This window comes from Marinobacterium ramblicola, assembly GCF_019084545.1.
Lineage (GTDB): Bacteria > Pseudomonadota > Gammaproteobacteria > Pseudomonadales > Balneatricaceae > Marinobacterium_D > Marinobacterium_D ramblicola.
The window spans coordinates 55829-113499 of sequence record NZ_JAHREP010000012.1; the positions used below are offsets into that span (position 1 = coordinate 55829).

The 57671-nt window shown below is 59.6% G+C and carries 48 protein-coding genes and 1 tRNA gene (1 of these 49 cut by a window edge); 21 read left to right on the forward strand and 28 right to left on the reverse strand.

The window, feature by feature from the left end:
- Positions 1-14: 14 nt before the first annotated feature.
- Together KQ940_RS10840 and KQ940_RS10845 are read right to left on the reverse strand one after the other, a co-directional pair.
- Positions 15-2207: a solute carrier 5/6 family protein gene (locus tag KQ940_RS10840; RefSeq protein WP_217413641.1), complete on the reverse strand. Its 2193-nt coding sequence runs from the start codon at positions 2205-2207 to the stop codon at positions 15-17.
- Between the two features lie 121 nt (positions 2208-2328).
- Positions 2329-2412, reverse strand: a tRNA-Tyr gene (locus tag KQ940_RS10845).
- Between the two features lie 407 nt (positions 2413-2819).
- On the opposite strand from KQ940_RS10845, the gene nrdA reads away from it, so the two are divergent.
- From nrdA to yfaE, 3 genes are all read left to right on the forward strand, one after another.
- The gene (nrdA, locus tag KQ940_RS10850; RefSeq protein WP_217413642.1) at positions 2820-5084 is read left to right on the forward strand and encodes a class 1a ribonucleoside-diphosphate reductase subunit alpha; all 2265 of its coding nucleotides are present in this window, start codon (positions 2820-2822) and stop codon (positions 5082-5084) included.
- An 85-nt stretch (positions 5085-5169) separates the two neighbouring features.
- On the forward strand, positions 5170-6300 hold the full coding sequence (gene nrdB / locus KQ940_RS10855) for a class Ia ribonucleoside-diphosphate reductase subunit beta (RefSeq protein WP_217413643.1): 1131 nt from the start codon (positions 5170-5172) through the stop codon (positions 6298-6300).
- 14 nt (positions 6301-6314) lie between these two features.
- Complete coding sequence (gene yfaE, locus KQ940_RS10860) at positions 6315-6581, forward strand: class I ribonucleotide reductase maintenance protein YfaE (protein WP_188749543.1); 267 nt, start codon at positions 6315-6317, stop codon at positions 6579-6581.
- Between the two features lie 698 nt (positions 6582-7279).
- Here the strand turns inward: yfaE and nth are convergent.
- The 11 genes from nth to cysD form a co-directional block, all read right to left on the reverse strand.
- Positions 7280-7921, reverse strand: coding sequence for an endonuclease III (nth, locus tag KQ940_RS10865; RefSeq protein ID WP_217413644.1), 642 nt, complete (start codon positions 7919-7921; stop codon positions 7280-7282).
- A gap of 33 nt (positions 7922-7954) precedes the next feature.
- On the reverse strand, positions 7955-8929 hold the full coding sequence (locus KQ940_RS10870) for a GGDEF domain-containing protein (protein ID WP_217413645.1): 975 nt from the start codon (positions 8927-8929) through the stop codon (positions 7955-7957).
- Positions 8929-9924: a response regulator gene (locus KQ940_RS10875; protein WP_343222648.1), complete on the reverse strand. Its 996-nt coding sequence runs from the start codon at positions 9922-9924 to the stop codon at positions 8929-8931. Before KQ940_RS10875 ends, KQ940_RS10870 begins: the two co-directional genes overlap by 1 nt.
- 148 nt (positions 9925-10072) lie before the next feature.
- Complete coding sequence (locus KQ940_RS10880) at positions 10073-10774, reverse strand: electron transport complex subunit E (RefSeq protein WP_217413647.1); 702 nt, start codon at positions 10772-10774, stop codon at positions 10073-10075.
- A gap of 13 nt (positions 10775-10787) precedes the next feature.
- Positions 10788-11435 carry an electron transport complex subunit RsxG gene (gene rsxG / locus KQ940_RS10885; RefSeq protein WP_217413648.1) on the reverse strand — a complete coding sequence of 216 codons (648 nt, stop codon included), beginning with the start codon at positions 11433-11435 and terminating at the stop codon, positions 10788-10790.
- The gene (gene rsxD / locus KQ940_RS10890) at positions 11435-12493 is read right to left on the reverse strand and encodes an electron transport complex subunit RsxD (protein ID WP_217413649.1); all 1059 of its coding nucleotides are present in this window, start codon (positions 12491-12493) and stop codon (positions 11435-11437) included. The genes rsxG and rsxD overlap by 1 nt, the downstream gene beginning before the upstream one ends.
- Positions 12494-12518: 25 nt before the next feature.
- Complete coding sequence (gene rsxC / locus KQ940_RS10895) at positions 12519-14840, reverse strand: electron transport complex subunit RsxC (RefSeq protein ID WP_217413650.1); 2322 nt, start codon at positions 14838-14840, stop codon at positions 12519-12521.
- Positions 14840-15436 (reverse strand): electron transport complex subunit RsxB, encoded by a 597-nt coding sequence (gene rsxB, locus KQ940_RS10900; RefSeq protein WP_217413651.1) that lies wholly within the window; start codon positions 15434-15436, stop codon positions 14840-14842. Before rsxB ends, rsxC begins: the two co-directional genes overlap by 1 nt.
- Before the next feature lie 13 nt (positions 15437-15449).
- Entirely contained in the window at positions 15450-16031 is a 582-nt protein-coding gene (rsxA, locus tag KQ940_RS10905) for an electron transport complex subunit RsxA (protein ID WP_217413652.1), read from the reverse strand.
- A gap of 169 nt (positions 16032-16200) precedes the next feature.
- The gene (cysN, locus tag KQ940_RS10910; RefSeq protein ID WP_217413653.1) at positions 16201-17892 is read right to left on the reverse strand and encodes a sulfate adenylyltransferase subunit CysN; all 1692 of its coding nucleotides are present in this window, start codon (positions 17890-17892) and stop codon (positions 16201-16203) included.
- Between the two features lie 80 nt (positions 17893-17972).
- A complete protein-coding gene (gene cysD / locus KQ940_RS10915; protein ID WP_217413654.1) occupies positions 17973-18890 on the reverse strand; it encodes a sulfate adenylyltransferase subunit CysD in 918 nt (305 codons plus the stop codon).
- Between the two features lie 291 nt (positions 18891-19181).
- Here cysD and KQ940_RS10920 point away from each other — a divergent pair, with 291 nt between their 5' ends.
- The 6 genes from KQ940_RS10920 to cysG all read left to right on the forward strand — a co-directional run bounded on the left by KQ940_RS10920 (position 19182) and on the right by cysG (position 26619).
- Complete coding sequence (locus KQ940_RS10920) at positions 19182-19967, forward strand: sulfite exporter TauE/SafE family protein (RefSeq protein WP_217413655.1); 786 nt, start codon at positions 19182-19184, stop codon at positions 19965-19967.
- Between the two features lie 79 nt (positions 19968-20046).
- A complete protein-coding gene (locus KQ940_RS10925) occupies positions 20047-21705 on the forward strand; it encodes a nitrite/sulfite reductase (protein WP_217413656.1) in 1659 nt (552 codons plus the stop codon).
- Positions 21689-22174 carry a DUF934 domain-containing protein gene (locus tag KQ940_RS10930; RefSeq protein ID WP_217413657.1) on the forward strand — a complete coding sequence of 162 codons (486 nt, stop codon included), beginning with the start codon at positions 21689-21691 and terminating at the stop codon, positions 22172-22174. Before KQ940_RS10925 ends, KQ940_RS10930 begins: the two co-directional genes overlap by 17 nt.
- 17 nt (positions 22175-22191) lie before the next feature.
- Positions 22192-22815: a phosphoadenosine phosphosulfate reductase domain-containing protein gene (locus tag KQ940_RS10935; protein ID WP_217413659.1), complete on the forward strand. Its 624-nt coding sequence runs from the start codon at positions 22192-22194 to the stop codon at positions 22813-22815.
- A 196-nt stretch (positions 22816-23011) separates the two neighbouring features.
- Positions 23012-25138: a hypothetical protein gene (locus KQ940_RS10940; protein WP_217413661.1), complete on the forward strand. Its 2127-nt coding sequence runs from the start codon at positions 23012-23014 to the stop codon at positions 25136-25138.
- A gap of 74 nt (positions 25139-25212) precedes the next feature.
- Complete coding sequence (gene cysG / locus KQ940_RS10945; RefSeq protein ID WP_217413662.1) at positions 25213-26619, forward strand: siroheme synthase CysG; 1407 nt, start codon at positions 25213-25215, stop codon at positions 26617-26619.
- Between the two features lie 34 nt (positions 26620-26653).
- Here cysG and nhaD read toward each other — a convergent pair whose 3' ends face one another.
- Together nhaD and KQ940_RS10955 are read right to left on the reverse strand one after the other, a co-directional pair.
- Positions 26654-27895 (reverse strand): sodium:proton antiporter NhaD, encoded by a 1242-nt coding sequence (gene nhaD / locus KQ940_RS10950; RefSeq protein WP_217413663.1) that lies wholly within the window; start codon positions 27893-27895, stop codon positions 26654-26656.
- Between the two features lie 316 nt (positions 27896-28211).
- Entirely contained in the window at positions 28212-29030 is an 819-nt protein-coding gene (locus tag KQ940_RS10955; protein ID WP_217413664.1) for a tRNA1(Val) (adenine(37)-N6)-methyltransferase, read from the reverse strand.
- Between KQ940_RS10955 and KQ940_RS10960 the strand changes: the two genes are divergently transcribed.
- On the forward strand, positions 29022-29291 hold the full coding sequence (locus KQ940_RS10960; RefSeq protein ID WP_217413665.1) for a GIY-YIG nuclease family protein: 270 nt from the start codon (positions 29022-29024) through the stop codon (positions 29289-29291). The genes KQ940_RS10955 and KQ940_RS10960 overlap by 9 nt on opposite strands.
- Before the next feature lie 248 nt (positions 29292-29539).
- Here KQ940_RS10960 and KQ940_RS10965 read toward each other — a convergent pair whose 3' ends face one another.
- The 3 genes from KQ940_RS10965 to KQ940_RS10975 form a co-directional block, all read right to left on the reverse strand.
- Entirely contained in the window at positions 29540-31273 is a 1734-nt protein-coding gene (locus tag KQ940_RS10965; RefSeq protein WP_217413666.1) for a DEAD/DEAH box helicase, read from the reverse strand.
- A gap of 175 nt (positions 31274-31448) precedes the next feature.
- Complete coding sequence (locus KQ940_RS10970; RefSeq protein WP_217413667.1) at positions 31449-32063, reverse strand: glutathione S-transferase family protein; 615 nt, start codon at positions 32061-32063, stop codon at positions 31449-31451.
- A 16-nt stretch (positions 32064-32079) separates the two neighbouring features.
- On the reverse strand, positions 32080-32859 hold the full coding sequence (locus tag KQ940_RS10975; RefSeq protein ID WP_217413668.1) for a hypothetical protein: 780 nt from the start codon (positions 32857-32859) through the stop codon (positions 32080-32082).
- Between the two features lie 197 nt (positions 32860-33056).
- Between KQ940_RS10975 and smrA the strand changes: the two genes are divergently transcribed.
- The 3 genes from smrA (at position 33057) to KQ940_RS10990 (ending at position 36647) form a co-directional block, all read left to right on the forward strand.
- Entirely contained in the window at positions 33057-33638 is a 582-nt protein-coding gene (smrA, locus tag KQ940_RS10980; protein ID WP_217413669.1) for a DNA endonuclease SmrA, read from the forward strand.
- A 130-nt stretch (positions 33639-33768) separates the two neighbouring features.
- Positions 33769-34506 carry a hypothetical protein gene (locus KQ940_RS10985; protein WP_217413670.1) on the forward strand — a complete coding sequence of 246 codons (738 nt, stop codon included), beginning with the start codon at positions 33769-33771 and terminating at the stop codon, positions 34504-34506.
- The gene (locus tag KQ940_RS10990) at positions 34503-36647 is read left to right on the forward strand and encodes a tRNA(Met) cytidine acetyltransferase TmcA (protein ID WP_217413671.1); all 2145 of its coding nucleotides are present in this window, start codon (positions 34503-34505) and stop codon (positions 36645-36647) included. Before KQ940_RS10985 ends, KQ940_RS10990 begins: the two co-directional genes overlap by 4 nt.
- Positions 36648-36650: 3 nt before the next feature.
- On the opposite strand, the gene KQ940_RS10995 is transcribed toward KQ940_RS10990, so the two are convergent.
- Both KQ940_RS10995 and KQ940_RS11000 read right to left on the reverse strand, forming a co-directional pair.
- A complete protein-coding gene (locus tag KQ940_RS10995; protein ID WP_217413672.1) occupies positions 36651-37451 on the reverse strand; it encodes an MOSC domain-containing protein in 801 nt (266 codons plus the stop codon).
- A 10-nt stretch (positions 37452-37461) separates the two neighbouring features.
- Positions 37462-38853, reverse strand: a complete 1392-nt coding sequence (locus tag KQ940_RS11000) for a methyltransferase (protein ID WP_217413673.1) — start codon at positions 38851-38853, stop codon at positions 37462-37464.
- A gap of 120 nt (positions 38854-38973) precedes the next feature.
- Between KQ940_RS11000 and KQ940_RS11005 the strand changes: the two genes are divergently transcribed.
- From KQ940_RS11005 to ybaK, 3 genes are all read left to right on the forward strand, one after another.
- Complete coding sequence (locus KQ940_RS11005) at positions 38974-39195, forward strand: DUF3820 family protein (protein ID WP_217413674.1); 222 nt, start codon at positions 38974-38976, stop codon at positions 39193-39195.
- Between the two features lie 67 nt (positions 39196-39262).
- Complete coding sequence (locus tag KQ940_RS11010) at positions 39263-39841, forward strand: hypothetical protein (protein ID WP_217413675.1); 579 nt, start codon at positions 39263-39265, stop codon at positions 39839-39841.
- A 16-nt stretch (positions 39842-39857) separates the two neighbouring features.
- On the forward strand, positions 39858-40334 hold the full coding sequence (gene ybaK / locus KQ940_RS11015; RefSeq protein ID WP_217413676.1) for a Cys-tRNA(Pro) deacylase: 477 nt from the start codon (positions 39858-39860) through the stop codon (positions 40332-40334).
- Between the two features lie 90 nt (positions 40335-40424).
- On the opposite strand, the gene KQ940_RS11020 is transcribed toward ybaK, so the two are convergent.
- Both KQ940_RS11020 and KQ940_RS11025 read right to left on the reverse strand, forming a co-directional pair.
- Positions 40425-41810, reverse strand: coding sequence for a sigma 54-interacting transcriptional regulator (locus KQ940_RS11020; protein WP_217413677.1), 1386 nt, complete (start codon positions 41808-41810; stop codon positions 40425-40427).
- A 205-nt stretch (positions 41811-42015) separates the two neighbouring features.
- Positions 42016-42222 carry a dodecin gene (locus tag KQ940_RS11025; RefSeq protein ID WP_217413678.1) on the reverse strand — a complete coding sequence of 69 codons (207 nt, stop codon included), beginning with the start codon at positions 42220-42222 and terminating at the stop codon, positions 42016-42018.
- A 161-nt stretch (positions 42223-42383) separates the two neighbouring features.
- On the opposite strand from KQ940_RS11025, the gene KQ940_RS11030 reads away from it, so the two are divergent.
- Positions 42384-43364 (forward strand): hypothetical protein, encoded by a 981-nt coding sequence (locus KQ940_RS11030; RefSeq protein WP_217413679.1) that lies wholly within the window; start codon positions 42384-42386, stop codon positions 43362-43364.
- Positions 43365-43368: 4 nt separating this feature from the next.
- Here KQ940_RS11030 and KQ940_RS11035 read toward each other — a convergent pair whose 3' ends face one another.
- From KQ940_RS11035 to metG, 6 genes are all read right to left on the reverse strand, one after another.
- Complete coding sequence (locus KQ940_RS11035; protein WP_217413680.1) at positions 43369-44109, reverse strand: J domain-containing protein; 741 nt, start codon at positions 44107-44109, stop codon at positions 43369-43371.
- Between the two features lie 32 nt (positions 44110-44141).
- Positions 44142-44837 (reverse strand): vWA domain-containing protein, encoded by a 696-nt coding sequence (locus KQ940_RS11040; RefSeq protein WP_217413681.1) that lies wholly within the window; start codon positions 44835-44837, stop codon positions 44142-44144.
- Positions 44838-44910: 73 nt separating this feature from the next.
- A complete protein-coding gene (gene olsF, locus KQ940_RS11045; protein ID WP_217413682.1) occupies positions 44911-46677 on the reverse strand; it encodes a bifunctional ornithine lipid synthase OlsF in 1767 nt (588 codons plus the stop codon).
- Between the two features lie 89 nt (positions 46678-46766).
- Positions 46767-46943, reverse strand: coding sequence for a hypothetical protein (locus tag KQ940_RS11050; protein ID WP_217413683.1), 177 nt, complete (start codon positions 46941-46943; stop codon positions 46767-46769).
- Positions 46944-47014: 71 nt separating this feature from the next.
- Positions 47015-48328, reverse strand: a complete 1314-nt coding sequence (locus KQ940_RS11060) for a HopJ type III effector protein (protein WP_425515636.1) — start codon at positions 48326-48328, stop codon at positions 47015-47017.
- 110 nt (positions 48329-48438) lie between these two features.
- Positions 48439-50472 (reverse strand): methionine--tRNA ligase, encoded by a 2034-nt coding sequence (gene metG, locus KQ940_RS11065; RefSeq protein ID WP_217413684.1) that lies wholly within the window; start codon positions 50470-50472, stop codon positions 48439-48441.
- A gap of 144 nt (positions 50473-50616) precedes the next feature.
- Here metG and KQ940_RS11070 point away from each other — a divergent pair, with 144 nt between their 5' ends.
- The 4 genes from KQ940_RS11070 to apbC all read left to right on the forward strand — a co-directional run.
- A complete protein-coding gene (locus KQ940_RS11070) occupies positions 50617-51819 on the forward strand; it encodes an HDOD domain-containing protein (protein WP_217413685.1) in 1203 nt (400 codons plus the stop codon).
- Between the two features lie 93 nt (positions 51820-51912).
- Positions 51913-53001 (forward strand): tRNA (uridine(54)-C5)-methyltransferase TrmA, encoded by a 1089-nt coding sequence (trmA, locus tag KQ940_RS11075; protein WP_217413686.1) that lies wholly within the window; start codon positions 51913-51915, stop codon positions 52999-53001.
- A gap of 33 nt (positions 53002-53034) precedes the next feature.
- Positions 53035-56562 (forward strand): acyl-[ACP]--phospholipid O-acyltransferase, encoded by a 3528-nt coding sequence (locus tag KQ940_RS11080; protein ID WP_217413687.1) that lies wholly within the window; start codon positions 53035-53037, stop codon positions 56560-56562.
- 56 nt (positions 56563-56618) lie between these two features.
- Positions 56619-57671: the 5' portion of an iron-sulfur cluster carrier protein ApbC gene (gene apbC / locus KQ940_RS11085; protein ID WP_217413688.1), read on the forward strand. Its footprint extends 42 nt past the window's final position; only the first 1053 of its 1095 coding nucleotides appear in the window; its start codon is at positions 56619-56621; its stop codon lies off the right edge, out of view.

A 57671-nucleotide genomic window follows, 5' to 3' on the forward strand; every position in this document is an offset into this window, starting at 1 on the left:
GAGAGGTGGGGGGCTCAGTCGGAGCCTTTCTCTGCCCGCAGCAGCTGTTCCTTCAAAGCGCTGTTTTCCTGCTTCAGTTTCTGTTCGCTGAGGCGCAGTTCGAACGCCTTCTGGTACTCCTGGTCCAGGCGTTGCTTAAGCTCATCCATATTCTTGCTTTGCTGGGAGTTTTCCCGCTCCAGTTGCTCAATTCGGCGCTGCAGGGCGATCAGCTGTGAAAGCTCCGTCGCCTGGTGCTCCCGTATGGAGGTCTCCAGGTTCTCAAGCGTTGGGTGCAACTCGCTGAACAGGTGGCTGTAGAGCGCTTTCAGGTCGGACTCTTCACGGTCCGAGTAGCGCACGCCGTTGGCGATCACGCTATGCGCGGCGGCCGCGCCGATCGAGCCCGCGAGCAGGCGCTCCAGCATGCGGTGAAACTCCATCAGTTCGATAACGGTAATCTGTTTCCGGCTACCCACCTGGAGGCTTTCGCGCAACAGGTTGAGTGTCGTTCTGACCTTGTTGGGATGCAGGTAGCGTGTCAGGACTGTCTCGGCCTCGGTAATCTTGGGATCCAGGTCGATATAGGCGGTCATGCCGGTGGGGCGTGCGCGTGCATGCACCGGGTTGCCGCGCATGCATTCTAAAAGCTCGTTGGTTAGCCTGAGTTCAGCCTTGCCGCTCCGGCAGAGCTTGCTGAACAGCAGGTAAGCCAGAATATTCACCGTTAAAGACCAGAATACGCTGTGGCTCAACGGCGGGAGCAGCTCCATGCCGAACAGGTGCTGGGGTCTTAGCAGCGTTAAGCCGAAAGGACCTTCCGTCAGTATCTGTGCGCTGAGCCAGCCTTCGGCGACCCATTCGGGCAGCACCAGAGTGTAGAACCAAAGGGCAAAGCCGCAGCTCAGCCCCCAGATCGCGCCGTAGCGGTTGCCGCCACGCCAGAACAGTCCTATCAGCATGGCCGGTGCGCACTGGAGAACGGCGGCAAAGGAGATCACACCCATGGCGACCAATATGTAGGACTGACCCAGTGCGAGGGCGGTCAGATAGGCTGCGCCCAGAATCAGGGCGACCATGGCCCAGCGCAGTTGCAGTCCCCAGCCGCGAAGCGCTTCGAGCGGGTGAAGGCGCTCGCACAGAGGCAGTATCAGATGGTTGGATGCCATGGTGGCCAGCGTCATCGTGGTGATCAGGATCATGCCGGTGGCCGCCGCGTATCCGCCCAGAAACGATAGCAGGGTCAGGGTTTGGCTGTCGGCCATTTGAGGAATCAGCAGCATGAATCGATCGCCCTGTTCGGCGGGAATGCCAAGCAGCAGCCCAGCGCCGGTGATCGGGATGACGAACAGGCTGATCAGCAGGGTATAGAGCGGCATGGCCCAGATCAGTGTCCGCAGGTGGTTGCTGTCACTGTTTTCGACCACCGCCACATGGAACTGCCGGGGCAGGCAGAAAAAGCCGGCAAACCCCAACAGGGGCAGCGTTATCCAGTTGGCCAGGCTATGTTGGCCGGCATCGATACTGAGGACGGCGGCGTTACCGCTCTGGCGGAGTTGCCGAAATATGTCGCCCGGGCCGTCGAACAGCTGGAAGGTGATAAAGGCACCGACGATCAGCATCGCGCCGAGCTTGACCACGCACTCTACTGCCAGCGCGGCGATCATGCCCTGGTGTCGCTCCGTGGGGTCGAGCCTGCGCACGCCGAACAGGATCGTGAATAGAATCATCATCAGGGTCACGAGCGCGCCGGCCATATTCCACTCGGCTTCGCCGCCTTGGCCGGCGGCAATGACGCTCAGGGAGTCGGTCACCGCCTTGATCTGTAGTGCGATATAGGGAAGCAGGCCGAATAGTGCAATCAGCGTGACCAGTGCCGCGATCGACTGGGAGTGACGGTACCGGGTAGCAATAAAGTCGGCGATGCTGGTGATGCGGTACACCTCCTTGGCGCGCACCATCCGTATCGATATCACTCCGACCAGAGCGGCGCCCAGCATCGTGCCCAGATAGATGGCGACAAACTGCAGACCTGATTCGGCAGCGAAACCGACGCTGCCGTAGTAGGTCCAGGAGGTGAAGATGACCGCTTGCGAAAGCACATAGGGCCAGCGGGAGGTAAAGCGAAAACGCCCCGTGGCGAGCCGATGCTCCACCCACTGGGCCAGTGCGAACAGCACGCCCATGTAGATCAGCACCAGTAGTAGCACGCTCAGTGGAGAAAACATTGCCAGATAACCCCCTGCTTACAACAGGGTTTATTGACAGTATTGGCAGTGGCGGAGCGGGCTGCAACCAATCGGAAAAAACAAAGCCCCGCACTAGGCGGGGCTTTGTCTACATATTCGATGGTGGTGAGGGGTGGATTCGAACCACCGAAGCTCGCGCGTCAGATTTACAGTCTGATCCCTTTGGCCACTCGGGAACCTCACCAGAGGGCGCGTATGTTAGAGTGATGGCGTGTGCTTGTAAAGCTTGCATCGACGATATTTACCAGCTTTTTTGACGTGCATGGGATGCGCGAAAAATGGGGCTGGATTGAAAAAAATTCTTCTGTATCCTGCTCCGCCGTTAAAGCCCGCTATGGCGCGGTTTTGTTTGTTTCTGAGTGGTCGCCTACCTCCACTGGCGATGAAATTCAACTCTTGAAATAAACCGGATGCTCACTATATTTAGTGCTCTTAAATAGAAGTCGTACTAGATGTTGTGCTTTGGTGGTTTTTTGATCACTGGTATACAAAGTCGCGACATTGAATTCAACGACCAATAATTATCGGCTGAGGGACCGGCTTGAAACTGGCCCTTCGGTTGTTATCCACGCTTTCGACTGAGGGATGGGCATGCAGCAAGATCTGATGGTAACCAAACGCGACGGGCGACGGGAATCGATCGATCTCGAGAAGATTCACCGGGTCATCATCTGGGCCGCTGATGGGCTGGAAAATGTTTCGGTTTCACAGGTTGAGCTCAAAGCCCACCTGCAGTTCTACGATGGCATCAAGACATCGGATATCCACGAGACGCTGATCAAATCAGCGGCTGACCTGATCTCCGAAGAGGCACCCGATTACCAGTATCTGGCTGCGCGCCTGGCGATCTTCCACCTGCGCAAGCGCGCATTCGGCAGCTTCGAGCCGCCGCACCTGTACGACCACGTGGTCAAGCTGGTGGAAGACAAGCGCTACGACCAGCATCTGCTGACCGACTATTCGCGCGAAGAGTTCGATGAGCTCAACGCCTACCTCGATCACGGCCGTGACATGAATTTCAGCTATGCGGCGGTGAAGCAGCTCGAAGGCAAGTATCTGGTACAGAACCGTGTCTCCGGTGAGGTGTATGAAAGCCCGCAGCTGCTTTATATGCTGGTGTCGGCGTGCCTGTTCTCCGGTTACCCGAAAGAGAAGCGCTTGGACTATGTGAAGCGTTTCTACGACGCGACCTCGCTGTTCAAGCTGTCACTGCCGACGCCGATCATGGCCGGCGTGCGCACACCGACGCGTCAGTTCAGCTCCTGCGTACTGATCGAGACCGATGATAGCCTGGACTCCATCAACGCCACCGCGGCGGCGATCGTGAAGTACGTTTCCCAGCGTGCCGGCATCGGCATCAACGCCGGTCGTATCCGTGCGCTGGGCAGCCCGATCCGCAATGGTGAAGCTTTCCACACCGGTTGTATCCCGTTCTACAAGCACTTCCAGACGGCGGTGAAGTCCTGCTCCCAGGGTGGGGTGCGCGGTGGTGCGGCCACTCTGTTCTACCCGCTCTGGCACCTGGAGGTGGAGTCCCTGCTGGTGCTGAAGAACAACCGGGGTGTTGAAGAGAACCGCGTGCGTCATATCGATTACGGCGTGCAGATCAACAAGCTGATGTACACGCGCCTGATCAAGGGCGAAAGCATCACCCTGTTCAGCCCGCACGATGTGCCGGGGCTGTACGATGCCTTCTTTGCCGATCAGGATGAGTTTGAGCGTCTCTACGTCAAGTACGAGCAGGACCCGAGCATCCGCAAGAAGACCATGAAAGCGGTCGAGTTGTTCGGTCTGCTGGCGTCGGAGCGTGCCTCTACCGGTCGTATCTACGTGCAGAACGTGGACCACTGCAATACCCACAGCCCGTTCGATCCGGAGGTGGCGCCGGTCAAGCAGTCCAACCTCTGTCTCGAGATTGCGCTGCCGACCAAGCCGCTGAAGGATGTCAACGATCCGGACGGCGAGATCGCCCTGTGCACGTTGTCGGCGTTTAACCTCGGCGCGCTGGAGAACCTGGACGAGCTGGAGAACCTGTCTGACCTGATCGTGCGCGCGCTGGACAGCCTGCTCGATTATCAGGACTACCCGGTACCGGCGGCCTACAATGCCACCATGGGACGTCGCACTCTGGGGGTCGGCGTAACCAACTTCGCCTACTACCTGGCCAAGCACGGTGTGCGTTACTCCGATGGCTCCGCCAATGGCCTGGTGCACAAAACCTTCGAGGCGATTCAGTACTATCTGCTGAAGGCGTCCAACCAGCTGGCCAAGGAGATGGGTGCCTGTCCGAAGTTCAACGAAACCACCTATGCTCAGGGCTTGCTGCCGATCGACACCTACAAGCGCGATGTCGATGATTTCTGTGACGAGCCGCTGCACTACTTCTGGGAGACTCTGCGCGAGGATATCCGCGAGTTTGGTCTGCGCAACAGCACGCTGACCGCGCTGATGCCGTGTGAGACCTCATCCCAGATCACCAACTCTACCAACGGTATCGAGCCGCCGCGTGGCTTCGTCTCGGTCAAGTCGAGCAAGGATGGTGTCATGAAGCAGGTAGTGCCGGAGTTCCTGCAGCTGAAGGACAATTACGAGCTGCTCTGGTCGATCCCGAACAATGAGGGTTACCTGCAGCTGGTCGGCATCATGCAGAAGTTTGTCGATCAGTCGATCTCGGCAAATACCAACTACGACCCGAGCAAGTTCCCGGGCGAGAAGGTGCCGATGAAGCAGCTGCTCAAGGATCTGCTGACCGCCTACAAGTACGGTGTGAAGACGTTGTACTACCACAACACCCGCGACGGTGCGAAAGATTCGCACGATGATATGGGGTGTGAAGGCGGTGCCTGCAAGCTCTGATCGTCTCTGTCAGACGGAACTAACTGACCCCCTCCCGCCGTCGAGCGGGAGGGGGCTCTACGCTTTTGCATTCAGGAAGGATTGAATGGCCTACTCTACCTTCAGCCCGAGCGATCACGACGCGACTCGTGAGCCGATGTTCTTTGGTCGTAGCGTAAACGTGGCGCGTTACGACAAGCAGAAATACCCGATTTTCGAGAAGCTGATCGAGAAGCAGCTCTCCTTCTTCTGGCGTCCGGAGGAGGTCGATCTGAGTACCGATCGCAAAGATTTCCAGAAGATGCCGGAGCATGAGCAGCATATCTTCCTGAGCAATCTGAAGTATCAGACACTGCTCGACTCGGTGCAGGGGCGCTCGCCCAACGTGGCATTCCTGCCGATCGTGTCGCTGCCGGAGCTGGAGACCTGGTTCGAGACCTGGGCATTCAGCGAGACGATCCACAGTCGCTCCTATACTCATATCATTCGCAACATCGTTACCGAACCGTCGACCGTCTTCGACCAGATCGTGACCAACCCGGAGATCGTCCGTCGTGCCGAATCGGTCACCCGTTTGTACGACGAGTTCATTGAGCTGGTCCAGGTGTATACGGTTCACGGACCGGGTGTGCATCGTATTGGTGGCAAGGATCTCGATGCGACGCTGTATAACCTCAAGCGCACCCTGTACCTGACCCTGGTGTCGGTCAACGTGCTGGAGGCGATCCGTTTCTATGTCAGCTTTGCCTGCTCCTTTGCCTTTGCTGAGCGTGCAATCATGGAGGGGAATGCCAAGATCATTCGTCTGATCGCCCGTGACGAAGCGCTGCATCTGACCGGTACCCAGCATATGCTGAACCTGATGAAGACGGGCAGTGACGACCCCGACTTCAAGCAGATCGCCGAAGAGTGCAAGCCGCAGGTGTACAAGATCTTCGAAGAGGCGGCGCAGCAGGAGAAGGACTGGGCGGAATACCTGTTCAGCGAAGGCTCGATGATCGGTCTGAATGCGCGCATTCTGGGTGACTATGTCGAGTACATCACCAACGTACGTATGAAGGCGCTTGGGCTGGACGAGATCTTCCCGTCGCGGCAGAACCCCTTACCCTGGATGAACGCCTGGCTGGTCAGTGACAACGTTCAGGTCGCACCGCAGGAGTCCGAGATCAGCTCCTATCTGGTGGGGCAGATCGATAACGACGTCGATTCGGAAGATTTCGACGGTTTCGACCTATAGGAAGGGTGTGGTGGATGTCCGGTATTCCCCGTATCAAGGTTAATAACTTCCATACCTTTTACTACCAGTATGAGTTCTCGCTGCTGGACGCACTCGAGGCGCAGGAGATCCCTGCGCCCTACAACTGTCGCGGTGGATATTGTGGCTGCTGTAAGGTGCGTTTGATCGATGGCGAGGTGGAGCCGGTTCAGGACAGTCTGGTGGATCTGGATGACGACGAGATCCTGACCTGCTGTTGTCGACCGAAAGGCCATATCGAAATTGAATTGCCCGACCCCTGAGTCGGGCTTTTTCATATCTGCTTTGCGCAATTGGGAGACATCAAAAAAAGCAAGATATTCTCTCGGGGGGATTGACTTCTTCACAGCGCTCCTGAAGCGTTTGTCTGCCTGTGTACAAACTGTATCGAAGTTGGTTTAGTTCGATGGAATCATCTCTAAGTATTTGATATTTATATTCTAAGTGTCTTCTGGTGGAATAAGCGCCAATTTTCGGAAAGCCAGTAAATACGCGTGCTGGCGCGGTTGATCCAGAAACTACTCACCGTTTTATCAACAGAATCTGTGAGTATTCGCCGCCCCTTCGGAGGGCAGAAATCGCCGAGCCAGGAATGATAACGGTGCATCGGATTTTGGGTTGAAAGGGCGGGGTGAACGGCATTGTCGGAACCGCTATGAAGCTGTCAAAACGGTGCTCCGGTATGAGGATGGTGGTGTTCGGAATTGGTGCGCGCAACCGGCTACTCCGGAATGCTTATCCACCGCGGCTTCGAGATCGAAAAAAATATCCACGTCAATACTTGATTTCCAACTATTTTTTTTGCCTTTCGCATTAAAAACAATCAGTTAACGCGTGCTGGTCAGGAAGAAGACACTTTGTGTCAGGCCTAGTAATCATGCCGCCCGGAGGCGGTTTTCATAGTGTTGTTCACAGTTTTATCAACAGAAAATGGGTATAACCTGAGGCGCAGCACAACCGTTTAATCGGCGTATTCCGTCTTCTCTTTGAACTCGCACAGGTCTTCGATGATGCAGGCGCCGCAGCGGGGCTTTCTGGCGGTACAGACATAGCGACCGTGCAGGATCAGCCAATGGTGGGCATCCTGCAAAAACTCCTTGGGCACGAAGCGGAGCAGTTTCTTCTCCACCTCCAGCACCGTTTTGCCGGGGGCTATGCGGGTGCGGTTGGAGACGCGGAATATGTGGGTATCCACCGCCATGGTGGGGTGGCCGAACGCGGTGTTGAGGACCACGTTGGCGGTCTTGCGGCCGACACCGGGGAGCTTCTCCAGCGCTTCCCGTGTCTGGGGTACCTCGCTGCCATGGAGTTCGATCAGTGTCTGGCAGGTCTTGATCACGTTCTCGGCCTTGCTGTTGAACAGGCCGATGGTCTTGATGTAGGACTTCAGTCCGTCCACGCCCAGCGCCAGAATCGCCTCGGGTGTGTTGGCGACGGGGAAGAGTTTGGCCGTCGCCTTGTTGACTCCGACATCGGTGGCCTGGGCCGAGAGGATGACGGCAATCAGCAGTTCGAAAGGGGAGTCGTAGGCTAATTCGGTCGTAGGGTGGGGGTTCTGTTCGCGTAACCGGGAGAAAATTTGATGGCGTTTATCAGCGTTCATGCGGTATTTCAGTTATCGGGTGGCGGCGATGAATTAATCGAGAGAGGTTTGATTGCGGCCGTTCTGTTTCGACCTGTAGAGCGCCTCATCCGCTCGCTTCAGCCAGTTTTCGTAATGGGTGTCGTCGACCTGGCTCTCGGCTATGCCCAGGCTCAGAGTGAAACGTATGGTTTCATCGCCGTAGTAGATCTTGGCATCCTGCGCGGCGCGGCGCAGACGCTCCGCCAGCACCTCGGCATGAGAATCGGAGGTGTCCGGCAGCAGAATGCCGAACTCCTCGCCACCGTAGCGCCCGGCGCTGTCGGTGGAGCGTATATGCTCTCCGATCAGGTGTGCCAGTGAGCGGATCACCTGGTCGCCCGCCTGATGGCCGTAGGTATCGTTGATCTGTTTGAAGTGATCGATATCGAGCATGATCAGGCTGCTGGAGCGGCTGCTGCGCAAGTAGCGGTCATATTCATGCTGCAAGCACTCCTCCCAGTAGCCCCGGTTGTGCAGGCCTGTCAGCCGATCTGTTCTGCTCAGTCGCTCCAGCTCCTCATTGGCCGACTGCAGATCTTGATGGCTCATTGCCACATCGGTCATGTCATAGACCAGGATGCCGATCTGATGTACCTCACCATCCGGGGAGGTAAGCGGAATCAGGGTCAGGTTCTGGTACATCTGCGTTGCCTTGCCGGTAAACGGCCGGTTCGGCTTGAAATTGAACAGCCGGGGGCGCTCCTGCCAGGTGATGAATGCTCTATTGCGCAGATGAAATACGGTGTTGAGCTTGCGTTTAAACCAGGCGGCAGGCAGATCGGGGAACAGCTCGAACAGGTTGCGTTCGCGTACATCGGAATCGGTGAGCCCGGAATAGTTGGCCATAAATGTATTCCACAGATGTACCCGATGCTGTCTATCCAGCACGATCAGGCCGACATCCAGGTTCTGCAGCAGACCCATATGCCAGTGGAAGGCGTCGATGCTGAGTGTTTTCTGATCGGACTGGTTGTGTTCGTGCTCCATCACAGATACCTCGTCCTTTCATACAGTTCGTCAATAGAGTCGTCGGTAAACAGCAGCAACAGATTGCAGTTGATGTTGTAGCCCTCGATCTTGTATCCGACCTCAATTGTGAGCGTCCGTTTCCAACGCAAGAGAGTGTCCCAATCGGGTAGGTGGTAGTGTTGTCCGAGGATGACCGGGGTGCCTTGGCTGAAACTGACATCGATCTGGCGGCCGAGTTCACCCAGATACGCGCTGACCAGCACGTTGGCGACATCCAGCAGCATCTCGTGCTGCAGGGCCGGGGTCAGTTCGTCGTCACCCTCCATCAGGCGCGCCATATCTTCCAGGCTGTTGCGGTCGAAGATAAGCAGTGCTTCACCGGATATGCCCGGGCCGATAAAGCCCTGGCATAGTGTGGCGTTGGTGCCGGACTCTACGCGTAACTGCTCAAGCAGGGTCACGATCTCGTCCGCAGCGTTTATTCTTGCTCTGGGTACGGGCAGTTGCACGAATACGCCAAGCAGTTCGGAGAGCAGTGCACCGGCTCGTCCCATCGCCACATTGGAGAGTTCCTGGTAAAGCTCTTCCAGGCTGGCGCCACTGTTGCCAGTGGCGCTACTGTCCTCGTTTCGGCGTTCCAGTTCGTCGGCCAGACCGTATTCGGCGAGGGCGTCATGCAGGATCTTGGCATCAATGGGTTTGTTGATAAAGCCAAGAGCGCCGAGTGAGGTTACGCGCTCGCGCGCTTCGCTTTGGATGTCACCTGACACCACGACCACCAGTGTCTGCATATCCTGGGCACGGATCCGCTCAAGAACCTGGTAACCGTCAAGAATGGGCATGTTCAGGTCCAGGAACAGCAGGTGGCCTTTACCGGCTCGCACGGCTTCCAGGGCCTCCAGGCCGTGACTCGCCTCGGTGATGCTGACATTCCATTCAGACAACGCGCGCACCATCTGCTTACGAGCAAACGCGGAGTCATCGCAGATCAGAACGGGTATAGGCGCACTCACCATAGCTCCTTGATGGGTGTGGCTGGTAATGGGCTTTTAGCTTTTATATTTATGTCTGATTTCTGCCATTGGTCGCCAATGGCTGGCAGATTAAGCCCGACATTTGAATATAAAAGCCCCCTCTGGTCAAGTAATAACCAGATAAGATTCAGCCAGTTACCCTCACGCGCTTGCTACCGCTGCTCTGCGGGGCCGGCGCGATGCTGCGTTTTGCTTCGGCCCGTGCATCGATGATGTTTTTCAGTGCGATCAGCAGGCCAAGCCCGACGAAGGCGCCCGGTGGCAGAATCGCAAACAGGAAGCCCTCGTAATGTTCGGCGAGCACGATCATCCAGTCACGTGCGTTTTCCCCGAACAGCAGATGCATATTGGAGAAGATGGCGCCGGTGCCGAGTACCTCCCGAATCGCGCCCAGTACCACCAGTACGCTGGTAAAGCCGACGCCCATCATCAGGCCGTCAAGCACCGAGGCCGACACGGGGTTCTTCGCGGCAAAAGCATCGGCACGACCCATGATGACGCAGTTGGTCACGATCAGCGGAATGAAGATGCCGAGGATCAGGTAGAGCTCATAGGTGAACGCCTGCATCAACAGCTCGATCGCGGTGACGAACGAGGCGATGATCATGACGAAGATCGGCAGGCGCACCGTCTCCGGTACCAGGCGGCGGAACAGGGAGACGGTCAGGTTGGAACTGCTCAGCACCAGGGTGCTCGCCAAACCCAGGCCCAGGGCGTTGACTACTGAACTGGTGACCGCCAGCAGGGGGCAGAGTCCGAGCAGCTGTACCAGGGCCGGGTTGTTGTGCCAGAGCCCGTTGAGGGTGATCTTGCGGTAATCGACACTCATGCTGTTGCTCCTGTTATGCGTCGCCGCTCTTGTTATTCGAGGCGACGGGGGTGAGCAGTTGTGCCTTGTGGGCACGGAAATACTGGATTGCGCGTCCGGCCGCATTGACTACGGCGCGCGGCGTGATCGTGGCACCTGTGAACTGATCGAAGCGCCCGCCATCCTTCTTCACCGCCCAGCTGCTGTCATTGGGCCCGTCCATTACCTGGTTGACGAAGCCGTCGAGCCAGTTGGATTTGGATAGCTCTATCTTGTCGCCCAATCCCGGCGTTTCCTTATGGCTGGTGACACGGATGCCGGCCAGGCTCTCATCCCGGTTGATACCGACCAGCAGGTGGATATCGCCGCTGTAGCCGTCCGGTGCGGTAACCTGCAGGATCACACCGCGAACCTCGCCATCCACGATCGCCTGCCAGGCGTGGTGGGCCTGGTCAAGACCGAGTTCCGGTGTGGGGGCGATATCCAGACGCTGCTCGTGCAGTCGGTCATCAAGCGAACGGGGCAGGATCTCGTACAGAGCCTTGGCTTCCGCCTCGGCGATGTTGGCCTCGATTTTTTCCTTGGTGGCAACCTGGGTGGCGGCGATAACGCCTGCTGTCACGATAGCAAACACGCCGATACCAAGGGTGCTGCGGCGGACCGCGCTGAACATCTCTGCCATTATTGATTCTTCCCTTTCATGCCCCGGTTCGCGCGGTTATGACCGTAGGTACGCGGTTGGGTGTACTGGTCGATAAACGGTGCGCAGAGGTTCATCAGCAGCACGGCAAATGCCACTGCATCAGGGTAGTTGCCCCAGGTGCGGATCACATAGATCAGGACGCCGAGCAGGGCCCCGAACACCATCTTGCCTTTGTTGCTGGTGGCTGAAGTGACCGGATCGGTGGCGATGAAGAAGGCGCCCAGCATGGTAGCGCCGACGCTTAGATGAACGACGGGGTTGACGTAGTTATCCGGGTCGAAACCATAAAACGCGCTCGCGGTGAGGAACAGCGCGACCAGCATTGACAGCGGAGTGTGCCAGGTGAATATCTTGCGTGACAGCAGGAATATTCCACCCATAAACCAGGCGGCGCTGACGGCATACCAGGCACCGACGCCGTTGGTTAGCACGTCTGACTGACGCCAGAGCTCTTCGGTGGTCAGGCCGCCGCGATGTTTGAGTACGTCAAGTGGGGTCGCACCGGTGAAGCTGTCGTAGAAGCCGGCGTCGACACTGCCGAAGATCACCTGCAGGGTGTCGATGAAGCCGGCAATCTCCCAGCCGCCACCATGCTGGGTCATCGGCGAGGTCCAGCGCGTCATTTCGACCGGGAACGACACCAGCAGCAGTGCATAGGCCACCATTGCCGGGTTGAAGGGGTTGTTGCCCAGGCCTCCGTATAGATGTTTGGCGATCACGATGGCGAAGAAGATACCGGTTGCGGTGACCCACCAAGCGGAGAAGGGTGGGATCGCCACGGCCAGCAGTATCGCCGTCACCAGCGCGCTGCCGTCGCTGAGGAAAAAGCCCGGCGGGCGTTTACGCAACTTGAGGACGGCGGCTTCAAATGCCAGTGCCAGGGTGCAGGCCAGTGCGATCTGAATCAGCGTGCCCCAGCCGAAAAAGAAGGTCATCGCCAGAATGCCGGGCAGAGTGGCGATCAGCACCAGACGCATCACGTTGGCGGTGCTGTTCGCCTTATAGACATGGGGCGAGCTTAAGCGAATAAGCGCCATCGATTACAGATCCTTCGACAATAGGTTATTCATACTGACTCAGTGTGAGGTTCAGCTCCTCGGCTTTGGCGCGGGCGGCGACCAGATCCTGTTCGATCTGGCTGCGCTCGTCGTCGCTTTCCGCCTTGCTCAGAGAGCGTTCGCCCTTGGTAACGGCCGCACGCGCCATCGCGGCGTCGATGCGCAGCTGCTTCAGGTCGATGCCGGAGTTCGCGGCGCGCTCGATCAGTACCTGCTCGGCTTTGTCGAACTCGGCTGTTGCCTGCTCGAAACGCTGCTTGAGTTCATCAGCCTCGACTTGCAGGCGCGCTTTTTCCGTTTCATCCTCGCAGCCCTCCAGTGCCGATTCCGCCTTCTTCAGCTTGGTGCGCATGATCGACACCTGCTGTTTCAACGCTTTGATATCGACCTCGGCGGGCTTTTCCTCGGGCACTGCGGGTGTAGTGGCCTTGCCTGCCTGTTCAAATGCCTGCTGGGCCTCGTTGGCCTTCTGCTCCAGCGTAGCGACGGTGGTGCGTAGCTTGTCGACGCCATCCAGCCCTTTCTCTTCCGCATTTTTCAGGGCGTCCTGGGCCTTTTTCAGCTTGGTGCGTGCAACGGCCGCCGCGACCTTGAGCTGCTTCAGGTTGTCATCGCCGCCTTCAGTGGCGGCGGGGGCGCCTGCCGTTAGCGCTTTCTCGGCCTCGTTCGCCTTGCTGCGGGCATCGTTCAGTGCAGCTTCAAGCTCTGCCAGATTATCGGCGTTGGACGCCGCGGCCTCATCGTAAGCTTTTTGGGCTTTCTTCAGCTTGGTGCGCGCGACGGCTGCTGCGGTCTTGAGCTGCTTCAGATCGGGCTCGGCGGTCGCCGCGGATGCCTGCTCGACGCTGGTGTCGTCTTTCGCGGCAGTTTTTTGCTGTTGAGCCTTGGCGGCTTCCTCGGCCCTGGCTTTGCGTCGAGCCTCTTTCTCGGCGGCCTCGCGCTCCAGTCGGGCCTGGCGCGCTTCAAAGCGCAGGCGCGCATGGTCCGCCTTCTGTTGATCGCGCTGCTCGGTACGGATCTCCGATTTGGCGTAGCGGTAGTACTGGACCAGTGGAATGCTGCTCGGGCAGACGTAGGCGCAGGCGCCACACTCGATGCAGTCGAACAGGTTGTGATGTTTGGCCTTGTCGAACTCCCGCCCTTTGGCGAACCAGTACAGCTGTTGCGGCAGCAGCTCGGCGGGGCACGCCTGTTCGCACATGCCGCAGCGGATACAGGCTTGGGCCGGCGGGGCCTCGGGCATCTCCTGTGCGGTCGCGGCGATCAGACAGTTGGTGGTCTTGATCACCGGGATCTGATCGTTTTCGACGGTCACGCCCATCATCGGGCCGCCCATCACCAGCTTGGACAGGGCTCCCGGTCGCAGGTCGCAGGCTTCAAGCAGGGTGCTGAACGGGGTACCGATCAGGGTTTCCAGATTGCGCGGGTGAAGCACGGCATCGCCGGTTACGGTGACGATGCGGGAGATCAGCGGTTCGCCGAAGTGTACTGCACGGTAGATCGCGGCGGTTGTGCCCACGTTCTGGCAGACGATACCGATATCGGCGGGTATGCGGCCGCTGGGAACCTCGATATCGGTGAGCAGCTTGATCAGCTGTCGCTCGCCGCCGGAGGGGTATTTGGTCGGCACGACGACCATGTCGATGTTCAGCTCGGTGTGCTTGAGCACCGATTCCAGGGCGTGGATCGCATTGGGTTTGTTGTCCTCGATACCGATCAACACGTGGCTTGGGCGCAGCAGATGGGCGATGATCTCGATCCCGCCCAGCACCTCGTGAGCGCGCTCGCGCATCAGCATATCGTCGGCGGTGATGTAGGGCTCGCACTCCGCCGCATTGATGATCAGTGTGTTGACGATATGGTCTTCGCTCAGGTGCAGCTTGACGTCGGTCGGGAAACCGGCGCCACCCATGCCGGCGATGCCGCAGCCGCGGATATGCTCGATCAGATCGACCCGCTTCAGCCGCGTATAGTCGCCAAGACCCTGATGCTCGATCCAGCGATCTTCGCCGTCGGCCTCGATCACGATGCACTCTTCGCTGAGGCCGGAGGCGTGCGGGATGGGGTAGGCGGCAATATCCACCACTTTGCCCGAGGTTGGGGCATGGATGGAGGCGCTGATGCGGCTGATCGGTTCGGCGATCAGCTGGCCCTTGAGTACTGTATCGCCGACCTTGACGATAGGGTCGGCCGGTCCGCCGATATGCTGCTGCATCGGTATCATCAGCGTTTTGGGCAGCGGTGCCTTGCCGATCGGTGCACGGGTGGAGCGTTTCTTGTTGCCGGGCGGGTGGATGCCGCCATGGAATGAGAACACCTTGGACATCAGTGGGCCTCCGCCGCGGCTTCGCCGCGTCCCCGGTCTGTCGCTATCAGCTGCATGGGGCTCGGTGGCTCCGGCCATTTCCAGGTGTTGGGTGTGGTTTCGATCGGGATCATGTCGATACAGTCAACCGGGCAGGGCTCGACGCAGAGGTCGCAGCCGGTACATTCACTGGTGATGACGGTGTGCATCTGTTTGGCGGCACCGAGGATCGCATCCACCGGGCAGGCCTGGATGCATTTGGTGCAGCCGATGCATTCGTCCTCGCGGATATAGGCAACGGAACGCGGCTTCTCCTCGCCATGTTCGGCATCCAGCGGTACCGCCTCGACATCGAGCAGGTCCGCCAGGGCATCGATGGTGCTCTGGCCACCGGGAGGGCATTTGTTGATCGCATCGCCACCGGCAATCGCCTCGGCGTAGGGGCGGCAACCCGGGTAGCCGCACTGGCCGCACTGGGTCTGCGGCAGGATGGCGTCGATCTGGTCGACGATCGGGTTGCCCTCGACCTTGAAGCGCACGGAGGCGTAACCGAGCACGATGCCGAACACGGCAGCGAGCAGAAACAGGACGATAACGGCGGTCAGTACGGTACTCATCTCAACTCCTGTCTCAGAACCGTACCAGGCCGGTGAAGCCCATGAAGGCCAGTGACATCAGGCCGGCGGTGACCATGCCGATCGCCGCGCCCTTGAACGGCACGGGAACATCGGCAACAGCCACGCGTTCGCGGATCGCCGAGAACAGCACCAGTGCCAGCGAGAAGCCCACCGCGGCGCCAAAGCCGTACCCGATCGACTCGATGAAGTCGTTCTGCTTCTTGATGTTGAGCAGGGCGACGCCCAGTACCGCGCAGTTGGTGGTGATCAGCGGCAGGAAGATGCCAAGCAGCTTGTACAGCAGCGGACTGGTCTTGTGTACCACCATCTCGGTGAACTGCACCACCACGGCGATCACCAGAATGAAGGAGATCGTCTGCAGGTAGGTCAGGTCGAAAGGCTTGAGCAGGTAGGTATAGACCAGGTAACTGCACACCGACGACAGCGTCAGCACGAAGGTGGTTGCCAGCGACATACCCATCGCCGTTTCCAGCTTGTTGGACACGCCCATGAAGGGGCAGAGTCCGAGAAACTGGACCAGCACGAAGTTATTGACCAGCACGGTGCTGATCAGGATGAGTAGGAAATCGGTCATAACGCCTGTCGTAACCCCAGGCCGCATCCGATGCGACCGCTTGTTAGGAAACCTGCGATTTTACCCAATTTGGCGTAATAGGCTAAGCCCGGATCTCATGGAGATCCGGGCTGGCGTAGCTACGGCCTGCGGTTTGAGTATCCCGCGTATAGCTGGCAGGTGCCGTCGATCAGATCAGCTTGGCGGCTGCCAGAGCCTTGATGACGCTGTCGACCTGAGCACCCGGGCTTTGATCGGCATCCAGTACCAGATCGGCGCCGGAGGAGTATGCAACGCTGAGCGCGCCCTCTGCCTTGACGTCGGTCAGCACGATAAAGCCCTGATCTTTAAGCAGTGCGCTGACCGCGGCGGCCCCATCTTTGGCCGGCAGTGAGGCTTCGGCGACGACCAGTGGCATGCGGCCGCGGTCGAACAGGCGCTTCTCCAGCGTATAGAGCAGGGCGGTGCTGTTGTCACCGGCCTCGATGCTGACGATCGCCGGATGCTGGCCGAAGCGGCGTGCACGCTCCTCGGTACCGATGGCCGGCGCTACGTAGATCGAATCGTCGTCGGCGGCGAGATCATCAGCGATGATCATGCCGGCGGCGACGGTGGCGTTGCTCAGGCGGTCGACAATGATGAATGAGCCTGTGCCGGCGTGTTCCCGGTAGTCATCGGCAACCAGTTCACGCTCGACATCGACCTCGACACGGGCGATCTCGTTCAGCCCAAGGGTAGCAGCCGGAGACCGCTCCAGGGTGTTGACGTCGATGCGGTGGCGGATCGCGGTCACCGTGCCGGCGCTGCGAGAGGCGGCCAGCTTGATGTCGTAGGTGCGGCCCGGTACCAGCTCCTGCTCCGCCATCCACACCAGGTGGGCGTCGAAGCGGCGGGTGACCTCCGGTTTGTGGTGCTTGTGTACAATGATGTCACCGCGGGAGATATCGATCTCGTCCTCCAGCGTCAGTGTTACCGACATCGGTGGGAAGGCCTCCTGCAGTTCACCGTCGAAGGTGACGATCGATTTCACCTTGCTGGACTTGCCGGAGGGCAGCACGGTGATCTCGTCGCCCGGGCGCACGATGCCGGAGGTCAGGGTGCCGCAGTAGCCGCGGAAGTTCAGGTTCGGACGATTGACGTACTGTACCGGGAAACGCAGCGCCTCGATATTGATGTCGTTGGCGATCTCGATGTTCTCCAACAGCGCCATCAGCGGCTCGCCGGCGTACCAGGGAGTGCTCTCGGAGACGTTGACCACGTTGTCGCCCTTCAGCGCCGAGATCGGCACGAAGCGGATATCGGGCAGGTCGAGCTGCTCGGCAAACTGGATGTAGTCCTGTTTGATCTCCTCGAAACGCTCTTCGCTGAAGTCCACCAGATCCATCTTGTTGATGGCGACGATGGTGTGTTTGATCCCCAGCAGCGAGACGATGAAGCTGTGACGACGGGTCTGCACCTGAACGCCGTGGCGGGCATCGATCAGGATGATCGCCAGGTCGCAGGTAGAGGCGCCGGTGGCCATGTTGCGGGTGTACTGCTCATGTCCCGGGGTGTCGGCGATGATGAACTTGCGCTTGGCGGTGGAGAAGTAGCGGTAGGCTACATCGATAGTGATGCCCTGCTCGCGCTCAGCCTGAAGGCCGTCGACCAGCAGTGCCAGGTCCAGCTCCTCGCCGGTGGTGCCCACTTTCTTGCTGTCTGACTGGATCGCCGCCAACTGATCTTCATAGATCATCTTGGAGTCGTGCAGCAGGCGGCCGATCAGGGTGGACTTGCCGTCGTCGACGCTGCCGCAGGTCAAAAAGCGTAGCAGCTCCTTGTTCTCGTGCTGGTGCAGGTACGCTTCGATATCGTCGGCGATCAGTTCGGATTGGTGACTCATATATCTCTACTCGTTCAAATTCTGTATCCGGAGGAAATAGTGACTTCGATCGACCCTCTTTTCTTATCTGGAAAGGGGGATCAGAAGTAACCCTCGATCTTCTTCTGCTCCATGGAGCCGGCGCTGTCGTGGTCGATGGCGCGGCCCTGGCGCTCGGAGGTGGTGGTTAGCAGCATCTCCTGGATGATCTCCGGCAGGGTGTCGGCCTCGGACTCCACGGCACCGGTCAGCGGGTAGCAGCCCAGGGTACGGAAGCGGATCGGTTTCATCATCGGGACTTCGCCGTCGTTCAGCGGCAGGCGATCGTCATCGACCATGATCAGCATGCCGTCGCGCTCGACCACCGGACGTACCGCGGAGTAGTACAGCGGCACGATGGGGATGCTCTCCAGATAGATGTACTGCCAGATATCCAGCTCGGTCCAGTTGGAGAGCGGGAAGACGCGGATGCTTTCGCCCTTGTCGATACGGGTGTTGAAGATGTTCCACAGCTCCGGGCGCTGGTTCTTCGGATCCCAGCGGTGGTTCTTGTCACGGAAGGAGAATACACGCTCCTTGGCGCGGGACTTCTCTTCGTCGCGGCGGGCGCCACCGAACGCAGCGTCGAACTTGTACTTGTTCAACGCCTGCTTCAGCGACTGGGTCTTCATCACGTCGGTGTGCTTGGCAGAGCCGTGGGTGAACGGACCGATTCCCATCTCGACACCCTCCTGGTTGATGTGCACGATCAGGTCCATGCCCGCTTCCTGCGCCATCTTGTCGCGGAACTGGATCATCTCCCTGAACTTCCAGGTGGTGTCCACGTGCATCAGCGGGAAGGGCGGGGTGCCGGGGTAGAACGCCTTGCGTGCAAGGTGCAGCATCACCGACGAGTCCTTGCCGATGGAGTAAAGCATTACCGGGTTATCAAACTCCGCCGCCACTTCGCGGATGATGTGGATGCTTTCTGCTTCCAGCTGCTTCAGATGGGTCAAACGGTGTTCCGGTAACTGGTTCATCATTCGGTTCTTCAAGCTGATAGGTTGGTGAAACTGTCTCGGTCCGCGTAACGCAGCAGGCGCTACGCCGCCAATTTTGCGAGAGATTATCGCTGAGTTTATTTAAAATCAAAAAGAATAAATGGAAATTCTTAAATTCCATTTTTGTATAAGCGGTTTCGCTGCCGGCCTGAGGTCGTATAGTGCAAATTCGTATAACAAAATTCTTATTAATTATTTTGTGTTATATAACAAGGCCGTTAATGTTAATATTGCCCACTGACTATATCTATCCAGGACAGGGTTGAGCTCATGGAGTTCGCGTACATAGTAGCAGGAATGGTTGTCGGTGTGGTGGTTGGCTTGACCGGTATCGGTGGCGGAGCCTTGATGACGCCGATTCTGATCGTCGTATTCGGTATCCCGCCGTTTGTCGCCGTCAGCACCGATCTGCTCTATGCCGCCGTGACCAAGTGCGGCGGTATCTGGTCCTACGCACGCAAGCAACTGGTGCACTGGCGCATCGTGGGTTTCCTGCTGCTGGGATCGCTGCCCGGTAGTCTGGTGACGCTGAATTATCTCGAAGGGCTCGACGGTCTGGAGCAGATCGAATATCTGATGAACCTGACCCTGGGCGTTTCCCTGGTGTTGACCTCCGTCGCTGTATTTCTGCGCTCGCGCATTCGTGCGTTTGCCGAGTCGCTGCAGGATAACGGCTTGGCGGCAGGTTTGCGCAAATGGCGCCCTGCCATTACAGTGGCCACCGGTTTTGCGTTGGGGGCGATGGTGACCCTCTCCTCCGTGGGCGCCGGTGCCCTGGGTACGGCACTGTTGATCGTCCTGTATCCGCGCATGAGTATGCCGGCCATCGTCGGTACCGACCTTGTGCATGCGGTGGTGCTGACCTCGGTGGCCGGTGCTGGCCACTACCAGATGGGCGGTGTCGATCTGCAGTTGCTGGCGTTCCTGTTGATCGGCTCGTTGCCGGGGGTGTTTGTCGGCAGCCATATCGGTGCGCGTTTGTCGCCGCGGCTGATGCAGCCGATCATGGGCACGCTGTTGATGGCGATCGGGTTGCGCTTCGTGCTGTCGGCCTGAGACTGAATTGAATCATCCTTTAACCTGAAGAAAGAACCTCAAATGAGCCGGGCGTGAGTCCGGTTGAAGGTAGCCAATAATGTACATTTACAACGAAGTCGATCAGAAGATCGTCGACGAACGGGTAGCACAGTTCCGTGACCAGACCCGGCGTTTCCTGGCCGGAGAGCTGTCGGATGACGAGTTCCTGGCCCTGCGTCTGATGAATGGCCTGTATATCCAGCGTCACGCTCCGATGCTGCGCGTCGCCATCCCCTATGGTCTGATCTCCTCCGTACAGCTGCGCAAGCTGGCCCATATCGCGCGTACCTACGATAAGGGCTACGGTCACATCACCACCCGTACCAACATCCAGTTCAACTGGCCGAAGTTGGAGGAGGTGCCCGATATTCTGGCCGAGTTGGCGCAGGTGCAGATGCACGCGATCCAGACTTCAGGTAACTGTATCCGTAACACCACCACCGACCCGTTCGCCGGCGTGACGCCGGATGAACTGGAGGATCCGCGCCCCTGGTGCGAGATCATCCGTCAGTGGTCGACCCTGCACCCAGAATTCGCCTACCTGCCGCGCAAGTTCAAGATCGCCGTCACCGGCAGTCCGCGCGACCGCGCGGCCTCCCAGGTGCACGATATCGGTCTGCATCTGGTGCAGAACGCAGCTGGCGAAACCGGCTTCGAGGTTCTGGTCGGTGGCGGTCTGGGCCGTACCCCGGTGATCGGCAAGCAGATCCGTCCCTTCCTGGCGAAGCAGGATCTGCTCTCCTACCTGGAGGCGATCCTGCGCGTGTACAACCTGAAAGGGCGTCGCGACAACAAATACAAGGCGCGTATCAAGATTCTGGTCGAGGCGATGGGGATCGATGCCTTCCGCGATGAGGTGGAGGCCGAGTGGGAGCAGATCCGCTCCAGCGAGCTGACCCTGACCGATGCCGAAATCGCCCGTGTGAAGGGCTTCTTCCAGCCGTTCGAGTACGATGCATCCGCTGCTGCCGATACCAGTCTGCAGCAGAAGCTGGAGAGCGATACCGATTTCCGTACCTGGTACGAGCGCAACACCCACGCGCATAAGGTCGCGGGTTACCGTAGCGTTGTCGTGTCGTTGAAGCCGCAACTGCAGCCGGCGGGCGACATCACCGATCTGCAGCTGGAAGTGGTTGCCGATCTGGCTGAGCAGTATTCGTTCGGCGAAGCACGCTCCACCCACGAGCAGAACCTGGTGCTGGCGGACGTCAAAAATGCCGATCTTTACGCCGTTTGGCAGCAGTTGGCCGAGCACAACATGGCGCGTCCCAATATTGGCACCCTGACCGACATGATCGTCTGCCCCGGTTTCGATTTCTGTGCCCTGGCCAACGCCAAGACGCTGAATATCGCCGAGCAGATCAACCAGGCGTTCGACGATCTGGATTATCTGTACGATCTGGGCGATATCCGCCTCAACATGTCCGGCTGCATCAATGCCTGCGGTCATCACCACATCGGCAATATCGGTATTCTCGGTGTCGATAAGAAGGGTGAGGACTGGTATCAGATCACCATCGGCGGTTCCGACCGTGAAGATGCTTCCCTTGGCAAGGTGCTGGGCCGCTCGGTGGCCGCCGACGAAGTCGCCGATACGCTGAAAAAGATTCTTGAGACCTACGTCGAGCAGCGCACCGACGAAGAGAGCTTCCTCGATTGCGTGCGCCGTGTGGGTGTCGACCCGTTCAAGGAGAAAGTTTATGCCGCTGCTCATTGATAGACAGTTAGTAAACGACGACAGCTGGCAGCTGGTCGAAGAGGCGGATGCACTGCCGCAGAGCGGCGATCTGCTGCTGCCGCTGGCGCTTTACAACGAATTAGCGGGCAACCTTGCCGGTCGTCGTGTGGCGCTGCGTATCAACGGCGATGACGAGCTTTCCTCCGTACTGGAGGCGCTGGAGCGCTTCCCGATGATCGCCATCGAATTCCCGATCTTCCGCGACGGTCGTGGCTTCTCTCTGGCGCGCATGCTGCGTCGTGCCGGTTACCAGGGTGAGCTGCGTGCGGTGGGCAATCCGGCTCGCGATCAGCTCGGCTACCTGGAACGCTGCGGCTTCAACGCCTTTCAGTTTGCCGATGAAGCGTTCTCCGAGGAGTTCCTCAACGCTTTCGGCGAGATCAGCGTGCGCTATCAGGGCAGCTCGGACGATCCGCGTCCGGTCTATCTGCAAAACCAGCAGAACTAATTCAGGGGGAGAGTGTTATGAGTATCGATCTGGCTGCCGCCAACGCCGCGCTGGAAGGCAAGACGCCCCAGGAGATCATCAAGTGGGCGCTGGAGCAATCGCAGAATCCGCTGGTCACCACCAATTTCCGTCCCTATGAGGCGGTGATCCTGCACATGGTTACGCAGATCAAGCCGGACGTGAAGGTGCTCTGGGTGGATTCCGGCTACAACACCTCGGCCACCTACCGCTTTGCGGAGAAGGTGATCAAGGATCTGAACCTGAATATAGTCACCTATATCCCGGAGATGACCGCTGCGCGCCGCAACGTGCTGATGAAGGGTATCCCGGAGGTGGACGATCCTCTGCACGAGGAGTTTACCCGCCAGGTGAAGCTGGAGCCGTTCCAGCGCGCGCTGGCCGAGCTGAAGCCGGATCTCTGGTTCAACGCCATCCGCAAGGATCAGACCGAGTTTCGTCAGTCGCTGGATGTGGTCACAGCGAGCAAGGATGGGGTAATCAAGGTCGCGCCGCTGTTCCACTGGAGCGAAGCGCAGATGGAGGCCTATCTGAACGAGCATGGTCTGCCCAACGAGACCGATTACTTCGATCCGACCAAGGCGCTGGAAACCCGCGAGTGCGGCTTGCATACCCAGCTTTGATCGGTATTGTCGTATAGCCCGATATCAAGCCGGACGCTACGCCGCCCGGCTTTTTTACATCTGTGTTTTTGTAATCGTGCCTGACGTTAAGCGCAGACATGAACCGGTTTGAACCTCACGTTGTCGTAACGACTGGGGTAGAATCCGACCAATACATGAAAAGATTTTGAACTCTTTGCAGCAGGGAGCGATAGCGATGAAGAAACTGGCGATACCAGCGCTGATACTGGTGCTCGTGATCGGCGTGGGAGCCTGGCTTTGGCAGTCGGGATTGCTCGGCGGGGGCGGTAAGGGCTATACCGCCTATGTGCCAGCCGATACCGTTCTCTACTTCGGTGGGAAGACCAATCCCGAGGTGACCAAACGGATGTCGGACTACCCGATAGGGGCGATCGATCCCGAGCAACTGACGGAGTTGTTCGACAGGATGGGGCAGCGTGCGGATGAAAACGCGCCGGGTATGAAGCTGCTGCAAGCATTCCTGCTCGATTTCAGCGCTCACTCCGCCACCTATGGGGAGCTGTTTGCGCACTATGGCTTTGATCTGGATGCCGAACAGGCGATCTACATGCATGGCCTCTATCCGGTCATGCGGATGCCGATTGCCGATAAACCGGCATTTGAGGCGTTCTGGGCGGGGCTGTCCAAAGAGTCGGGTGTGATGCCCACCGAGGAGGTGCGCGAGGGCGTCAGTCTCAAGCGCTGGCCGCTTGGTCGGATTGGCGGCCAGGGCTCCATCGAGCTGGTTGTGGCGATGCAGGAGTCGCTGGCGACGATCACCCTGTTCTCATCGATCGATAGCGAGCCGGCTCAACTGGAACGTATCGGGCTGCGCGAGCCGGAGTCCAGCCTGGCCGATAGCGGTGAGTTGGCAGCACTGATCAAGGCTCAGGGGTTCAGCAAGGAGTTTGCCGGATTCATCCATATTCAGCGTTTGGCTGAGGGCTTGCTGAGTGCCAAGCAGAATGGCTTGGCCCGGGATCTCGATGCGCTGGCCGGATCTCTGGGGGAAACCAATCCGATAGGTCGGGAGCTATCGCCGGTTTGCCGTAACGAAATTGCTGGTCTGGCCAGCGGGATGCCGCGGATGCTGTTCGGATATCAGGGTGTTGGCGTTGACGGCGACAGTGTCAGTATCGAGGCTCGTTCGCTGCTGGAGATAAGCTCTGCCGAGGTGGTCGGACCGTTGATGGATCTGCGCGGCCACCTGCCAGGGCATGTCGCTGGGGATCAGATGCTGGGCCTGGCGCTGGCGGCCAATATGGATACCCTGGTGCCAACGCTGACCAAGCTGTGGCGTGAGGCGGGCAAGCTCAGTTTTAACTGTCCGCAACTGCAACAGGCGCAGCAGCAGATGATGGCGACCAGCCCGGCCCCGCTCGGGGTGGTAACGGGCATGGCGCAGGGTATCAAGGGTGTTGCGCTGTCGCTGTACGATGTCCGCTTCTCCGATGCCAGTGGCATGCCTGAGTCGCTCGATTTTCTGCTCAGTCTCGCGACCGAGAACCCGGAGTTGGTGCTGTCACTGTTCAACACCACGGTGGTACCTCAGTCCGGCGGTCGGGTGCCCGAGCTGCCGCTCAATGGTGAGTTGACCGATGTCGATCTCGGCTTTCTCTCGCCCGGTCTTAAGGCGACACTGGGGTTGCAGGGGCAGCATCTGGTGATCTACTCGGGTGAGCAGGGCGCGAAAGCGGCCAAGGCGCTGGCCGGTGAAACGCTGGAGAGTAATGGCTTGATGGCGATGAGCATCGACTACACGCGTATTGGTCAGTGGATTTCGGCTATGCCAAACTCCATGTTGAGCCAGGTGGCCGGTGCGACCGATGAGTTTTGCCTGGCGCAGGCTCGTACTCGCAAGGCGCTGATGACCCAGCCGATGCGGATGACCTATCGCATGGATATGGAGGCGGGCGGACTGTCGGCGCAAACCCATCTGGAGATGCTGCCGGTGAGCCGTTCGATTCCGGAGGTCGATCAGCTGATTGGCCGTTACGAGTTGCGTGATTTGAACCAGAACTGTGGCCAGCCGCCGATGATCGGGCATGAGGAGATCAAGGCCGACGGTACCGGCTTCTATACCGAATACGATGCGACCGGTCAGTGTGAAACCCTGCGTTATAGCTACCGATGGACCAAGGTCGGTGATCTCCTCAGATTCGATGTGCAGGGCGGTGAATATCGTGATGGTTGTAATCAGGAGTGGGGGGCGATGGATGCGCATGCCGCGCAGTGCGAGATCCTGGCCTCCGACGGCGGATTTGATTGCATCTACACTGATGATGAAGGCGAAGGGCTGTACCGTTACCAGCGGATGAATTGACAGGAAGCGGGGTGGGAGCCAGAGCCAGGGAGCGGCTTGAACCATAGCGCAGTTGAAAATCGGGAGTACAACGGGTGGATTACCTGCCGCTGTTTTTTGATCTGAAGAATCGCGTCGCGCTGCTGATTGGCGGCGGTGATGTCGCGTTACGCAAGGCGAGGTTGTTGGTGCGCGCCGGTGCACGGGTCAGGATAGTCTCGCGTGAAGTCGATCCCGAACTCGATGATCTGGTCGAGTTGCATGGTGGTCAGGTGATCATCGGCGAGTATCATCCGGCGCTGATGGATGAGGTCGCGCTGGTGGTAGCGGCCACCGACGATCAGGCCCTGAACGAGCGGGTGCATTACGACGCGGTGGCGCGTTCGCTACCGGTCAATGTGGTCGATAACCCGGCGCTGTGCACCTTTGTCTTCCCGGCGATCGTGGACCGCTCACCTATCGTGATCGGGGTCAGCTCCGGCGGTCAGTCGCCGGTATTGGCACGGTTGCTGCGGGCCAAGCTGGAGACGCTCATCCCCTCGGGCTACAGCCGTCTGGGCAAGCTGGTTGGCGGCTTCCGCGATCAGGTGAAAGCACGTTTCGGCAGCGTCAACGAGCGGCGCAAGTTTTGGGAGCAGGTGCTGCAGGGCGAAGTGGCCGAACGGGTGTTTGCCGGGCGCGACGACGAAGCGGCGCAGTTGTTGGAGCGTGCGCTGGAGAGCGCTGAGACCGGATCCAGTGTTGGCGAGGTATACCTGGTTGGTGCCGGTCCCGGTGATCCGGAACTGCTCACGTTCAAGGCGCTGCGGCTGATGCAGCAGGCCGATGTGGTGATCTACGACCGCCTGGTATCGCCGCAGGTGCTCGATCTCTGTCGTCGCGATGCCGATCTGATCTACGTCGGCAAGGCGCGCGATAACCATAGCCTGCCCCAGCAGGGTATCAACGAGCTGCTGGTAGAGCATGCCCTCCAGGGGCGCCGCGTGGTCCGGCTGAAAGGGGGGGATCCATTTATCTTCGGCCGCGGTGGCGAAGAGATCGAGGAGCTGCACGCTGCGGGCATACCCTTTCAGGTGGTGCCGGGGATTACTGCCGCCAGCGCCTGCTCCACCTACGCCGGGATCCCGCTAACGCATCGGGAGTACGCCCAGTCGGTCAAATTCGTTACCGGCCAGCTGAAGAATCGGACCTCGGATCTGAACTTCGATGAACTGGTGCATCCCAATCAGACGATCGTGTTCTACATGGGGTTGCACACCTTGGAGCGGCTCTGTGCTGGTCTGGTCGAGCATGGCAAGCCGGAAGAGACGCCGGTGGCCATCGTGTCCCAGGGGACAACGCCTAATCAGCGGGTGTTGACCGGTACACTGGCGGATATCGTGGAGCGTCAGCGCGAAGCGCAGCTGCCGGCACCTGCAATCCTTATCGTAGGTGAGGTGGTGAAACTGCAGTCGCGTTTGGCCTGGTTTGGCGAGGCTGAGGGGGCGCAGGCAGAAGCCTGACCCCCAGGGCAAATATTGCGCTTAGTTATCGCGCTTAGTGCAGCAGGCTGCCGATTACCAGGCTGCCGGTAAAGCCGACCGAATAGGCGATCAGCAGGTAGAAGGAGTAGCGGGCGAAGGAGCCGAAAGTGACCGCCTCCACCTTGCTCATCGCCACGATGCCCGCAGCGGAACCGATCACCAGCAGTGAACCACCCACGCCTACTGAGTAGGTCAGTGACAGCCATTGGCCATGGCTCATGGCGATATCGGCTTTGAGCAGCGCGGCGGTCAATGGCACGTTGTCCACCAGTGACGAGAGCAGGCCCATGACGTAGTTGGCGCCGGTGGTGGGCAGCATATCGTAGATACCGACCAGGGAATGCAGTACGCCGATCTCCTTGAGCATCCCCACCAGCAGCAGAATTCCGAGGAAGAACAGCAGCGTGTCGTACTCGATGACACGGATATAGTCGAGCAGGCTTTCACGCTCATCATCCTCGTAACCGAGGCGACCGATCAGGAACATGATCGACAGACCAAACAGGAAGGTCAGTACCGGCGGCACGCCGGCAATTACGTTAAGGATGATGGTACCGATGATAGTGGACAGAAATATGGCCGCAATTACCTTACCGACCCGGTCATCCCGGCGCTCGGTGGGGATGATCTCCACTTCGCCCTTCAGCGGTCGTGCCAGCAGGGCGGCCAGCAGCATCACGCTGATCAGGGCCGGCAGGGAGAGGAACAGCAGGTCCTCGATAGCGACCTTGTCGGCCATGAAGATCATCAGCGTGGTCACGTCGCCGGTGATCAATGCCACGCCACCGGAGTTGACGGCAAACACCACCATCACGGCGAAACGCAGGGTTTTGCGAGCCTCCATCCGCAGCGACAGTACCAGTGCAATGGATACCAGTGTCGCGGTAATGTTGTCGGAGAGTGAGGAGAACATGAAGGCGAAGCCGGCCACCATGAACATCAACTTGCGTTCGCCCACCTTACGCGGCAGCACCTTGTAGATCAGAGTTTCGATCAGACCCTGGTGGTTGAGGAAGGCGACGAAGGTCATCGCTGCCATCAGGAACAGCCAGAGGCTGGCGATCTCCAGCAGGTTTTCGTCCAGTTTTTCGAGGATGGTTTCCCGGCTTTGCCCCGCTTCCGGGAACAGGAATATCAGCAACCAGGACAGGGTACCGAAGAATAGGGTGGTTTTGGCTTTGTTGACGTGGATGACGTCCTCAAGCACGATCGACAGGAACGCCACTCCCGCGATCAGGATTAAAAGGGTATGCATTCGAGATGCTCCGGTAAGTGAGTGCACAGACGTTGTAAACGGCGGGGCGACCATGCGAGGCGGCAGGGCTAAACGTGGACTGGGTGCTGGCGATCAGACCCAGGAGATCGTTTCCCGAGCGAAGCAGGGGGTCAGTCCGTTGGACTGCGCAGGATTGGCGCCAATTCTACCCGCAGACCCCCTTAATCGAAAGTCTAAATACCCTACTTAATTGGTACTGTTTTCAGCGGTGCGTTTCAGAAACCGTCATCGATGATTCTTATGCCGCCGTTTTTGCACGTAAAAACCGGCATCAGGCGAGGATGATAGTGGATGTTTAACGCACGTAGTCGTCGGCTTCGCACCTCAGTCGGGTGTAATAGGGGTAAAACAGTCGCCCAGCCTCTCGGCTGTGTACCGGGTGCTCCGTGTACAGGGTCAAGCTCTCCTCGATTACCCCGCCGGGTGTCTTGGACAGGCCCAGAATCCAGCGGTGTGGGGTATCTCCCGGCTGGCTGATCAGCTGCAACCTGCGGCGCAGATGCAACCCATGCTGATCGAGGCCCGGCAGCAGTTGTGCGGCGCAGTCGGTCGGCAGTAGCAGGTAGGCGGATCCCTCTGACAGCAGCAGTCGCTGCAGGGCGTCGAGCAGCGCGGTCAAGGAGAGTGTGTTGTCGTGCCGCGCCTGTCGCAGTCGCTCACAGTTATTGGGGGTGGACTCACTGAAAAAGGGTGGGTTGCACAGGATGGCATCGTAACCCTCGCTCGGCTCGAAGGTGAGAATGTCGCCCTCGATCAGCTTAAGTCTGGAGGCGAAGGGGCTGGATTCGAAGTTGGCTTTGGCCTGTGCCGCTGCCTCAGCATCGAGTTCGATGGCATCCACCTGAGCCCTTGGCGCGCGCTGAGCGGCGAACAGCGCGAGCAGACCGCTGCCGGTGCCGATATCGAGTACGCGTTGGGCTCCTTCGACCGGTACCCAGGCGCCCAGGGTGCAGGTATCGGTGGTGACCTTCATCGCCGCGCCCTGTTGCTCGATACGGAACTGCTGGCACTGAAAGTAGGTATTTCGCTGGCGTTTGGTCATGGCGCGGATCTGGCTCTCGATAGAACATGGCGCATCGCCCTGGATACTGGCACACTCGCGACCATGCAGCATTGGTATGTCTATATTGTGCGTTGCGTTGACGGTAGTTTCTATACCGGCGTGACCACCGATCTTCAGCGTAGAGAGCGTGAGCATAACGGCTGTGGCCGGCTCGGTGCGCGCTATACGCGTGCCCGGCGTCCGGTACAGATGGTGTGGGCGGAGGTGCAGATGGATCGTTCGGCGGCGCTCAGGCGCGAGTATGAGATCAAGCGATTACGCCGGAAGGATAAGCTGAAACTGGTGGAACAGGGGGGGGTGAAAAGGTGCTAGTCGGCACGCCTTGAGTCAGGTGGCTAAGCGGGGTCGGCGGGTATGAAAATCTTTCAGGCCGATGTTGGGGTATTTGCCGGGCAGGAGCGGAGGGCTTGTCTATACTGGCAGTGTATCAACACACGACAGGTGTGGTGAGCAGCAGGCATCCATTACCTCCATGCTCTAGCATGGTCCTTAGCCGGAATAGTTCCGGCAGACAGGGGGTATCCTCGGCGGGGATACCCCCATTTTATTGCCGGTCGATCTTAAGCGCGTTTCTGGTACTGGCGTTTGCCGCCATTACCCTGGCGGCGGGGCGCGCTACCGCGATTCTCGGTCCAGGGGCGGATATCGAGACGCTGTCCACAGATACGGGCGCGCTTCAGGGTTTGCAGCGCATCTGACGACAGGCCGCGCGGCAGGTCGACGGTGCTGAACTCATCGCTGATATTGATGCGGCCGATATTGTTGCTTTCCAGGCCGGCCTCGTTGGCGATAGCGCCGACGATGTTGCCCGGCTTGACCCCGTGCTGGTAGCCAACACCTATCCAGAAGCGCTCCATACCCTCCGCCGGCGGGCCGTTGCGGACCGGCTTGCGGCTGCTGCTCTGGCTGTTGTCGCGCGGCTCGCGCGGCTCGCGCCGCGGACGCGTGGCGTTCGGGTCGGGCTCGTTCTCGTTGAGCAGGAACGGCTGGTCGGCGTAGAGCAGAGACAGGGCGGCGGCGCAGACGGCGGCCGGATCCATCGCATCCTCACCTTCGGTCAGAGAAGCGATCAGGGAGCCGAACTGCTCAACTTTGCTGCCTTCAGCGGCGGCTTTGACGCGCGCCTTCAGGCGCTCGATGCGCAGGGCATTGATCTCTTTCGCCGTCGGCAGTGCCAGTTGCTCCAGAGGCTGGCGCGTGGTGCGCTCGATCTGGCTCAGCAGGCGCTGCTCGCGCGGTGCCACGAACAGGATCGCATCACCCTCGCGGCCGGCACGGCCGGTGCGGCCGATGCGGTGGATATAGGATTCGGCATCGTAGGGGATGTCGTAGTTGATAACGTGGCTGATTCGCTCCACGTCCAGACCACGCGCAACCACGTCGGTGGCGATGACGATATCCAGCTCGCCGCGCTTGAGCTTCTCCACGATCCGCTCGCGCTGCTGCTGGGCGATATCGCCGTGCAGGGCTGCGGCGGGGAAGCCGGCAGCGGTCAGCTGCTCGGCCAGCTCTTCGGTGGCGGTTTTGGTGCGCACGAAGATAAGGCTGGCATCATGCTCCTGCAGCTCCAGCAGCCGGGTCAGGGCGGCCATCTTGCTCATGCCGCGAACGGTCCATACGCGCTGGCGGATGGTGCTGGCGGTGGCGGTCTGGGCGGCGATCTTGATCAGTGCCGGTTCACGCAGGTAGTTATCGGCAATATGGCGGATCGCGGTCGGCATGGTCGCCGAGAACAGGGCGATCTGACGCTGCGGCGGCGTGTGCTGCAGGATCCACTCGACATCGTCGATGAAGCCCATGCGCAGCATCTCGTCCGCTTCGTCCAGCACCAGAGTCTGCAGCTTGTCCAGCTCCAGCGTGCCACGGCGTACGTGGTCCATGATCCGGCCCGGCGTTCCGATGATGACCTGAACGCCACGGCGCAGCGCGCGCAGCTGGCTGTCATAACCCTGGCCACCGTAGATGGACAAGGTGCGCAGACCGGTCAGGTGACGGGCGTACTTTTCGCAGGCCTCGGCGACCTGAAGTGCGAGTTCACGGGTCGGAGCCAGGATCAGCAGTTGTGGGTACTGTTTGCTGGTGTCGATACGCTGCAGCAGCGGCAGTGCGAACGCGGCGGTTTTACCGGTGCCGGTCTGGGCCTGGCCCAGGATGTCGCGACCTTCCAGCAGGGGCGGAATGGCACCGGCCTGAATCGGAGAGGGGGTTTCGTAACCGACCTCGGTCAGAGCCTGAAGAATAGGAGTGGAGAGTCCCAGATCACCAAAAGAGGTGGGAGCTTCGGAGTTTGACATGCTTTGATTGTATACCTGAGTCAAGATGAGGCGTTGCTGCAGGAACAATCAGGCAGCGTTGCCAGTAGGAAAGGCGTACATACTACGCATGCCGGTGACTAATGTCCATGCCATTCCGGAGGATTGTACAAAAAATGTTCAGTTTGTCGTTGCTGGTCAAGGCGGCGGTAGCGGTTCAGGGGACCTGCATGCCGCGCTCGACGAAGGGTAGGCGGGCCATACGCGCCATCCATCCTGCCACGGCCGGGAAGTCGCTCAGCTCGACCATCTGCCATTCATGTCGGCAGGCCCAGGGGTAGATGGCGAAGTCGGCTATGCTGAGCTCATCGACGACGAACTCACGCCCTGCAAGGCGTTTATCCAGCACGCCCCACAGACGTTGTGCATCCTGGTTATAGCGCTCGATGGCGTAGGGGATCTTTTCCGGTGCAAAGCGGTTGAAGTGATGAGCCTGACCCAGATAGGGACCAAAACTGCCCATCTGCCACATCAACCACTGCAGCACCTCGTAACGGGCACACGGCTTGTCGGGCATGAACTGCCCGCACTTCTCGGCAAGGTAGATCAGGATCGCACCGCTCTCGAACAGGCTGACCGGTTTTCCCTCAGGACCCTCTTCATCGACGATGGCGGGTATCTTGTTGTTCGGTGAGATGGTCAGGAACTCCGGCTCGAACTGCTCCCGATTCTTGATATCCACCGGGTGCACGCTGTAGTGCAGGCGGCAGGCCTCAAGCATGATCGAAACCTTGCGTCCGTTGGGGGTGCTCCAGGTGTACAGGTCGATCATCTCAAACTCCTCTGCACTACTCGGTGATCGGCGCGCGGTTGGCGAAGTGGTTATAGATACCGATCAGTTCCTGCTCGCTGAAACGGATGATCAGCAGGTGCTGGCCGGGCTGAATCATATTGGGATCCCGGCCAAGAAGCCCCTGATGGTAGTTATAGACCAGGGTCTCTTTCACCTTGCGGTCGAGGATATGGCCAAGGAATGAGCTCGAACTGTCGGCCAGCCGTTCATCGGCGTCTTCGGGAATGGTCGCGCTCAGGGTCCGGCTCTGCTGGCCCAGCCTGATTCCTTTGGCGAAGGTTTCGGTCAGGCCGCGCTGCATGATGCCCCAGAGCCCCTGACGATCGTAATGGTCTACGGCATGGATATAGAACACGTCGCTGGGATTGCGGTTGGGATCGTTCAGCAGCTCCTTGAGGCGCAAACGGTTCAGTTCGGGCATCTCGATCCGGGAGATATCCGAGCTGGTACCGATCAAGCCGAGATCGACACCGAAGCTGGTCGCGGTGCTGGCGCCGTCGGTGGGCGCGCTTTCGATGCTGGCGGCGCTGGAGTCTGTAGCGGGCAGCGCGATCAACTGTTCGCTGGTGACGAAGTTGTCGGCGGCGGCGATGTCGATCGGCTCTTTGGCGCTATCGCCGGTCAGCGTTGCGATATGCTCCTTGGCGGCGGCCATTGTGGCTGAGTCTATCGGCGGCTCAATCTGGGCGTCCGGTTTGGGCTGGTCAGCGGACCAGAACAAATAAACAGCGGCGGTAAGGATGCCGACGATCAAGATAGCGGCAAATTTCTGCATGATATCATCCGCAATATTCCCCGGCCGGTTGGCAGCACGGCTGCCCTGAACCGAACCTGTTGTTGTGATTTCACCTTAATCGACTATTGCGTCGAGGGAAAGGTGCCCGTTGATCGGATGGAGTCTGGATACCGGGGGTTGGCTGGCGTTATGCTCTGGTTATGTACCACGATGTCGCTATACGGAGGACCGGATCCATGAGCCAAGAGGATGAGTTCTTCGAGATGATGGAAGCCGACGGTGTGCGCCCGATCAAATCGGACAGACGGGTGCATGTGCAGAGATCGGCACGACCAAGACAGGATCCCCGTCATCGTGCACGCCGTCTCGCCGCCATGGGCGGTGAGCCTGAGGGGGTGGCATTGATGCCCGAGCACCTGCTGGATCCGCTCGACCCGATCGAGTGGAAACGCGATGGCGTGCAGGAGGGGGTATATCGTAACCTGCGCTTGGGTCGCTATACCGTCGATGCGCGGCTAGACCTGATCAACCGGCCGCTGGTGGCGTGCGTGGACGAGGTTGTCGACTTCGTGCAACAGTGCGTCGGGCTGGGGATCCGCACGGTATTGATACAGTACGGGCGGTCGCGCAACGCGCAGTCGCACGCCAACCTGGTGAAGAGCAGCTTGAACCTCTGGCTGCCGGCGATGGAGGAGGTGATGGCCTTTCACTGCGCTCAGCCCCAGCACGGCGGCACCGGTGCAATCTATGTGATGCTGCGCAAGAACGAATACCAGAGACAACAGAATCAGGAGCGCCATCTGCACCACGGCCGCTGAGCTTTGGCTTGGGTCGGAGTGTTGACGGATTGCGTCGTAAGGAAAAAAACGCTTTACTGTCAGCGGTTAAGAGTATGTCAGCAGTGGGGCTGGCGCTTAGGACCCCTATTTCGGCGAGAGCAATAGTACGATGGAACCCCCTTTCCAAGAGGATGGTTGGCGAGGCCTGGATGCGTTGATGTTGGCTGCAGCGGTGGTCATCCTGGCACTGACCGGTTTAGCCTTCATTCAACTCACTACCCTATGGATCCCTGTACTGGGTTTGGTGGCCCTGGTCTTGCTGGGCCTCGGTTATGCGCGCCTGCTCAGCCAGCGCCGGTGTTTGCACGCACGGCTGCGGGAGCTGGAGCACTCGTTGATTGGTCAGCATGTGACCGATACCGAAACCGGAGCCGCGCTGCCAGGCTGGTTTTCCAGGGTGCTTGAAACCGAATGTCGCCGGGCGGTGCGCGAGTTTACCCCCATAACGTTGATGCAGCTGGAGATTCAGTGTGGCGATCCGGCCGTCAAAGCGGCATCGCGGGTGCGCCTGGCGTCGATGCTGACCGATGAGATCTCCCGTCCGGGCGATCTGGTTGGTCTCAGTGAGCAGGGGGATCTTCAGTTACTGCTCCCTTCGACCAATGAGAACGCGGAAGCGCTGGCGAAACGCTGTATTGAGCATGCCGCCAAACTGACGGGCGCCGATGAGGTTGAGGTACGGCTGGCGGGCTGCACACTGCAACCCAAATCTGACCTGACACCGGAGAAGGTGAATCACCAGCTGAGCCTTCGGTTGGAAGAGGTCAGAGCCAAGTCCTCGGGTAGTGTCAGTTACCGGGCTGAACCCACCAGCGTGGAAACGTTGAACTCCGCCTATTCCCTATGATCCCGAACGAGCTTGCTGCGCTTGATGCGCAGCTGAGCGCTCGCCGTCATCGTGCCCTGATCTGGATTGCCGTCGAACGAGACCAAGGTGATCGACTCGCCGCCGAGCTGGTGCAATGGCTGTCGTCTGCGCATGGTGAGGGCGTTGTGCTCAGTAATCGTGAGTGCCACTACGCGGCGTCGACCACGCCCCTGGCGCGTGCCGGCCAACTGCTGGGCCGGACCCTGCCTTGGGCGGTCTATGATGCATTCAGCGGTTTCAATCCCAACAGCTTCGCTCAACTAACTGGCACCATCGCGGCTGGGGGCTGGCTGGTACTGCTCTCACCTGACGCTGGCGACTGGCCTGGCTATGACGATCCCGAATACCAGAAACTGACAGTGGAGCCCTGGACGGTTCAGATGTTGGAGCCGCGCTACATCCGTCGCCTGGTTCGGTTGTTGGACGCCGATAACGGAGTGTTGAGACTGCGGTCGGGCAAACAGCGTTTGCCGAACTGGCCGATCGCGCCGGCGCAGCAGGATAAACCTGCCCCACCTCCCTGTAGAAGTGCTGATCAGCAGAGAGTCGTCGAACAGCTGGTCGAATCAGTGCAGCGGCGCCGCTGTGCGCTGGTGATCGGTGCTGACAGAGGGCGGGGAAAGTCCGCGGCCATCGGCTTGGCGCTGGCAGCGATTGCCCGCAAACGCCACCTGAGTGTGTTGCTGACGGCGCCGTCACGGCAGGCGCTGTCGGCCCTGTTCGAACGTATTGAGAGTGAATTCGGGCCGTTGAATTGGCAGGGCGAACGAGCGTCTGCAGCGCAGTTGGAACTCTGCTACATGCCCCCCGCTGAGGCCTTGCGGCGGCTGCCGGCTGCGGATCTGCTGGTGATCGACGAAGCCGCGGCGGTTGCAACACCGGTGCTGAGTGGGCTGAGTGCGCACTATCACCGCCTGATTTTTGCCACGACCCAGCATGGCTATGAGGGTAATGGCCGGGGGTTTACCCTGCGTTTTCTCGATGAACTGAAACGCCTGGTACCCAGCGTGCAGCAGTTGCAGATGCGTACGCCGATACGCTGGGCCGCAGCGGATCCGCTGGAGCAGTTGGTGTCGCGACTGTTGCTGCTCGATGCGGAGCCGGTTGAGCCCGGCACCGAGGTCGATCTGCCGATCCTGATCTCCAGGGTGTCGCGGGAACAGCTGGCAGGCGATGAGGCGCTGCTGCGTCAACTGTTCGGTTTGCTGATCCTTGCTCACTATCGCACGACGCCAGGGGACCTCAGGGTACTGCTGGATAGCCCCAATCTTCAGGTTCACCTGTTGAAGCGAGGGACTGATCTGGTCGGCTGTGCCCTGGTGGCGCGAGAGGGCGAGCTGTCGGATGAACTCGCCCAAGGGGTCTGGGAGGGGCATCGCCGTCCCACTGGACACCTGCTGCCGCAGGCACTGCTCGCGCACGAGGGTGAGCTGTCCGTGGCCTCCTGGCGCGGTTGGCGCATCGTGCGCATCGCCATCCATCCCCAGCGTCAGCAACAGGGGATGGGGAGGCAGCTGCTGAACGCGATCATCGATCAGGCCCGGGCGGAGGGCGTCGATTATCTGGGCGCCAGCTTTTCGGCCACAACGGATCTGCTGGGCTACTGGCAACGCTGCGAATTTTGGCCGGTGCGTGTTGGCGATCAGCTCGATCCGGTGTCCGGATCCCACTCGGTCATGGTGCTACACCCCTTGTCCAGCCGCTGTCAGGCCTGGTGTCAGGGGATGCGAGAGCGCTATGCCAAGCGCCTGCGTTACCGCCTGAGCGGCGCTCTGACGAGTCTGCCTGTCGAGCTGATGCCGGCGCTCTTTGCCGGTTTGTCCCCGCCTGAACTGACAGCGGACGAGCGGCAGCGTTTGCTTGGGTTCGCGCTGCATCAGCGCTCGCTGGAGAGCACGCTGGTGGAGTTGGACCGACTGCTGTCGGTCACGGTACAGAGCTGGTGCAAGTGGGGCCTGAGTGGAAGCGATCAAGCGCTGCTGGTCGCACGCATCTGGCGACAGTTGCCCGCAACTGAGGTCGATTCGCCGGCGGGGCGCCATGCTCAACTGAAGCGGCTGAGAGCGATAGCCGCCTCTCTGCTGAGTGCCTTGGATTCGGGGATGGATGTAGGGGCGTGAACGCTATTCCAGAATCCGCACCTGTGCGCCCACTTCAAGCAGTCCGGGTTTGGTTACCATCAGGTTATGTCCGAAGCAGACACGGCCATCTTCGCTGCGATGAATGCGGGCCAGTGTGCGCAGAGGCTCGGAGCGAGAATCCTTCTCTCCGCTGAGCGGGTCTCGGGTGATCAGTACGCAGCGCTCACAGGGTTTGACCAGCTCCAGCTCCACATCGCCGATTGCTATTTTTTTCCAGCTGTCTTCAGCCCAGGCGGGGGCGCCCTTTACGACCAGGTTGGGCCGGAATCGCCTCATCTCGGTAGCCGACGCTCCCTCGTCCCGAATCGCTTGTAACGAGTCCTCGCTGGTCAGCAGGATCGGATAGCCATCACTGAACAGCACCGGGCGCTCCGGTGCGCGGCCGGCGACCCTGTAGCTCTCGGGATCGTTGTAGATCAGGTGTACCGGCTGCTGCAGATAATCGCTGAGCCAACGGTCAAGCGTTTCGGGGCAGCGTCTGCCGGCCAGAATGTCGTTCCACACGGCGACCTGCTGACGCTGGTCGCGTATCTCATGGTAGTGCAGATATATCGGCAGCTTGCCTGGTGCACTCAGGATCAAGCCGTCATGCACCAGGGTGGACACCAGGTGCAGCAGTCTGGGCTCCTCCCGCGCGGTAATGAATTGGCCTTCGGGGTCGCAGACCATGAACCGGCGGTCCATCGCCAAACCGCGAGTCTCGGTCCAGGCGGTGGGCAGGGATATCGGCGCACCCGACTTGATCGGGTAGATGTAGAGGCCGGCGACCTGAAGGGTACTCATCATTTACTCCTTACGCCTCGCGTTCCGAATTGCACGAGAGGCGGCAGATGACCATCAATCCTGTCTGCATCTTGCCCTGTTCCTCGCGCAACGGGAAGCGCTCACAACTGAGTATATCGAGTCCCGTTTCTCTGGCACGCTGACGAACATGGGTCTCGCTGTGCTGGTAACGACCGCTGCTGCTCAATCTCAGTTCGCTGGCACAGTCCTCGACGCTGAATGCAAACAGCCCATCAGCGCTGAGTGACGCGGCGACGGCTCGCATTACCGGCTGAAGATCCCCGGTATAGATCAGTACGTCGGTGGCGCAGACCAGGTTCAGATTAGCTTGGCGGGACAGCCAGTCGAGCAGCTCCTGATGGCAGAGCTCATCGTAGCCGCCTTGGCGGCGGGCCTGTTCCAGCATGCCCGCAGAAAGATCGCAGCCACGCAGCTGTTCTATCTCGAACCGTTGACGCAATGCGCGACCGAGCAGGCCGCTGCCGCAACCCAGATCGGCAACCTGGCCGATCTGCAGCGGCAGGATCTGCTGCAATCGTTCGGCCAGCAGCTCCGGTGCCCTGTAGCCCAGCCTGCCGACCAGCTGTTGCTCGAAGCGTTCGGCATGGCTGTCGTAAAGGTCGCGGACATAAGTGGCTGGCGCGCAGGCTTCGATATGCCCCCTCGCGGCATCGAGCATATGGCGCGCGCCGGCATGTTCGGGAAAACGCTCAAGCAGCACTTGGTAGACCAGTTGTGCAGCCTGGCCTTCACCCTCTTCGGCCATATAGTCAGCGAGCATCTGCAGCTCGCTCGCGTCGAGCTTGCTGGTCTCGCTCCACAGCCGTTGCTCCTGTCCGCACAGAATCAACAGCAAGGCTCGCTCACTCAGGGCGTCCGGTGCCAGCTCGGAAACGGATGCAGCTGAGTCGAGCCGCTTGAGAGCGGTTTTGATTTCACCACGCTTGCGTGCGGCACGGGCCAGTGGGTACTGTGCGTCCGGCAGGTGGTGCAGCGGCGGAAATTGGGTCGCCGCGTCAACCATCGCCTGCCAATGCTCCATGCTCTCCAGCAGATTAAGGCGATTGAGGTGGAATGCCTGTTCATCCGGCGCCAGAGAAAGGGCCTGGTCGATCGCTTCAAGCGCCTCTGCTATACGCTCTTGCTGCTGCAGTGCCAACGACAGATTGCTCAGCGCCTGGGCTTTGAATCTTGGTGCAACGGGCAGTGAGGCGGCCTGCTTGAGTTCCTCGCCGGCTGCGAGCGGGTTGCCCGACTGTAACTTGATAACGCCGAGCAGGTGCCGCGCGTTGAAGTCGCGCGGATTTTGCGCCAATAGCTGCTGGCAGATCGCGTCAGCACGGCTGTACGCCTGCTGCTGCATCAGCATCAGCGCCTGATGTAATGGGTTGGCTTCTGACATGGTGACTAACATATTTATGCAGTTTGCGTGGCTGGTGCGGATATTACAGCGCAGGGAGGGGCGTCTTCCAGTCGGCAACCGCTGCGCCGGGTGTATACTGCGGGCTTAATTGGAGGCGATATGGAACTGGATAGCGAGCAGCTGGTCGATCTGGTGCGAATGAAGATGCCGTTCGGCAAGTACAAGGGGCGGGTGTTGCTCGATCTGCCGGAGCCCTATCTGGTCTGGTTTGCCGGAAAGGGGTTTCCGGCCGGAAAACTGGGTGAGCGCCTGGCGCTGTTGTATGAGATAAAGCTGAACGGGTTGGAATCGATCGTCGAGCCGTTAAGGCAACAGCGTTAATGCGGTTTGGTTTGTGTTCAGCTAACGCTGTTTACGCTGGCCGTCAGATATAGGAGAGGGAGCAATGATGAAAAAGATCGTACTGGGCGCGTTGATTGCGTTTTCGTTGCCGGTTCTTGCCGCCAAGCCGGAGTGGGTTGAGGAGAAGCCGCAGGGCAAGAAGGGGAAGCCTGAACAGGTAGTCACGCACAATGGTTCATCGCATGAGGAGCGTGATAAGGGCAAATCAAAAGAGCGGCATGACGACAAAGATGACAGCCGCTCTTTGGAGCATTATCACCGGCTCTCCAATGACGATCGGGACCGTTTGCTTAGAGGTGTGCTTGTCGATTACTACGGGGTTGAGTACGAAAGTGAAGCCAAACGCTACAAATCTCTGCCGCCAGGTCTGCGCAAGAAGCTGGAGCGTGGTGGTGAGCTGCCCCCGGGGTGGAGGGATAAACTGGTGCGTGGCGAGGTGATCGATCCCGAGGTGTATCGCCATGCCGAACATCTGCCTTCCGATCTGCTCAATCGCCTGACCGGACGTCAGGACGGTATCGAGCTGCTGCGGGTTGGCGACCGCATTGTGCGTGTAATGGAGGGTAGGGGCACCGTTGTCGACGTGATCGACCTCACCGATCGCGCACTTGGCCTTTTTGATTAACGGGGGGGGCGTACAGGTGACGCCGGCCATCAAGACGCTGGAACGCGCCCGGATCGCGTTCAGCGTGCATGAGTACGATCATGATCCTTCCGCTCCCGCCTATGGCCTGGAGGCTGCGGAAAAGCTGGGTCGACCGGTTGAGCAGGTGTTCAAAACCCTGCTGGTTGCCCTGGAGGGGGATGCCAAGCGGTTGGCTGTCGGCATAGTGCCGGTCGCCGGTCAGCTCGACCTGAAAGCGATGGCCAGCGCGCTGAAGGTGAAAAAAGTGTCGATGGCCCAGCCCGCGGATGCTGAGCGGGCCACCGGCTATATCGTTGGTGGTATCAGTCCCCTGGGGCAGAAGAAACGCTTGCCGATGGTGCTTGATGCCAGTGCAGCGGCACAGCAGACTATTTTGATCAGCGGAGGACGGCGCGGGCTGGATATCGAGTTGTCACCGGTTGATCTCTGTCGGATCACCGGCGCTCAACAGGCTGCAGTCGCACGTAGTTAGGCGGTAGTGGCGGGCAGCAATGAGTGCTGCCCGCCACTTTGCGTGTATTGAGTACGCCTTAGGTTCTAACCTTCACGGGCTGTGCTGTCACTAGCCCTGAGTGCCTGTCCGATTCGCCACGGATTCGCTCTTGGCGCGCCGACGGCGAGCCTTGAATCTTGACGGTTCCAGATCGTGTTTGCCCAGCAGCTTGTACAGATCGGTACGGTTACGTTCGGCGATTCTCGCCGCGTGGGTCACGTTGCCCTCGGTGATCTGCAGCAGCTTGATCAGGTAGCGGCGTTCAAACTCCGCTCTGGCTTCGTTGAAGGATGGGATCACACGCTGCTGATTGTCCATCGCTTCCGCCACCAATGATTCCGAAATCACCGGAGAGGTGCTGTTGGCAACCGCCTGTGCGACCACCTTTTTCAGTTGTGCTACGTTGCCAGGCCAGGCCGACAGGCCAAGAAGGTGTATCGCCCCGGGCGAAAGGTTGCGTACGCGACGGTTCTGTTTGCTGGCTTCCTGAGCGAGAAAATGACGGGCCAGGAGCGGGATGTCCTCGGCGCGTTCCTGAAGTGACGGGATCTCCAGGTTCACCAGGTTGAGCATGTAATAGAGTGACTCGTTGAGCTCGCCGTTGAGCATCGCGTGTTCCAGGTTACGTTGCGAGCTGGCGATAACGCGCACATCGATCGGTTCATCGTGTTCGCTGCCGATTGCCCGGACTCGCCCCGATTTCAGGGCCGCAAGCAGTTTTGCTTGTAGCGCAAGTGGAAGGTCACAGATATCCCTCAGCAGCAGTGTGCCGCCCTGGGTGCGTGAAAGCAGCCCCTGCTGATCGGTAGTGGCGCCGCTGAATGCACCACGGCTGTGGCCGAACAGCTCCGATTCCAGCATCTGTTCCGGCAGGTCGCTGCAGTTGAGGACTTCGAACGGTTTTTCGGAACGGCGGCTGGCGAGGTGAATCGCTCTGGCCAGAAGTGCCTTGCCGCTTCCGCTGGGGCCGTTAATGATCAAGTTGACATCCGATACCGCCACCCGGCGTGCCTGATCGAGCAGGTTCTCCATGATCGGGTTGCGGGCGACTATCTCCGAGCGCCAGCGTTGATCGCGACGCTGATTCGCGGCGTCGAGAGCGGCTCTGACGGTATCAAGCAGGTGGGCACGATCGAAGGGGGGCATGAGAATGCCAAAGGCTCCTTGTGCAGTCGCTTCAAGCGCTTCCGGCAATACCTGCTGGTTGACGATCAGTATGCGGCTGATCGCCGGGTAGTCGTGCTGGATCAGCTCACTCAGCGTTAGCCCATCGCGTGCGCTGGTGCGAAGGTCGCACAGCGCAAGCTCGATTTTACGGGATTCAAGCATCTGCATCGCTTCGTCGCCGGTGGTCGCTGTGCGTACGCGGTAACCGGCGCCGATAAGGTATTCGTTGAGCTGCTCGAGCTGATCACAGTTTTGATCGACAAGAAGAATTTGGGGGCTGGCGGTCATCTTAATTTGCTCCTGGCACGGCTCAACGAATGCAGTGCGACGATGAACACAGGTTCAGTTCCGTTGAGTCATTACTGCCTGATTAATAAAGCAGCATCTCTTTGGCGACACTATTGAACAATTGTAACAGGTGTTTAAACGATATCGAAGAGTGGAATGCCGACGGCGGTCACCCGCAAAACGCCAACAGAGACCGGCGAACCGGTTACTCAAGACGAAAGCCGATCTTCAGTACGACCTGGTAATGGGCGATAGCGCCGTCCTTGATATGGCCTCGCATCTCTTTGACCTCCCACCAATCCAGGTGCTCATGGCGTGAACTGGCTTCGGCGATAGCGCCGCGAATCGCGTCATCGTAACTGCTGGTGGAGGATCCTGCGATCTCGATGAGCTGATAGTTATGTCCGGGCATGTCGATCTCCTTTTCGGGTCGGAATCTGTCGCTTACCTGATACTGAATAATAGCAGTGGTTCCGGGTTTTGCCGTTTGTTGATCCGCTAACACTCAGGGGGTAGCTTGAGTCTGTTGGCGGTCGCTAATAAGATCGGCTAAAGCTCGCAGGGATCGCCCGGATGCACCGCTTCGTTTTACTTCTGTTTTTCTCCCTCCTGATCGGTGGTTGTCAACTGCGCCCTCAGTTACCCGATGATGCTCTCTATCAGCGAGGGCTGATATCCCTCGAGGGGGCCGATATCCGGTTTCAGCCCTGCGGGCGCACCCAGTGGCAATCGATGGCGACCATTCCCGATCTGCTCAGGCAGGAGTATCTGCGTTTGAGTGCCGGTGGTGAGGGCTTGCCGGTCTATATGGAGGGTTGGGGTAGCGATGTGGCGGGTGAGTGGCAGGTGCTGGAGCCGCGTGTGATCGGCGGTGACCTGAGCAGTTGTGCGGAGTATTTCTCCGCCGTGGCGCTGTATGCTTCGGGTATGGAGCCGCCCTGGTCGGCCATGCTTGAGCAGGAGCGGCTGGTGTTCAATGAGCCGCAGCGACTGCGTACCTTGGTATTCGATAAACCTGAAGCGACGCGCGAGGGTGTGATCTGGCGTTGGTCTCAGAGTCTTCGTGATGGCAACAGCGACCGGGATATCGCCTTGGATGTGGTCAGGCGGCCCTGCTGGGATAGCCAAGGGACCTGGTATGCGCTCAGTGCACTGCTCGATCTGGATGGGCGTCTGTTCACCGGTTGCGCCCGTTATGGCGATCTGCAAAGACTGGCGCTGGTATCGCATTACCGCACCGCTGCTGGGCAGTACCTGCGTGATCTCCACCTGCTGCTGCAGACGAATGGCGATGTGCGCCTGGTCGAAGACAACCATGACGGCCTGCCGTTGAAACCTCGTGCGGGCCGTTGGCGTTTCTTAAACGCCGAGCGAGTGTTGCTGGAGCTGGAGCGTCCCGGCGCGGTCGGACGGTTCGACACGCAGCTTTGGCAGGTGCGGAACGATGGCGCGCTGGTGTTGCTGCATGACGATCCTGCGCTGGGGCGAGGGCTTGAGCTGCAGCCGGCAGGGCGTTTGCTGCAGTGGCCGGAGGGGCGTATCCCCTTGCCCTGATCGATTAATCCCGTAACAGAAGTGTCTTGGCCTCGTTGATGCGTGATGCCAGCCAGGTGCTGCCACCCCGATCCGGGTGGTTACGTTGAATCAGGCGGCGATGGGCTTCGATAATCGCCACCCGGTCCGCACCGGGTTCCAGGCCGAGAATCGCCAGCGCCTCTTCGCGGGTCATCGAGGGTCCATCCCGAGGGCCGCCTTCATCCTTGGAACCAGTACCGCCGGGATCATCGGCACGCCAGGCAGCTCCGAAGCGTTTGTCGAGGTAGGTTTCGAGCAGCCGGGTCGAATCCCGGTCGCTGTCGCGACACTCGCGCAGCAGCTGCAGAAACTCCTCTTTGCTCAAGCTGCTCAGCTGACGCCCGCACAGCGAACCCTCCAGTACTTCGCCGTCCATACTGCCGGAGTCGTGGGCCAGACTCATCGCGATCATGCGACTGCGAACCTGGGAGCGACCACCGCTGCTGGACTGGCGGCTTTTGTAGGACTGGGCGCCGCGCTGTATCCAGGGCAGCAGCCGCAGCAGCAGCGGAACGATGCGTTGTGCCAGGGGCAGCAGCAGGGCGACAAGCGCGCCTAGCCAGTGCAGTCGACCGGTGATGGCGAGAAACAGCAGCCCCAGCATGATCAGCAGAAAGGCGAGCTTGACGCCGGCACGCGTACGCTCCTGCGGCGGCTGGCGTCGAAGCCACAGCCAGCCGAGGCCTGCGATCAATACGAACAGTACTAACCCAATCGGGTTCACAGTTGCTCCTGGTCAGGTTGTCGAGTGAGGTGTTATTTGCGCAACTGCTGGGTCAGCGCGAGCAGTTGCCGGTTGCCCTTGCCCGCGTAACGTTCGAGTGCCGCCAGACCTCCAGTGGCATAGACAGCGGCCGCACCGAGCAGTTCTCGCAGTCGGCTGGCGCTCTTCAGGTCGAAGCGGGCAAAGGCTCCGCCCGAGAGGCGGGCCAACTGCTCGAACAGCAGGCGGCCATTGGGGTCGTTGCCCTCGTGGAAGCTGAAGATGGGGGTGCCGTGCAAGCCGAGTTCGCCGGCCATTTCGCAGAGCGGATCGATCTTCTCTTCGCAGCAATCGCCCACCAGTACGATGGCGTTGAGCGGGTGCAGACTGTTCTCGCGCAGGGCATGCTCAAGCACCCGTCCTATTTGAGTGTGGCCACCGAGGCAGCTGACAGCATCCATCTGATCGAGCAGGGCGGCGGCACTGTCGACCCAACCGGTATAGTGAAACTCGCGATAGCCGCGATAGTAACAGAGCTGCACCAGTAGTTGCCCGCTCTCGGCGCTGGCGAGAAACATTTCGCTCTGCAACTGGCAGGCGTGATCCCAGGTTGGGCGGCGGCTGGCGGTGGCGTCCATTGCGAACAACAGTCGACCGCGGCCGGTATCACGTACCGCCAGATCTTTCGCTTGGTTGATAAAGGCCTCAATCTCCGTGGAGTCAGAGGCCGGCTTCAGTGATTTACCCATGCTGTGAGCCCGCTGTCCTGTCACCGATTTACAGGTTTTAGTGTAGACCGCGGGCTTTGTCGGGCACAGTTTTTCAGGCGATTTCCGTTTCCGGCTCCACAGTCGCTGTGGGCCCGGCCGCGGCTGCATCGCCGATGTAGCGCTGACGCTTGCGCGCCTTCACATACTTGGTATCAACCAGCACAAGTCCGTCGACGCAGTAGTTGAAGTCGGCATCGACGCCAAAATCAAGGAAGCGCACGCCTCCCGGTTCGCATAGCTCACTGTACTGCTTGTACAGCGTGGGTACGGAGACGCCGAGGAACTCCAGTTGCTCCTTCAAAACGGTGAAGTCGGCCGTGTAGTCATCCCCCTGGAACAGCCTGAACATCTCGGCACGGGTGTCGTCGTCCAGCGTATAGGGGCTGTTGGCGCGCCCCAGCTCCGCCCGGTCGGGGAAATAGTGGCGGTAGAACCAGACCAGCAGGTCGCGGGCCCGTTTCGGGTAGCTGTTGCTCATGCTCACCGGACCGAACATGTAGCGGATCTCAGGACGGCTGCGCAGGTAGGCCCCTATGCCGTACCAGAGGTAGTCCAGGCTGCGGCGCCCCCAGTAGCGTGGTTGCACGAAACTGCGGCCCAGCTCTATACCCTGTTCGAAATAGGGCGACATCTCGGCGCTGTAGCTGAACAGGCTGGCGCTGTATAACTGTTCGGAGAGCGCGGAGCGATCCATCCGTACGACTTCGGCCAACCGATAGGCACCGGCGATTTCGAGATCATCCTCGTCCCATAGAATCAGGTGGCGATAGTGGCGGTCGTACTTGTCGAGATCGCGTCGGTCTCCGGTGCCTTCGCCGACACAGCGGAAGGCGATCTCGCGCAGCCGGCCGATCTCGGCCATGACGGCTGAATCACTGCGATAATCGAACAGGTAGATCTTCTTGCCATCCGAGGTTTCGCCCAAGAGCTCGGCATCGCGCAGCTCCTGTTTCAATATCTGCCGGTTCTGCGGGTGAGCAATGGTCTTTTCGGTCTTAAACAGCGGCGTTTTGTTGCGCGCGATGCGGTACAGGTGCTTTTTCAGCAGTTTGGCCTTGATCTTGGCCGCTACCGGCAGGGTATCGATTTGACTGAATGCGATCGGTTCGCCGATGCGGATCGGGAGGTTTTTCGAGCGTTTGTTGAACATCTCATGCGCCAGCAGCAGTGACGACATCGATTTGTTCAGCGTCGACAGACCGTAGAACAGGGCTGAGTTTTTGCCGCCAACGAATACCGGCAGGATAGGGGCGTTGCTCTTGCGTGCAAACATCAGGAAGCCGCTGTTCCAGGGGCCATCCTTGATACCGGTAAAGCTGGCGCGGGATACCTCGCCGGCGGGGAATACGATGACCGCCTCGTCGTTTCGCAGGCAATCCACGATACGGGCGATGTCGCGTTTGCGAGTGCCCTTGCCCAGGTTGTCGACCGGGAGAAACAGCTCTTGCAACGGATCGAAGTGCATCAGCAGATCGTTGGCGATGATGCGCACATCGCGGCGTACCTCGCCGACCAGTTTCAGTAGCGCCAGGCCGTCCAGGGCGCCGAGCGGGTGGTTGGCCACGATGACGACGCGTCCGCTGGAGGGGATGTTGATCCGCTCCTTGCTGTTGGCGCTGTAGCTGAAATTGAAATAGTCGAGTACCCGATCGATGAATTCGAAACCGGTTACCTCGCGGTTCTCTTCCAGGAAACGGTTGATCTCGCCCTCGTGCACCAGGCGCCGAAGGCAGAAGAGGGTGGAGCGGCGGACCGGGGCGGGCTTGGCGGCAAACCCCGGATACTTGCTGAGAACAACCTGTTCGACGTTAATCTGCATCTTGCGTCCCGACAGTGTTACATGACGGCGACCAAGATAAGTCGAACAGGTGACGGTGAATTGACGTTAGTGTGACGCTTGGATGACGCCTATTTGTCTTTCATCGCATCTTCCCACATGTCCCTGTCTTCGGTGCGGCGGCCGCGATTCTGTCTGCGGTCCTTCTTGCCCGGTTCAAAGCGTATCTCCTCGCGGCGATCGGGCTGTTGGCGCCGGTCTTCGCTTGTGCGGCGATTGCGACCGTTCCACTCCTGGCTCTCTGACATCGCAAAGTCCTTGTCTGGTTATTATTCAGTCCTAGGATAGCGCAGCTGGTTGCTCAGATGTAGAGCGTCGATCAAATTCGCTTCAGCGCTTCACCTTCGAAACGGACGCCGCTCCAGCCGGTGCGCATGAAGTTGCGGATATTGCCGTGGTCGGATCCTTCCGGTGTGGCCAAAACATCACGGTAGAAGCGGCCGAAACAGTGCAGGGTCTGCTGCTCGCTCAGCCCCATCAACTGGCCGAATGCCAAAATTTTGCAGGAGCCGCCATTTTCGCCGGCAGCGTTGGTCTGCTCGCCATTGCGGAAAGCACAGAGTGTGTAGTCGAAGTGGGCCTCGATCACGGCGATGCTGTCTTCGAAATCCAGTGATGTATCGGTGCCGACGCGTGCGGCAAACTGTTCTGGTGTCATCGGTGTGTCCAAAATCTCAGGGGTGAAAAGTTCAACTGTGCCTACACCCAGTTCCAGCAGTCGGTGGACCAGGGCTGTAATCGGTGTGTCGATGTTCAGCTGCCGACTGCGCCGAAGCACCGCGCCGCTGATGCCGTCCAGCTCCAGTGCGCGGCCTTTTTCCCGGTCCACCAGCATCGATGTCTTGATCGCATCGAACTGGCTGATCAGGGTGAACATCTCCTCCACATCGGTCGGCGTAAGCTCGACCTCATCCGCGGCGGCGACGGCGGCGGTTTCCTGCATCATCCGGTAGACACTGCCGCCGAGCGCCGGGTCGGAGGTGAGACGGCGGGTGTCGAGCCCGGTCAATGCCGACAACGGATTGACGCCATTGTTGATCAGCAGTTTGCGCCACAGCTCGCGCCTGATGTCGGCACTGAGCTGGGTGGGGATGGAAGCAGCGTTGAAACAGCTTTCGATGCTGCGTGCCAGGGGCAGGCTGGAGGGTGTTCGTTCGCTGTTGGGCCAGGGGCCGAAGATTACCTGAGCGGGGCCCGTAGCCTCAACGATTCCCGGTTCGAGGATATGACCGCCGATCCGTACAGCCAGGCCGCCAAAGGTGCGCGCGTCGCCGAGCGACGCGGCGATGATCGGCTCGTTATCGACACCGTTCTGCAGCGAAAGCACAGGTGTATCACTGGAAACAAACCACTGGTTTAGCTGTGCCATGATCGAGCCGGTGGCACCGGCTTTCAGCGTCAGCAGAATCAGGTCGAACTCTGTCGCGGCGTAATGCTCGAGCAGCGTTTCGATATCGGTGGCGATAACGGCAGCGTTGAAGTTGAAGTCGGGGTGGTGAACTTCCAGCCCGATACGACGCATGGCGTTCAGGTGCTCGCCACGGGCGACGAAGACGCAGTCATGTCCGGCCTGGATAAGGCGTGCGCCGTAATAGCAGCCGATGCCGCCAGCCCCAAGAATCAAAAAACGCATGGCTCAACTCCTGCTCAGATCGAAAGGCACCATTGTCGGGTGCCTTGTTCGTTCTGCCCACCCTCAACTTGGAACTATCAATTTCCATTCGCTGGAAGGTGGGGTGCTGCTTACTTGATGCGCATGCCGGGCTGGGCGCCTGCGTGTGGCTCCAGAATCCAGAGATCCTGACCGCCGGGACCTGCCGCCAGCACCATCCCTTCGGAAACGCCAAACTTCATCTTGCGCGGCGCCAGGTTGGCCACCATCACGGTCAGCTTGCCCTCCAGGTCTTCGGGCTTGTAGGCGGATTTGATACCGGCAAAGACGTTGCGGGTTTCGCCGCCCAGATCCAGTGTCAGTCGCAGCAGCTTATCGGCTCCATCAACATGCTCCGCCTTGGCGATGCGTACCACGCGCAGATCCACCTTGGCAAAGTCGGCGAACTCGATGGTATCGGCGATCGGTTCCATCGTGCTGGCCGGCTTGGCAGTCGGGGCAGGAGCCGCTGCAGCTTGAAGATTCTGTTTCGAATCTTCGATCACCTTTTCGATCGCTTCCGGCTCGACGCGCTGCATCAGCGGCTTGAACTTGTTGATCTTGTGGTTGAGTAGCGGTTTCTCAACAGCGCTCCAGGCGAAATCGTCGATATTGAGGAAGGCGGCGGCATCCTCGGCTACCTGCGGCAGTACCGGCGCCAGGTAGCTGACGATGACGCGGAACAGATTGATGCCCAGAGTGCAGCAGTCCTGTACCTCCTGGGCACGTGCGTCATCCTTTGCAATAGCCCAGGGTTCGGCAGTGTCGATATATTGGTTGGCCTTGTCGGCGATCTGCATGATCTCGCGCATGGCGCGGGCGTACTCACGCTTCTCGTAGGCCTCGGCGATACTGCGCCCGGCAGATACCGCTTCGTGGTAGAGGCCGGCGTTGTTCAGTTCGTTGCCGAGCGTTCCGTCGAACTTCTTCTGGATGAAGCCGGCGCAACGGCTGGCGATGTTGACCACCTTGTTGACCAGATCGGCATTCACGCGCAGACGGAAGTCATCGAGGCTCAGGTCGATATCGTCGATGCCGGAGCCCAGTTTGGCGGCGAAATAGTAGCGCAGGTATTCCGGACGCAGATGGTTGAGGTAGGTCTCCGCCATGATGAAGGTGCCGCGCGACTTGGACATCTTCTGGCCGTTGACGGTGAGGAAGCCGTGGCAGAACACGCCGGTCGGGGTGCGGAACTTGGCCCCGTGCAGCATCGCCGGCCAGAACAGGGTGTGGAAGTAGGCGATATCCTTGCCGATGAAGTGGTACAGCTCGGCATCGGATCCCGGTGCGAAGTATTCGTCAAAATCGACGCCGTTTTTATCGCACCAGTTCTTGAAACTGGCCATATAACCGATCGGCGCGTCCAGCCAGACATAGAAGTACTTGCCCGGTGCATCGGGGATCTCGAAGCCCCAGTAGGGCGCGTCGCGGGAGATATCCCACTGCTGCAGACCCGATTCGAACCACTCGTTGAGCTTGTGCTTCATCTGTGCCTGGACATGGCCGTCGACCCACTCGCGCAGGAACTGCTCGAAATCTTCCAGCTTGAAGAAGAAATGCTCGGAGTCTTTCTCGATCGGTGTGGCACCGGAGATCGCGGAGTAGGCGTTTTTCAGCTCGGTGGGCTGGTAAGTAGCACCACAGACTTCACAGGAGTCGCCATACTGATCCGCGGCGCCGCACTTCGGGCACTCGCCCTTGATGAAGCGGTCGGGCAGAAACATCTTCTTCTCTGGATCGTACGCCTGGGTGATGGTGCGGCGTGCGATATGACCCGCATCGCGCAGGCGCTGATAGATCAGCGTCGCGAAGTGACGGTTTTCGTCCGAGTGAGTAGAGTAGTAGTTATCGAACCCGACCATGAAACCGGCAAAGTCACGCTGGTGCTCGGTGCTGACCTGGTCGATCAATTGCTGCGGCTCAATGCCCAATTGATTGGCCTTGAGCATGATAGGGGTGCCATGAGCGTCATCGGCGCAGACGTAGGTACACTGGTGGCCGCGCTGCTTCTGGAATCGTACCCAGATATCGGTCTGGATATATTCGACGAGGTGGCCCAGATGGATAGGGCCGTTGGCGTAGGGCAGTGCACTGGTGACGAGAATCTTGCGCTTGCTGTCGGTCATCGGTAGCTCAAATCGGGTTCGTTAGAGATTCAGGCGCCTGATTCTACGCCGAATCTCGTCCGTTATGAAGGTGAAAGGCTTTGCCTCGGGCCAGTACTGAGCGAGAATGGCGCCAAATTCGATATGAGTAATCAGGGATGTGCAATGGGCAGATTGATCATATGTGATCTGACTGAAGAGCAGGGTGGTCAGCTCGATTTTTCCGTGCTGCAGCCGGAGTATCTGGTTGGCCAGGAGGCGTTGTTCGACGCACTCGATCAGGGTGATGTGGAGTCGGTGATACTCAGGAGCCAGGGGGATGATCCCACAGCACACCTCTGCTTGCGTCAACTGGCCTTGCGCTGGCCCTGGGTGATCAGAATTCAGCAGAATATGGATGCCACGGCCCGCTATCAAGCGGAGGGGGGCGACGTGGCGGATGCGTCGTTGCCCTATAACGCCGAGGCGTCGCGGCTTGACTATATAATCGAGCGCACCCGGCCGGTGATCGCCCGTCTTCGCAATCCCGCAATCGAAGCAATTATGGTCGAGTTGGGTGAGTTGCCGCCTTTGCCGGAACAGCTCGCCGGGCTGAACCAGATGATCGATGAGCAGGCGAATGAAAGCACTGCCTCGGTTGCCCATCTATTCCGCGGCTGTATGCCCTACCTGAAGCAGCTGATGGAGTTGCTGAACAATCCGCTGCTTGGCTGCGATCGCCACCTGTTTAGTGTTAACGAGGCGGTACGTCTGGTGGGGCTGAGAACGCTGCGCGATCTTGGCATCATGGCGCATATCATCAACACCTTTCCGCAGCCGGAAGGCTGGAGCAGTTTCTCCTTCGAGCACCTGTTGGGCCGCAATCTGGTCTGTGCACATCTGGCCGAGCGCATAGCCCATAGCGTCGGGTCGGACCGGGTCAGTATGTCCAGTGCACTGGCTGCGGGGCTTTTTCATGATTTTGGTATGCGCGTTTTGGTGCGTTTGGACCAGCAGCGATACTTCCGGGTGATGGAAAAAGCCGCTGCCCTCAAACAGCCGGTCTATGCCGTTGAGAAGCTTGATTACAAGCTGACTCACGGTGAGCTGGGCGCGTCGATTCTGCGCCGCTGGGGGGTGTCGCCCCGGATCGTGCGCGCCGTGCTTTATCATCATGTGCCCAAGGCGGCGGGCGACAACACCTTTACCACCTTGACGGCTGCACATGTTGCAGATGCGATGCTGCCGCCACTGTTCAATACCATGGAGTGCCTGCTGGGCGGACGTCTGTCATTGAGCTATCTCGACTCAATTGGCGAGATGGAGCGGGTCAGCCTCTGGGAACGCCTGGCAAGCGATCACGGCAAGCAGCTGGAGGCGCACTGGTAGCAGGGCTTGGCGTGACGCAACAAGTGGAGTTGGACCTGGCCGGGGCGCCTGATAGAATCGCGCCCTGTTTTGCCAACCCCGCCGAGGATGTCGATGTCGTTGCCCCAGGTCGATCCGACCCAGTATGAAGCTCAGCTCAACTGCAAACGTGAGCGAATCGAACAGGATTTCGCCGAGTTCGAACTACCCGAGATAGATCTCTATCGCTCGCCGGCGACGCACTATCGAATGCGCGCCGAGTTCCGGGTTTGGCACGACGGCGACGACCTCTACTACGTCATGTTCGAACCCGGTGATAATCGGACCCCAATCCGCCTCGAGGCCTGTCCAATGGTGTCCGAGCGGATCCACATCATGATGTTCGAACTGCTCGACGCTCTCCGCCCGGATCCACGTCTGCGCTTCAAGCTGTTTCAGGTCGATTTCCTCAGCACCCTGTCGGGTGAGCTGCTGGTCAGTCTGCTGTACCACCGGCCGATAGGGGAGGAGTGGATTGAAGCGGTACGGCCGCTGCGGGAAAAGTTCGGCATCGATATCGTCGGTCGCTCGCGCAAGAACAAGATCGTATTGGAGCGCGATTATGTGATCGAGCAGTTGGAGATCGACGGTCGCAGCTACAGCTACAAGCAGACCGAGAACAGCTTTACCCAGCCCAACGCCGAAGTCTGTCGCCAGATGATCCACTGGACGCTGGATGCCAGCCGCGACGCCGGCGGCGATCTGGTGGAGTTCTACTGCGGCAACGGCAACTTTACCCTGCCGCTGGCCAAGAACTTCCGTCGCGTCGTGGCCACCGAGATCTCGAAGGAGTCGGTGCGTTCCGCACGCTTCAATATCGAGCAGAACGGCATCGATAATATCGATGTGCTGCGTATGCCGTCGGAGGATCTGTCGCTGGTGCTCAAGGGACAGAAAGAGACGCGCAAGGTTGCCGGGCTGGCGCTGGATGAGTGCGAGTTCACCACGGTGCTGGTGGACCCGCCCCGCGCCGGACTCGACGACGAAACCGTGTCGCAGGTGGTCGAATACCCGCACATACTCTATATCTCATGTAATCCTGAAACGCTGAGGGAGAACCTGAGGGAGATTACCAAGACGCACAGGATCGAGCGCTTTGCGATCTTCGATCAGTTTCCCTATACCCACCATCTTGAGTGCGGTGTCTATCTGACCCGCATCTGATCCGCATCAGACCGGAGTCGCCGTGGAGGGCGTATGGCGTCAAGGCAAGAGGAACACCTGAGACACTATCGCCCGCTCTGGCGGATCGCCGGATTTCTGCCCTTTATCGGCGTTGCGTTTCTCAATGCGATGCTGGATCTGGGGCACAAGATCCTGATCCAGAACACCCTGTTCAAGTCCTACGACGGTCCCGAGCAGGTGCTGCTGACAGCGGTGGTCAACGCCCTGATCCTGCTGCCGTTCATCATGCTGTTTACCCCTGCAGGGTTTCTCTCCGATCGATACTCCAAGCCGAAGGTGATGCGGGTGTCGGCCGCCGTGGCGGTGGTGCTCACCTTTGTCATCACGCTCTGCTACTACCAGGGCTGGTTTATCCCCGCCTTCGCGATGACCTTTCTGTTGGCGATGCAGAGTGCGCTCTATTCGCCGGCCAAGTACGGCTATATCCGCGAACTGGTCGGTAGCGATAACCTCAGCGGCGCCAACGGCTGGGTCCAGGCGGCGACGATCATCGCGATCCTGGGGGCGATTGTACTGTTTTCGCTGCTGTTCGAGCTTCGGCTCGAACAGACGACGCTGATTGAGCACACCCCCGAACAGATTCTGCGCCAGGTGGCGCCGTTGGGCTGGCTGCTGGTAGTGCTGGCGCTTATCGAGTGGTTGATGGCGCTGCGTCTTGGCACGGGCGTGGCGCAGCCCGAACTCAAGCTGGACAGGCGTGAATACCTCAGCGGACGGCTGCTGAAGCGCAATCTGTCACGCATCTATCGACACCGCCCTATCCTCTGGTCGGTGCTGGGGTTGGCGCTGTTCTGGTCGATCAGCCAGGTGATGGTGGCGGTATACCCGGCCTATGTGAAAGCCCATCTCGGCGAGCTGAACACCTTCCTGATCCAGGGCGCCATGGCGCTGGCCGGCGTCGGAATTCTGTGTGGCTCGATCTTCGCCGCGTCGGTGTCCCGCCACCATATCAATACCGGTCTGGTGCCGGCTGGTGCACTGATCGTCACCTTGGGCCTTGCATTACTGCCGGTGAGTCAATCGCTGGGGCATGCGGCCATACTGTTTTTTGCCATCGGCCTGGGTGGGGCGATGACCATCGTGCCGCTGAATGCGCTGATCCAGTTTCATGCGCCGGAGGGCGAAAGCGGATCGATACTGGCCGGTAACAACTTCCTGCAGAACGTGGCGATGTTCAGCTGTCTGCTCGGCACCGTGGCCAGTGCGTTCGCCGAGGTGCCGGCACGCATTCTGTTGGTTGTGCTGGCGCTGAGTGCTGCAGCAGGGGCTGTGCTGGCGTTCGTGCGCCTGCCAGAGGCGTTACTTCGCTTGCTGGTGCGGATGCTGATGCGTAACCGCTATCGCCTTGAGGTACTGGGGTTCGAACATATGCCGGCGGATGGCAAGGGGGTGCTGCTGCTGGGTAACCATATCAGCTGGCTCGACTGGGCCATCGTGCAGCTGGCCTGTCCGCGCCACGTCCACTTCGTTATGGAACGCTCTATCTATGAGCGCCGTTACCTGAAGTGGTTGCTCGATCTCTACCGTGTAATTCCGATCTCGCCGGCCAGCAGTCGTGATGCGATGGCCAGGGTTGCTGCCCTGCTGCAGAAGGGTGAGGTGGTGTGCCTGTTCCCGGAGGGGGCGATCAGCTATAGCGGACAGTTGGCGCCCTTCAAACAGGGCTTTGAGCGTATCGCACGGGAGGTGGATGCCGACCAGGTCGAGATCCTGCCCTTCTATCTGCGTGGGCTCTGGGGCAGTCGGTTCTCGCGTTCCAATGCGCGCTTGAAAGACGCGCGCAGGGCAGGCTGGAAACGTGACGTGATTGTCGCCTTCGGCGAGCCGATGGCGGTGACGGCCAGTGCGGTCGATGTCCGTCAGGCGGTATCGATCCTGTCGATCAAGGCCTGGGAGGCCTATACCGATACTCTGCCGACCTTGCCACGTGCTTTCGTCCGCACCGCACGAGAGGCACCCTCTGAGTGGGCGCTGGCGGATCTTAACGGTCCGGCGCTCAGTCATCTACGAGTGTTGACCGGGTGCGCGCTGTTGCGACGGCGGCTGAAGCGCTGCCAGGGCCAACGCGTAGCTGTGCTATTGCCGTCGGCGCCTGGCGGGGTTATCGGTACGCTGGCGTTAATGATGAGCGGACGCACGCTGGTACCGTTGAACTACACAGCACCGGTGGCGGTGCTCGAGCGCTGTTGCGAGCGGGCCGGTGTGGAGACGGTGGTCACCTCGCGTCAGTTCATCGAGCGCCTTGAGCAGCGGGGTATCGATATGAAGCCGCTGCTGGCCAAGCTGTCGGTGATCGAACTCGAGTCGCTGAAGCAGAGTATTGGGCAGTTGGAGAGTGTTCTGACACTGTTGCAGGTACGTTTGATGCCGGTGGCTTTGCTGGAGCGTTGGTTGGGAGGCAGGCGTCGACTGGATGATACGGCGGCGATACTGTTCTCCTCCGGCAGCGAGGGAGAGCCTAAAGGGGTGATGCTCAGTCATCGCAATATCATGGCCAACCTCAAGCAGATCGCCGATGTGTTCAACATCCGTGACGATGACTGCGTGCTTGGCACCTTGCCCCTGTTTCATGCCTTTGGTCTGACCGCGACCACCATGATGCCGTTGATCGAAGGGGTGCCGCTGGTGTGCCACCCGGATCCAACCGACGCGGTCAATGTCGGTAAAGCGGTAGCGCGCTGGCGGGCGACGCTGCTGTGCGGTACCAGCACGTTCCTACGCCTGTATACCCGTCAAAGCCGCCTGATACCGGCGATGTTCGAGTCTTTGCGCCTGGTGGTCGCCGGCGCCGAAAAGCTGTCACCACAGGTGCGGGAGCAGTTTGAAAGCCGCTTCCATAAAACGGTGCTGGAAGGGTATGGCTGTACCGAAACCACGCCGGTGGCCAGTGTGAATCTGCCCGATTATCTCGATACCAGCTACTGGACACTGCAGGTCGGCAACAAGCCCGGGACCGTCGGTATGGCATTGCCGGGCTCCTGGTTCAGCATCGTCGATCCGGAGAGTTTGGAGCCGCTGCCGGTCGGCGAAAGCGGGATGGTATTGATTGGCGGTACGCAGATCATGCGGGGGTATCTGGATGATCCGGAGCGCACACGGCGGGTGATCATCGAGCGTGATGGCGTGCGTTGGTATGTCAGCGGCGACAAGGGGTATCTCGATACCGATGGTTTCCTTACGCTGGTGGATCGCTACTCCCGCTTTATCAAAGTCGGCGGCGAGATGATTTCGCTTGGCGCCGTGGAGGAGCATGCTCGACAGATATTGGCGGCCGAGGTGGAGCTGATGGCGACCTCTGTGCCGGATCGGCGCAAGGGGGAGCAGGTGGTATTGCTCGTTGGATCCGAGGAGGCAGGCGAATCGGATGCGTTGGCCGCTGAACTGCGTCAGCGCCTGATCGACGGCGGGATGCCTGGGCTGATGCTGCCGGCACGTGTATTTGTCTTGCCATATCTACCCTGCCTGGGCAGTGGAAAGCCCGATCTTAAAGGCGCCAAGCAAACGGCACTGGACTTGATAGGGATGGATTCGTCACAATAACCGACATAAGTAGTCGGAATTGTCTGTCCCGTTTAGCGTGTACAAGAGGTAAATCGATGTCAGAGCTTGATCGAGCCCGCATTCAAGGGTGTATCGAAAGTTGGGTGGATCCCGTGCTTGAGCAGTCGCTGGGTAGTGTCGGCGCCGTTAAGTCTGTGGCCATAGAGGGGAAGCGGGTCAGTGTAGCGCTTGAGCTACCCTACGCCTGTGCGCATGAGCACGGCACGTTGAAGCGCGCGCTGTCTGCCAGCCTGGCTGAAGTCAGTGCCGAGGCTGAACTGGAGCTTCAGATCACCCAGAAGATCGCGGCGCACAGTGGGCAGCACAAGCTGCCGGGGCTTGAGGGGGTGCGCAACATTATCGCCGTCGCCTCCGGCAAGGGCGGGGTCGGCAAGTCGACCACGACCACCAATCTGGCGTTGGCGCTGAAAGCCCAGGGCGCGCGTGTGGGTGTGTTGGATGCCGATATCTACGGACCGAGTCAGGGGATGATGCTGGGGGTGCCATCGGGGACTCGTCCGCAGACCGCCGAGGAGAAGTACTTCCTGCCGGTGGAGAGTCTGGGCGTACAGGTGATGTCGATGAGCTTCCTGGTCGATGACAATACACCGATGGTGTGGCGTGGGCCGATGGTCAGCGGTGCGCTGCAGCAGCTGTTGAACCAGACCCGCTGGGACGATCTCGACTATCTGTTGATCGATATGCCGCCCGGTACCGGCGATATCCAGCTGACCCTGTCGCAACGCGTACCGGTATCGGGTGCCGTGATCGTGACCACGCCGCAGGATATTGCGCTGCTCGACGCCTGCAAGGGGATCGAGATGTTCCGCAAGGTGGATATCCCGGTGTTGGGCGTGATCGAAAACATGAGCACCCATATCTGCAGCAACTGCGGTCACGAAGAGGCGATCTTCGGCAGCGGTGGCGGTGACAGGCTGGCCAAGGATTATCAATGCGAACTGCTCGGCCAGATGCCGTTGGCACTGGCGATTCGTGAACAGGCGGATGCTGGCAAGCCCAGCGTGGTAGCGGATCCGGAAGGGCCTCACGCCCAGCGCTATCTGGAGATCGCCGCGAAACTGTCGGCCCGGCTGGCGCAACGCGCGAGC

Bases quoted from the DNA above. Each gene is read 5' to 3' on its own strand.
- KQ940_RS10840 (WP_217413641.1), bottom strand. From the start codon at position 2,207: ATGTTTTCTCCACTGAGCGTGCTACTACTGGTGCTGATCTACATGGGC.
- nrdA (WP_217413642.1), top strand. From the start codon at position 2,820: ATGCAGCAAGATCTGATGGTAACCAAACGCGACGGGCGACGGGAATCG.
- nrdB (WP_217413643.1), top strand. From the start codon at position 5,170: ATGGCCTACTCTACCTTCAGCCCGAGCGATCACGACGCGACTCGTGAG.
- yfaE (WP_188749543.1), top strand. From the start codon at position 6,315: ATGTCCGGTATTCCCCGTATCAAGGTTAATAACTTCCATACCTTTTAC.
- nth (WP_217413644.1), bottom strand. From the start codon at position 7,921: ATGAACGCTGATAAACGCCATCAAATTTTCTCCCGGTTACGCGAACAG.
- KQ940_RS10870 (WP_217413645.1), bottom strand. From the start codon at position 8,929: ATGGAGCACGAACACAACCAGTCCGATCAGAAAACACTCAGCATCGAC.
- KQ940_RS10880 (WP_217413647.1), bottom strand. From the start codon at position 10,774: ATGAGTGTCGATTACCGCAAGATCACCCTCAACGGGCTCTGGCACAAC.
- rsxG (WP_217413648.1), bottom strand. From the start codon at position 11,435: ATGGCAGAGATGTTCAGCGCGGTCCGCCGCAGCACCCTTGGTATCGGC.
- rsxD (WP_217413649.1), bottom strand. From the start codon at position 12,493: ATGGCGCTTATTCGCTTAAGCTCGCCCCATGTCTATAAGGCGAACAGC.
- rsxC (WP_217413650.1), bottom strand. From the start codon at position 14,840: ATGTCCAAGGTGTTCTCATTCCATGGCGGCATCCACCCGCCCGGCAAC.
- rsxB (WP_217413651.1), bottom strand. From the start codon at position 15,436: ATGAGTACCGTACTGACCGCCGTTATCGTCCTGTTTCTGCTCGCTGCC.
- rsxA (WP_217413652.1), bottom strand. From the start codon at position 16,031: ATGACCGATTTCCTACTCATCCTGATCAGCACCGTGCTGGTCAATAAC.
- cysN (WP_217413653.1), bottom strand. From the start codon at position 17,892: ATGAGTCACCAATCCGAACTGATCGCCGACGATATCGAAGCGTACCTG.
- cysD (WP_217413654.1), bottom strand. From the start codon at position 18,890: ATGAACCAGTTACCGGAACACCGTTTGACCCATCTGAAGCAGCTGGAA.
- KQ940_RS10920 (WP_217413655.1), top strand. From the start codon at position 19,182: ATGGAGTTCGCGTACATAGTAGCAGGAATGGTTGTCGGTGTGGTGGTT.
- KQ940_RS10925 (WP_217413656.1), top strand. From the start codon at position 20,047: ATGTACATTTACAACGAAGTCGATCAGAAGATCGTCGACGAACGGGTA.
- KQ940_RS10930 (WP_217413657.1), top strand. From the start codon at position 21,689: ATGCCGCTGCTCATTGATAGACAGTTAGTAAACGACGACAGCTGGCAG.
- KQ940_RS10935 (WP_217413659.1), top strand. From the start codon at position 22,192: ATGAGTATCGATCTGGCTGCCGCCAACGCCGCGCTGGAAGGCAAGACG.
- KQ940_RS10940 (WP_217413661.1), top strand. From the start codon at position 23,012: ATGAAGAAACTGGCGATACCAGCGCTGATACTGGTGCTCGTGATCGGC.
- nhaD (WP_217413663.1), bottom strand. From the start codon at position 27,895: ATGCATACCCTTTTAATCCTGATCGCGGGAGTGGCGTTCCTGTCGATC.
- KQ940_RS10960 (WP_217413665.1), top strand. From the start codon at position 29,022: ATGCAGCATTGGTATGTCTATATTGTGCGTTGCGTTGACGGTAGTTTC.
- KQ940_RS10955 (WP_217413664.1), bottom strand. From the start codon at position 29,030: ATGCTGCATGGTCGCGAGTGTGCCAGTATCCAGGGCGATGCGCCATGT.
- KQ940_RS10965 (WP_217413666.1), bottom strand. From the start codon at position 31,273: ATGTCAAACTCCGAAGCTCCCACCTCTTTTGGTGATCTGGGACTCTCC.
- KQ940_RS10970 (WP_217413667.1), bottom strand. From the start codon at position 32,063: ATGATCGACCTGTACACCTGGAGCACCCCCAACGGACGCAAGGTTTCG.
- KQ940_RS10975 (WP_217413668.1), bottom strand. From the start codon at position 32,859: ATGCAGAAATTTGCCGCTATCTTGATCGTCGGCATCCTTACCGCCGCT.
- smrA (WP_217413669.1), top strand. From the start codon at position 33,057: ATGAGCCAAGAGGATGAGTTCTTCGAGATGATGGAAGCCGACGGTGTG.
- KQ940_RS10985 (WP_217413670.1), top strand. From the start codon at position 33,769: ATGGAACCCCCTTTCCAAGAGGATGGTTGGCGAGGCCTGGATGCGTTG.
- KQ940_RS10990 (WP_217413671.1), top strand. From the start codon at position 34,503: ATGATCCCGAACGAGCTTGCTGCGCTTGATGCGCAGCTGAGCGCTCGC.
- KQ940_RS10995 (WP_217413672.1), bottom strand. From the start codon at position 37,451: ATGAGTACCCTTCAGGTCGCCGGCCTCTACATCTACCCGATCAAGTCG.
- KQ940_RS11000 (WP_217413673.1), bottom strand. From the start codon at position 38,853: ATGTCAGAAGCCAACCCATTACATCAGGCGCTGATGCTGATGCAGCAG.
- KQ940_RS11005 (WP_217413674.1), top strand. From the start codon at position 38,974: ATGGAACTGGATAGCGAGCAGCTGGTCGATCTGGTGCGAATGAAGATG.
- KQ940_RS11010 (WP_217413675.1), top strand. From the start codon at position 39,263: ATGAAAAAGATCGTACTGGGCGCGTTGATTGCGTTTTCGTTGCCGGTT.
- KQ940_RS11020 (WP_217413677.1), bottom strand. From the start codon at position 41,810: ATGACCGCCAGCCCCCAAATTCTTCTTGTCGATCAAAACTGTGATCAG.
- KQ940_RS11025 (WP_217413678.1), bottom strand. From the start codon at position 42,222: ATGCCCGGACATAACTATCAGCTCATCGAGATCGCAGGATCCTCCACC.
- KQ940_RS11030 (WP_217413679.1), top strand. From the start codon at position 42,384: ATGCACCGCTTCGTTTTACTTCTGTTTTTCTCCCTCCTGATCGGTGGT.
- KQ940_RS11040 (WP_217413681.1), bottom strand. From the start codon at position 44,837: ATGGGTAAATCACTGAAGCCGGCCTCTGACTCCACGGAGATTGAGGCC.
- olsF (WP_217413682.1), bottom strand. From the start codon at position 46,677: ATGCAGATTAACGTCGAACAGGTTGTTCTCAGCAAGTATCCGGGGTTT.
- KQ940_RS11050 (WP_217413683.1), bottom strand. From the start codon at position 46,943: ATGTCAGAGAGCCAGGAGTGGAACGGTCGCAATCGCCGCACAAGCGAA.
- KQ940_RS11060 (WP_425515636.1), bottom strand. From the start codon at position 48,328: ATGCGTTTTTTGATTCTTGGGGCTGGCGGCATCGGCTGCTATTACGGC.
- metG (WP_217413684.1), bottom strand. From the start codon at position 50,472: ATGACCGACAGCAAGCGCAAGATTCTCGTCACCAGTGCACTGCCCTAC.
- KQ940_RS11070 (WP_217413685.1), top strand. From the start codon at position 50,617: ATGGGCAGATTGATCATATGTGATCTGACTGAAGAGCAGGGTGGTCAG.
- trmA (WP_217413686.1), top strand. From the start codon at position 51,913: ATGTCGTTGCCCCAGGTCGATCCGACCCAGTATGAAGCTCAGCTCAAC.
- KQ940_RS11080 (WP_217413687.1), top strand. From the start codon at position 53,035: ATGGCGTCAAGGCAAGAGGAACACCTGAGACACTATCGCCCGCTCTGG.